46 protein-coding genes and 2 pseudogenes (2 of these 48 only partly in view) are annotated in these 57,671 nt (G+C 64.1%); 25 read left to right on the plus strand and 23 right to left on the minus strand.

Going from position 1 to position 57,671, the window contains the following annotated elements; all coding sequences use genetic code 11:
- Positions 1-215, minus strand: partial view of a sigma-70 family RNA polymerase sigma factor gene (locus QN085_RS14890; RefSeq protein WP_013972971.1) — the beginning only. The gene continues 295 nt to the left of window position 1, outside the view; only the first 215 of its 510 coding nucleotides appear in the window; it begins with the start codon at positions 213-215; its stop codon lies off the left edge, out of view.
- Between the two features lie 78 nt (positions 216-293).
- Positions 294-1,931, minus strand: coding sequence for a phosphoglucomutase (alpha-D-glucose-1,6-bisphosphate-dependent) (gene pgm, locus QN085_RS14895; RefSeq protein ID WP_013972972.1), 1,638 nt, complete (start codon positions 1,929-1,931; stop codon positions 294-296).
- 401 nt (positions 1,932-2,332) lie between these two features.
- On the opposite strand from pgm, the gene QN085_RS14900 reads away from it, so the two are divergent.
- The 4 genes from QN085_RS14900 to QN085_RS14915 all read left to right on the plus strand — a co-directional run bounded on the left by QN085_RS14900 (position 2,333) and on the right by QN085_RS14915 (position 5,568).
- Complete coding sequence (locus tag QN085_RS14900; RefSeq protein ID WP_013970357.1) at positions 2,333-3,283, plus strand: IS110 family transposase; 951 nt, start codon at positions 2,333-2,335, stop codon at positions 3,281-3,283.
- Positions 3,284-3,535: 252 nt separating this feature from the next.
- Positions 3,536-4,183: a DUF1345 domain-containing protein gene (locus tag QN085_RS14905; protein WP_013972973.1), complete on the plus strand. Its 648-nt coding sequence runs from the start codon at positions 3,536-3,538 to the stop codon at positions 4,181-4,183.
- Positions 4,184-4,263: 80 nt separating this feature from the next.
- Positions 4,264-5,028, plus strand: coding sequence for an RHS repeat-associated core domain-containing protein (locus tag QN085_RS14910; protein ID WP_082041828.1), 765 nt, complete (start codon positions 4,264-4,266; stop codon positions 5,026-5,028).
- 279 nt (positions 5,029-5,307) lie between these two features.
- Positions 5,308-5,568, plus strand: a complete 261-nt coding sequence (locus QN085_RS14915) for a DUF1652 domain-containing protein (RefSeq protein WP_031324937.1) — start codon at positions 5,308-5,310, stop codon at positions 5,566-5,568.
- Here QN085_RS14915 and QN085_RS14920 read toward each other — a convergent pair.
- The 9 genes from QN085_RS14920 to QN085_RS14960 form a co-directional block, all read right to left on the minus strand.
- Positions 5,565-7,655 carry a putative bifunctional diguanylate cyclase/phosphodiesterase gene (locus QN085_RS14920; protein ID WP_041505886.1) on the minus strand — a complete coding sequence of 697 codons (2,091 nt, stop codon included), beginning with the start codon at positions 7,653-7,655 and terminating at the stop codon, positions 5,565-5,567. The two genes, QN085_RS14915 and QN085_RS14920, sit on opposite strands and share 4 nt — an antisense overlap.
- A gap of 272 nt (positions 7,656-7,927) precedes the next feature.
- Entirely contained in the window at positions 7,928-9,415 is a 1,488-nt protein-coding gene (locus tag QN085_RS14925) for an efflux transporter outer membrane subunit (RefSeq protein WP_013972976.1), read from the minus strand.
- A complete protein-coding gene (locus tag QN085_RS14930) occupies positions 9,412-12,519 on the minus strand; it encodes an efflux RND transporter permease subunit (protein WP_023662133.1) in 3,108 nt (1,035 codons plus the stop codon). The genes QN085_RS14925 and QN085_RS14930 overlap by 4 nt, the downstream gene beginning before the upstream one ends.
- Entirely contained in the window at positions 12,516-15,614 is a 3,099-nt protein-coding gene (locus QN085_RS14935; RefSeq protein ID WP_013972978.1) for an MdtB/MuxB family multidrug efflux RND transporter permease subunit, read from the minus strand. The genes QN085_RS14930 and QN085_RS14935 overlap by 4 nt, the downstream gene beginning before the upstream one ends.
- Positions 15,611-16,933, minus strand: coding sequence for an MdtA/MuxA family multidrug efflux RND transporter periplasmic adaptor subunit (locus QN085_RS14940; protein WP_013972979.1), 1,323 nt, complete (start codon positions 16,931-16,933; stop codon positions 15,611-15,613). Before QN085_RS14940 ends, QN085_RS14935 begins: the two co-directional genes overlap by 4 nt.
- A gap of 341 nt (positions 16,934-17,274) precedes the next feature.
- The gene (gene tpx / locus QN085_RS14945) at positions 17,275-17,775 is read right to left on the minus strand and encodes a thiol peroxidase (RefSeq protein WP_285687029.1); all 501 of its coding nucleotides are present in this window, start codon (positions 17,773-17,775) and stop codon (positions 17,275-17,277) included.
- Positions 17,776-17,939: 164 nt separating this feature from the next.
- Positions 17,940-19,220 (minus strand): serine/threonine transporter, encoded by a 1,281-nt coding sequence (locus tag QN085_RS14950; protein WP_013972981.1) that lies wholly within the window; start codon positions 19,218-19,220, stop codon positions 17,940-17,942.
- Between the two features lie 295 nt (positions 19,221-19,515).
- Entirely contained in the window at positions 19,516-20,712 is a 1,197-nt protein-coding gene (locus tag QN085_RS14955) for an amino acid aminotransferase (RefSeq protein ID WP_013972982.1), read from the minus strand.
- A gap of 225 nt (positions 20,713-20,937) precedes the next feature.
- Positions 20,938-21,963 carry an Ldh family oxidoreductase gene (locus tag QN085_RS14960; protein WP_024087284.1) on the minus strand — a complete coding sequence of 342 codons (1,026 nt, stop codon included), beginning with the start codon at positions 21,961-21,963 and terminating at the stop codon, positions 20,938-20,940.
- A gap of 143 nt (positions 21,964-22,106) precedes the next feature.
- On the opposite strand from QN085_RS14960, the gene QN085_RS14965 reads away from it, so the two are divergent.
- From QN085_RS14965 to QN085_RS15015, 11 genes are all read left to right on the plus strand, one after another.
- A complete protein-coding gene (locus tag QN085_RS14965) occupies positions 22,107-22,979 on the plus strand; it encodes a MurR/RpiR family transcriptional regulator (protein WP_013972984.1) in 873 nt (290 codons plus the stop codon).
- 22 nt (positions 22,980-23,001) lie between these two features.
- Entirely contained in the window at positions 23,002-23,754 is a 753-nt protein-coding gene (locus tag QN085_RS14970; RefSeq protein WP_023661374.1) for a transporter substrate-binding domain-containing protein, read from the plus strand.
- A 172-nt stretch (positions 23,755-23,926) separates the two neighbouring features.
- Complete coding sequence (locus tag QN085_RS14975; RefSeq protein WP_004376260.1) at positions 23,927-24,646, plus strand: ABC transporter permease; 720 nt, start codon at positions 23,927-23,929, stop codon at positions 24,644-24,646.
- Positions 24,643-25,353, plus strand: a complete 711-nt coding sequence (locus QN085_RS14980) for an ABC transporter permease (RefSeq protein WP_004376258.1) — start codon at positions 24,643-24,645, stop codon at positions 25,351-25,353. Before QN085_RS14975 ends, QN085_RS14980 begins: the two co-directional genes overlap by 4 nt.
- A gap of 16 nt (positions 25,354-25,369) precedes the next feature.
- On the plus strand, positions 25,370-26,614 hold the full coding sequence (locus tag QN085_RS14985) for an NAD(P)/FAD-dependent oxidoreductase (RefSeq protein WP_013972987.1): 1,245 nt from the start codon (positions 25,370-25,372) through the stop codon (positions 26,612-26,614).
- Between the two features lie 22 nt (positions 26,615-26,636).
- Complete coding sequence (locus tag QN085_RS14990) at positions 26,637-27,419, plus strand: amino acid ABC transporter ATP-binding protein (protein WP_013972988.1); 783 nt, start codon at positions 26,637-26,639, stop codon at positions 27,417-27,419.
- Between the two features lie 420 nt (positions 27,420-27,839).
- Positions 27,840-28,649, plus strand: coding sequence for a gamma-glutamyl-gamma-aminobutyrate hydrolase family protein (locus tag QN085_RS14995; RefSeq protein ID WP_013972989.1), 810 nt, complete (start codon positions 27,840-27,842; stop codon positions 28,647-28,649).
- A 449-nt stretch (positions 28,650-29,098) separates the two neighbouring features.
- Positions 29,099-30,010, plus strand: a complete 912-nt coding sequence (gene kdgD / locus QN085_RS15000; RefSeq protein WP_038409773.1) for a 5-dehydro-4-deoxyglucarate dehydratase — start codon at positions 29,099-29,101, stop codon at positions 30,008-30,010.
- Between the two features lie 104 nt (positions 30,011-30,114).
- Positions 30,115-31,476, plus strand: coding sequence for an MFS transporter (locus QN085_RS15005; protein WP_023660766.1), 1,362 nt, complete (start codon positions 30,115-30,117; stop codon positions 31,474-31,476).
- A 77-nt stretch (positions 31,477-31,553) separates the two neighbouring features.
- Positions 31,554-33,107, plus strand: a complete 1,554-nt coding sequence (gene garD, locus QN085_RS15010) for a galactarate dehydratase (protein WP_013972992.1) — start codon at positions 31,554-31,556, stop codon at positions 33,105-33,107.
- A 186-nt stretch (positions 33,108-33,293) separates the two neighbouring features.
- A complete protein-coding gene (locus QN085_RS15015; protein WP_013972993.1) occupies positions 33,294-34,874 on the plus strand; it encodes an aldehyde dehydrogenase (NADP(+)) in 1,581 nt (526 codons plus the stop codon).
- Between the two features lie 173 nt (positions 34,875-35,047).
- Here QN085_RS15015 and QN085_RS15020 read toward each other — a convergent pair whose 3' ends face one another.
- The gene (locus QN085_RS15020; RefSeq protein ID WP_013972994.1) at positions 35,048-35,797 is read right to left on the minus strand and encodes a FadR/GntR family transcriptional regulator; all 750 of its coding nucleotides are present in this window, start codon (positions 35,795-35,797) and stop codon (positions 35,048-35,050) included.
- A 194-nt stretch (positions 35,798-35,991) separates the two neighbouring features.
- Here QN085_RS15020 and QN085_RS15025 point away from each other — a divergent pair, with 194 nt between their 5' ends.
- Positions 35,992-36,642 (plus strand): DUF998 domain-containing protein, encoded by a 651-nt coding sequence (locus tag QN085_RS15025; RefSeq protein ID WP_031324318.1) that lies wholly within the window; start codon positions 35,992-35,994, stop codon positions 36,640-36,642.
- Positions 36,643-36,716: 74 nt separating this feature from the next.
- Positions 36,717-37,046: a hypothetical protein gene (locus QN085_RS15030; protein ID WP_023660807.1), complete on the plus strand. Its 330-nt coding sequence runs from the start codon at positions 36,717-36,719 to the stop codon at positions 37,044-37,046.
- 136 nt (positions 37,047-37,182) lie between these two features.
- Here the strand turns inward: QN085_RS15030 and QN085_RS15035 are convergent.
- Both QN085_RS15035 and QN085_RS15040 read right to left on the minus strand, forming a co-directional pair.
- A pseudogene (locus tag QN085_RS15035) lies at positions 37,183-37,503 on the minus strand (LysR substrate-binding domain-containing protein); the annotation flags it as partial.
- Positions 37,497-38,342 (minus strand): annotated as a pseudogene (locus QN085_RS15040) (quinone oxidoreductase family protein); the annotation flags it as partial. The pseudogenes QN085_RS15040 and QN085_RS15035, both read right to left, overlap by 7 nt.
- 452 nt (positions 38,343-38,794) lie before the next feature.
- Between QN085_RS15040 and QN085_RS15045 the strand changes: the two are divergent.
- Positions 38,795-39,703: a LysR family transcriptional regulator gene (locus tag QN085_RS15045; RefSeq protein ID WP_041505885.1), complete on the plus strand. Its 909-nt coding sequence runs from the start codon at positions 38,795-38,797 to the stop codon at positions 39,701-39,703.
- On the opposite strand, the gene QN085_RS15050 is transcribed toward QN085_RS15045, so the two are convergent.
- Both QN085_RS15050 and QN085_RS15055 read right to left on the minus strand, forming a co-directional pair.
- Complete coding sequence (locus QN085_RS15050) at positions 39,704-40,222, minus strand: DMT family transporter (protein WP_023661742.1); 519 nt, start codon at positions 40,220-40,222, stop codon at positions 39,704-39,706.
- A 493-nt stretch (positions 40,223-40,715) separates the two neighbouring features.
- Entirely contained in the window at positions 40,716-41,297 is a 582-nt protein-coding gene (locus QN085_RS15055) for a hypothetical protein (RefSeq protein ID WP_013973000.1), read from the minus strand.
- Between the two features lie 227 nt (positions 41,298-41,524).
- On the opposite strand from QN085_RS15055, the gene QN085_RS15060 reads away from it, so the two are divergent.
- Together QN085_RS15060 and QN085_RS15065 are read left to right on the plus strand one after the other, a co-directional pair.
- Positions 41,525-43,654, plus strand: a complete 2,130-nt coding sequence (locus QN085_RS15060) for a TonB-dependent receptor (protein ID WP_023661743.1) — start codon at positions 41,525-41,527, stop codon at positions 43,652-43,654.
- Positions 43,655-43,874: 220 nt separating this feature from the next.
- Entirely contained in the window at positions 43,875-44,174 is a 300-nt protein-coding gene (locus QN085_RS15065) for a hypothetical protein (RefSeq protein ID WP_003260568.1), read from the plus strand.
- Between the two features lie 17 nt (positions 44,175-44,191).
- Here QN085_RS15065 and QN085_RS15070 read toward each other — a convergent pair whose 3' ends face one another.
- The gene (locus tag QN085_RS15070; RefSeq protein ID WP_024087294.1) at positions 44,192-45,004 is read right to left on the minus strand and encodes a class I SAM-dependent methyltransferase; all 813 of its coding nucleotides are present in this window, start codon (positions 45,002-45,004) and stop codon (positions 44,192-44,194) included.
- Between the two features lie 281 nt (positions 45,005-45,285).
- A complete protein-coding gene (locus QN085_RS15075) occupies positions 45,286-47,472 on the minus strand; it encodes an OsmC domain/YcaO domain-containing protein (protein WP_285687051.1) in 2,187 nt (728 codons plus the stop codon).
- 276 nt (positions 47,473-47,748) lie between these two features.
- Between QN085_RS15075 and QN085_RS15080 the strand changes: the two genes are divergently transcribed.
- From QN085_RS15080 to QN085_RS15095, 4 genes are all read left to right on the plus strand, one after another.
- The gene (locus QN085_RS15080; RefSeq protein WP_003259224.1) at positions 47,749-48,204 is read left to right on the plus strand and encodes a (2Fe-2S)-binding protein; all 456 of its coding nucleotides are present in this window, start codon (positions 47,749-47,751) and stop codon (positions 48,202-48,204) included.
- Positions 48,204-50,453 (plus strand): xanthine dehydrogenase family protein molybdopterin-binding subunit, encoded by a 2,250-nt coding sequence (locus QN085_RS15085; protein ID WP_041505883.1) that lies wholly within the window; start codon positions 48,204-48,206, stop codon positions 50,451-50,453. Before QN085_RS15080 ends, QN085_RS15085 begins: the two co-directional genes overlap by 1 nt.
- Positions 50,454-50,470: 17 nt before the next feature.
- Positions 50,471-51,814, plus strand: a complete 1,344-nt coding sequence (locus QN085_RS15090) for a c-type cytochrome (RefSeq protein ID WP_041505882.1) — start codon at positions 50,471-50,473, stop codon at positions 51,812-51,814.
- A 151-nt stretch (positions 51,815-51,965) separates the two neighbouring features.
- The gene (locus QN085_RS15095; RefSeq protein ID WP_013973006.1) at positions 51,966-52,985 is read left to right on the plus strand and encodes an XdhC family protein; all 1,020 of its coding nucleotides are present in this window, start codon (positions 51,966-51,968) and stop codon (positions 52,983-52,985) included.
- 21 nt (positions 52,986-53,006) lie between these two features.
- On the opposite strand, the gene QN085_RS15100 is transcribed toward QN085_RS15095, so the two are convergent.
- The 4 genes from QN085_RS15100 to QN085_RS15115 all read right to left on the minus strand — a co-directional run bounded on the left by QN085_RS15100 (position 53,007) and on the right by QN085_RS15115 (position 55,179).
- A complete protein-coding gene (locus QN085_RS15100) occupies positions 53,007-53,795 on the minus strand; it encodes a substrate-binding periplasmic protein (RefSeq protein ID WP_285687056.1) in 789 nt (262 codons plus the stop codon).
- 166 nt (positions 53,796-53,961) lie between these two features.
- Positions 53,962-54,603 carry a LysE family translocator gene (locus tag QN085_RS15105; protein ID WP_015270713.1) on the minus strand — a complete coding sequence of 214 codons (642 nt, stop codon included), beginning with the start codon at positions 54,601-54,603 and terminating at the stop codon, positions 53,962-53,964.
- A gap of 49 nt (positions 54,604-54,652) precedes the next feature.
- Positions 54,653-54,853: a DUF1289 domain-containing protein gene (locus tag QN085_RS15110; RefSeq protein ID WP_013973009.1), complete on the minus strand. Its 201-nt coding sequence runs from the start codon at positions 54,851-54,853 to the stop codon at positions 54,653-54,655.
- Between the two features lie 8 nt (positions 54,854-54,861).
- Positions 54,862-55,179: a hypothetical protein gene (locus QN085_RS15115; RefSeq protein WP_003259233.1), complete on the minus strand. Its 318-nt coding sequence runs from the start codon at positions 55,177-55,179 to the stop codon at positions 54,862-54,864.
- A 316-nt stretch (positions 55,180-55,495) separates the two neighbouring features.
- On the opposite strand from QN085_RS15115, the gene QN085_RS15120 reads away from it, so the two are divergent.
- Entirely contained in the window at positions 55,496-57,244 is a 1,749-nt protein-coding gene (locus tag QN085_RS15120) for a BCCT family transporter (RefSeq protein WP_013973010.1), read from the plus strand.
- 65 nt (positions 57,245-57,309) lie between these two features.
- Here the strand turns inward: QN085_RS15120 and QN085_RS15125 are convergent, their stop codons facing one another.
- A protein-coding gene (locus tag QN085_RS15125) for a VOC family protein (protein ID WP_003259234.1) crosses the window boundary here: on the minus strand, positions 57,310-57,671 show its 3' portion. 118 nt of this gene lie beyond the right edge of the window; the window shows 362 of its 480 coding nt (coding positions 119-480); its start codon lies off the right edge, out of view; its stop codon occupies positions 57,310-57,312.

A 57,671-nucleotide genomic window follows, 5' to 3' on the forward strand; every position in this document is an offset into this window, starting at 1 on the left:
AGGCGCTTGCCCACGGTCAGCAGGTAGGCACGCGGTTCGCGAATGTCTGCCAGCGGCTGGGCGCTGGCCAGGATACGCAGGAAGGTATCCTGGCTGAGGTCGGCGGCATCCCAGGCATTGCCCATGCGCCGCCGCAGCCAGGTTTCCAGCCAGCCGCGGTGTTCCCGGTACAGGGCAGGCAGGCTATGCTCCGGTGGCGGCGCGGCGTCGATCATGGGGAAGGCCCTGCGGTGGCGTAAATAAGATTAATTCTAATTTACAGCGCACCACAGAACCAAGCGGTTTGTTACCAGTCAGGCAATCGCCGCATCCACCAGCACTTGCGCTTCCTGCACCAGGCGCTGCAGGTGCGCCTCGTCGATGAAGCTTTCGGCGTAGATCTTGTAGATATCCTCGGTGCCCGAAGGGCGCGCGGCGAACCAGCCATTGGCGGTCATCACCTTCAGCCCACCGATCGCCTGGCCGTTGCCCGGTGCATGGCTGAGGATCTGCACGATCGGCTCACCCGCCAGCTCGGTCGACTTCACCTGCTCCGGCGCCAGCTTGCTCAGCAAAGCCTTCTGCCGGGCATCGGCCTTGGCTTCGACACGGGTGGCGAACGGCTTGCCCAGCGCCTCGGTCAGGTCGGCGTAGGCCTGGCTCGGGTTGCGCCCGGTGCGGGCGGTCATCTCGGCAGCCAGCAAGGCCGGGATCAGCCCGTCCTTGTCGGTGGCCCAGACCGAGCCATCGCGGCGCAGGAACGAAGCCCCCGCACTTTCCTCGCCACCAAAGCCCAGCGTGCCGTCGAACAGGCCCTGGGCGAAGAACTTGAAGCCCACCGGTACTTCGTACAGTTCACGGCCCAGGCGCTGGGTGACGCGATCGATCAGGCCACTGGACACCACGGTCTTGCCGACGGCGGCATCGCTGCGCCATTGCGGGCGGTGGCGGTACAGGTAGTCGATGGCCACGGCCAGGTAGTTGTTCGGCTGCAGCAGGCCATCGGGGGTGACGATGCCATGGCGATCGTGGTCCGGGTCGCAGGCGAAGGCCACGTCGAAGCGTTCGCGCAGGCCGATCAGGCCCTGCATGGCATAGGGCGAGGAAGGGTCCATGCGGATCTGGCCGTCCCAGTCGACGGTCATGAAGCGGAAGGTCGGGTCGACCTCGGTGTTCACCACTTCCAGGTCCAGCTGGTAATGCTCGGCAATCGCCGACCAGTAGCGCACCCCTGCCCCGCCCAGCGGATCGACGCCCAGGCGCAGCTTGGCAGCGCGGATGACGTCGAAGTCGATGACGTTTTCCAGGTCGGCCACGTAGTTGCTCACGTAGTCGTGACGCTGGGTGGTGGATGCCTGCAGCGCCTGGGCATGGTCCATGCGCTTGACGCCCGCCAGGTCAGCAGCCAGCAGTTCGTTGGCCTTGGCCTCGATCCACTTGGTCACATCGCTGTCGGCCGGGCCGCCATTGGGCGGGTTGTACTTGAAGCCACCACTCTGCGGCGGGTTGTGCGACGGGGTGATGACGATGCCGTCGGCCAGGCCCTGCTCGCGGCCACGGTTATGGCAGAGGATGGCATGGGAAACCGCTGGTGTTGGCGTGTATTCGTCGTCCTTGGACAGCATTACCTGCACGCCATTGGCAGCCAGCACTTCCAGGGCGCTGGCGGTAGCCGGTGCCGACAGTGCGTGGGTGTCGGCGCCGATGAACAGCGGGCCATCGATGCCCTTCTCCTGGCGATACAGGCAGATGGCCTGGGTAATGGCCAGGACGTGGTACTCGTTGAAGCTCAATTCAAGCGAAGTGCCACGGTGCCCCGAGGTGCCGAAGGCCACCCGCTGGGCCGCCACGGCAGCGTCGGGGCGGCCGGTGTAGTAGGCGGTGAGCAGTCGGGGAATATCGACCAGCACGCTGGCCGGAGCCGGCTTGCCTGCCAAAGGACTGAGCGTCATGCAGTAACCTCGAGTTCAACGGATGTTGGTGTTGGAGCGTGCAGTGTACTGAGAGTTGCAATGCCGCGCGATGGGCGGCAGCAAAGAATCAGTGAGCACACCGCATACCCTGTGGGAGCGGCTTTAGCCGCGAAGAATCCAACGCGGTGCATGGCACCGGCTGCGCCGGTGTTCGCGGCTAAAGCCGCTTGTGTCTTCAAGGTCTCTTAAACTCGAAAGGGTGAGAGCAGTGGATGGCAGACTGAAAGCCAGGTGTGCTCTAAAGCACGAGTGGGAGCCTAGTCGCCATCCACCTCCCACTCTGACCTAAGCCCGAACAGTTGAATGAGTGGCGAACTCGCAGTCACAAGCTAGGGCTAAGTCAGAGTGCTCTCACTTCTTGAGTGTAAGAGGGCTTGGCGATGATTTCCTACTTCGTTGGTCTCGACGTTTCGAAAGCGACTCTGGATGTGGGCTTTCTTCCTGAAAGTATTCCCCAGTTCCAGGTCAGGAATGACTCTGAGGGCTTTGCGCAACTGATCGCATGCCTGAACGAGCTTGAGGTCGAACGGGTCTTGCTGGAAGCCACCGGTGGCTATGAACGGGCCGTATTCAAAGCCTTGCGACTGGAGGGTTTGAACGTCGTCAGGGTCAACCCCAGGCGCTGTCGGGACTATGCGAGTGCCATGGGCAAAATTGCCAAGACTGACAAGATCGACGCCCAGATGCTGGCGCGGTTTGCCAGGGACTTCGAGGACTTGCCGCAGATAGAGCCTAATCAAGATCGGGATGAACTGGGAGAGCTCATCAAACTCCGTGGCAATCTTGTCCAGCATCGGGATGATGACAAGCGTCGGATGAAACAAACCACTTCAGCTACGGCCATTACCGTTTATACCGAGCATGTCGCTTACCTGAATGATCAGATTAAGGCCTTGGACAAGGCGATTGAGCGTGCCTCGAACGTGCTGGATCGCACGACAGCCATGCGGCTAAGGTCTGTGAAAGGGATTGGCGTCATCAGTTGTGGCACCTTCATGGCCTACCTACCTGAGCTGGGAAGCGTGACGGGGCGCGAAATTGCAGCCTTGGCTGGGTTAGCGCCGTACAACAAAGACAGCGGCAAGAAGAGTGGCCCGAGGAAGATCGAAGGCGGGCGTTACAGAGTCCGCAAGGCGGCCTACATGTCGATCTGGTCAATGATCCAGCATGTCCCAGAAGTTAGAACCCGCTATGAAGCCCTGATAGCCCGAGGCAAGCGCGCAAAAGTTGCCGCAGTGGCGTGCATGCGCGTGTTGCTGGTGCGCCTGAACGCAATGCTGCGTGACGGAACGGAGTGGAAAGAGCTCAAGCCTCAGGTACCCGCACCCTGATCACGAACGAGGATCGATTTTCTACAAATGCGGGCTTCGCCAGCGACACCGCTACGCGGTATCGAGCGAAGCCCTGCCCGAATGGCACGCTTGAAAATAAATTTCTAAAGACAGTTGCTCCCACAGGGTACTTGCCAGCCACCGCGGTGGCTGCTTCGCGGGCTCGCCCGCTCCCACAATGGACCCGAGCATGTCCCTCATCTCTGTAATGACCGGCTAGAGTGGTAGCCATACCCCCGAAAACGAGGCCCCATGGCTTTCCACCGCCTGACCCACACCCACCCGCGCCTGAGCATCGCCACTGTGGTCGGCCTGCTCGGCGCCTGGCTGATCCCCGCCAGCGACAGCGTGCAGCACATCCTCGCCGGCTGGAACCTTGGCGTATGGCTGTACCTGCTGCTGGTGCTCTACCTGACCTTGAGCGCCAATGCGGAAAAGGTACGCAAGGTCGCCCGCGTCGAAGACGAAAACGCCGGCCTGGTCCTGCTCACCGTGTGCATCGCCGCCATCGCCAGCCTCGCCGCCGTCACCCTGCAACTGGTGTCCAGCCGTGGCCTGCAAGGCACGGCGCTGGTCGTGCACTACCTCTACACCGGCCTGACCGTGGCCGGCTCCTGGCTGTTGATCGGCTGCATTTTCAGCCTGCACTACGCGCGGCTGTTCTATACCGGACAAAACCACGAACCGCCGCTGCGCTTCGCCGATGGCGAACGCAACCCCGATTACTGGGACTTCCACTACTTCTCGTTCACCATCAGCGTGGCGGTACAAACCTCAGACGTGGGCGTCGCTGGGCGGGGCCTACGGCGGGTGGTGCTGGCGCATTCGCTGGTGGGGTTCGTGTTCAATACGGCGATTTTGGGATTCACCATCAACATCGCTGCTGGCCTGCTGGGCTGAGCTTCCCATCAATTCTGCTAGTTGCAACCGTTCGGCCCACCAAGAGACTCTTGATGGCCGAAGTGTAAAAGGGTTAAGCCATGAAAACGGCTGGTTCGAAAAGTTTGCTGATTCAAGCCGACACCGCAAGTACGATCATGGGCACGGCTGCAACGCCATCGCAACAGGTGTATTCACCTTATGGGGTTAGTAAGCCGAATTCCGTTGAAAGCTTGTTAGGTTTTACTGGAGCTCTCTATGACGCTGCTTTCAGAACCTATTCGCTTGGAAATGGCCATAGAGTCTATAGCCCTTTACTAATGCGCTTTTACCAACCAGACAGCTTTTCGCCTTTCCATTACGGCGGTCTGAACTGTTATGTCTACTGCCAAGATGACCCTATAAATTTCACCGATCCAACGGGCCGTTTCAAAATGCCGCGTCGACCAATGGCACAGGCCAGAACAAATGGCGTCCCGAAAAATAGCTTCCGCGCATCCCAACGTTTTACTACCCAACGCCCTCGCAGAGTTCAACAAAGGGCCGAGCAACGACAGCAGCAACGAGCACAACGCCCGCAGGACCGGCCGCAAAGAGAGCCACAAGATAATCACCAGGCCCCGCAGCCGCACCAAGCTCCGGAAATGAACCTTGCACAACTGATGCAAATGATGGATCAGGCCCAACAAATCCACCCTGCTGAGCTAACTCTCGGGGGCATGGCGCTCGCCATGTCAGGAGCTTCAATCCTGGAGACGGTCGTTACATGGATGACGACGGGAACCATCAGGAATCCCATGGGTACTACCTCTGCGATGGCAAACTACTCGCCCGGTTATTCACTTCAACGTCCTCCCGTGGGCTGAGGAGCAATGCCGCTCGTCCGAAAGTACCATGTCACAGTATCAATTGCCCCTGCAGAGTTCATCGGAATATCTGCCGCCATCGCACGCGGAAAACGTTTGCCAGAGCGCCGGTCTCCAAGTTGCCGTCCCTCACAAGGATGTGACCGCTGTCATGCATTAGCACATTTGTCGTATTTGCAGCCGAGAATACTCCGTGACAGGTGCTATGGTTACTTTCCCGGCGGCCGCATCGATGTGGCCACCCGCTCACCACGTCCAGGTACGAACAAGGAGGCTGGCATGAACAAGATGACGTTCCCCAACGCCTGCCAGGTGATGCGCTGGCATTTCCACCCGCTGGGCTTCGAAGCCAGCATGGATGCGCCACGCAGCATGGTCGCGCGGCTGTTCGACCGCGCCACCGGCGAAACCCTGCTGGCGATTGCCGGCATCCCCTGCTCGGCAATCATGGCCGCCACCGACGTAGAGCGCATCATCGAGGCCGTCGAGGCGGAGATGGATACTTTCATGCCCGCCTTCACCCTGCGCGACGCAGTCTAGCCCACTGCCGTGCTTTCCTGGCGCATGGCCTGCAACTTGCCCATGAACTGCTCGGCCGGCACCGGCTGGCCCAGTAGGTAGCCTTGCAGCGAATCGCAGCCCAGGCGGGTCAGGAAGTCCTGCTGCCTGTCAGTCTCCACCCCTTCGGCAACGATGCGCAGCCCCAGCGCCTGGCCCAGCGCCACGATTGCCGAAACGATCGCCGCATCGTCGCTGTCCTGCTCCAGGTCGCGCACAAAACCGCGGTCGATCTTCAGCTCGTTGGCCGGCAGGCGCTTGAGGTACATCAGGCTGGAATAGCCGGTGCCGAAGTCATCGATAGACAGGTCCACGCCCATGTCGGACAGCCGCTGCAGCACCGTAAGGCTGGCATCGGCGTCGTGCATGGCGGTTGTTTCGGTAATTTCCAGGGTCAGGCAGTTGGCCGGCAGGCTGTTCTGTTGCAGGGCTCGGGCCACGCTGTCGACCAGCCCGGCATGGCAGAACTGGATGGCCGACAGGTTCACCGCCATGCGCCAGCCGTGGTGCCCCTGGTCCAGCCACTGACGCATCTGCCGGCAAGCCTCGATGAGCACCCATTCGCCAATGGGAATGATCAGGCCGGTCTTTTCTGCCAGGCCGATGAAACGGTCGGGCAGCAACAGGCCCTGCTGCGGGTGCTCCCAGCGCAGCAAGGCCTCGGCACCGATCGGCTGGCAATTCTGGGCGTCGAACTTGGGCTGGTAGTGCAGGCGGAACTGGCGCTGCTCCAGGGCCTGGCGCAGGTCCTGCAGTAGCTGCAATTGCTGGCGGGCGTTGCTGTTCATCGACGCGTCGAAGAAGCTGTAGCCATTCTTGCCGGCGCTCTTGGCGTGATACATGGCAGCGTCGGCATTGCGCAGCAGCTCATGCTGGTCCAGGCCATTGCCCGGGTACAGGACGATGCCCAGGCTCGCTGTCAGCTGCAGGTCATGCTCGGCCACGCGGAATGGCCGTGACACCAGGTTGACCTGCTTGACCGCCACATCCATGGCATCGTTCGGCTCGCGCAGCTCCACCAGCAGCACGAATTCGTCGCCGCCGATGCGCGCCAGCGTGTCCTGGCTGTGCAGGTGCCCGCGCAGGCGCGCCGCCACGGCCTTGAGCAGCAAGTCGCCGATGTGGTGGCCGAAGGCATCGTTGACTGGCTTGAAGCCGTCCAGGTCGATGAACATCAGGGCAAAGCAGCCGCCCTGCTCCGCTACCTTGGCAATGGCCTGCTCGATGCGGTCGGCCAACAACGTACGGTTGGGCAGGTCGGTGAGCGTGTCGTGCAGGGCCAGCTGGGTCAGTTCCTGGTTGGCCAGGGTCAGCGAGCGGGCCAGCTCGGCGGTGCGTGCCTCCAGGCGGGCATCCAGTACCGAGGTGAGCAAGGCCACCGCCAGTACCGCCAGCGTGGTGATCAGCACCAGGTAGACCAGGCCGTCGCCTTGCAGGCCTCCCGCTGCCAGCGCACCGCAGAAGCTGCCTTCGGGGAAATTCGCCGCGGCCATGCCGGTGTAGTGCATGCCAACGATGGCAAAGCCCATCACCACCGCCGCCAGGCCGCGAATCTGCCTCACATATGGAGTATGCGCGCGCAGACGGAAGGCGATCCACAACGCCGCTGCCGAGGCGGCCACGGCAATCAGCAGCGAGGCCCCGAACAGCGTCGGGTCATAGTCGATGCCCGGCAGCATGCGCAGCGCGGCCATACCGGTGTAGTGCATGCAGGCAATGCCGGTGCCCATGATCAGTGCGCCAAATGCCAATTGCTGCCACGGCAGGCTCGGCTGGCTGACCAGCCACAAGGCAAAGCCTGAAGACAAGACGGCGATCAGCAGCGAGAACGCGGTCAGGGCAAGGTCGTAGCCCAGGTCGATGGGCAGGCTGAAGGCGAGCATGCCGATGAAATGCATCGACCATACGCCGATGCCCATCGCCAGCGCGCCACCCCCCATCCACAGCCAGGCAGCCCGGCCTTTGGCCGTGGCGATGCGGCCGGTCAGGTCAAGGGCGGTATAGGACGCCAGGATCGCCACGCACAGCGAAATCAACACCAGCGAAGAGGAGTAGCTACCGGTCAGCATCGAGAGTTCCAGCGGGGCGGGAGGCCCGGAAAAAGCTGACGATTGTACTCAAGGTCAGGCGAAACGCACGGGGTTTTTGCGAATGGGAATGGATCCAAAGGGAAGACGCTGTACGGCCTCGCAGAAATGCACTCTCTTTTGTGGGAGCGGCCTTGTGTCGCGAAAGGGCTGCGAAGCAGCCCCAGCAATATCAGCCATTGTGCCGAGAACCTGGGGCCGCTTTGCGGCCCTTTCGCGACACAAGGCCGCTCCCACAAAGCACTGCCAATATTTCAGTCCTGCTCGGCAAACGCCTGTTCCGCATCCCAACCACCACCCAGCGCGGCAACCAGCTGCACACTGGCCACCAGGCGCCCTTGCAGCAGGTTCAACACACTGCGCTCGTTGCTCAGCGCCGTGGTCTGCACGTTGACCACATCCAGATAGCCGATCAGCCCGGCGCGGTACTGGTTCTCGGTCAGGCGCAGCGACTCGCGAGCGGCATCCAGTGCCTCCTGGCGCACCACCGCCTCATCGCCATACACCTTCAACTGCACCAGCAGGTTTTCCACTTCCTTGAAGCCGTCGAGCACGGTCTGGCGGTACTGCGCCACGGTCTGGTCATACACCGCCACCGTGCGGTCCACCTCGGCACTGCGCTTGCCGGCGTCGAACAAGGTCAGCGCCAGCTGTGGGCCCACCGACCAGTAGCGGTTGGGCAGTTCGATCCAGTTGCTGAAGCTGCTGCTGGAGTAACCGCCACTCATGCTCAGGCTCAGGTCCGGGAAATACGCCGCCCGCGACACGCCGATGTTGGCGTTGGCAGCCATCACGTTGCGCTCGGCCGCAGCGATGTCCGGGCGTCGCTCCAGCAACTGCGAAGGCAAGGCCACCGGAATTTGCGGCAGCGCTGGAATGGATTTGCTGTCGGCCAGGGCGAAGTCCGCCGGGGCCTTGCCCAGCAACACGGCAATGGCGTTCTCGAACTGCGCGCGCTGCCAGATCAGGTCGATCAGGTCGGCCTGGGTGCTCTTGAGCTGGGTACGCGCCTGGGCCACTGCATCCGGGCCGGCGACGCCGGCGCGATACTGGTTTTCGTTCATCCGCAGGGAACGTTCATAAGCTGCCACGGTGGCTTCCAACAGGCGTTTCTGCTCGTCGATCACCCGCAACTGCAGGTAGTTCTGCACCAGTTCCGACTGCTGGCTGAGGCGGATCGAGGCCAGGTCGGCCAGGCTGGCTTCGGCACTGGCTTCGTTGGCGTTCAGGGTCTCGCGCAGCTTGCCCCACAGGTCGATTTCCCAGCTGACGCCGAGCTGGGCGTTGTAGGTGTTGCGAATGCCGCTGCTGTTGTTGGACAGGCTCGAGCTGGAGCTACCGGTGCCCTGGGCCGAGCGGTTCTTGCCGACGCTCAGGTCCAGGCTGGGGAACAGCGCCGCCCGGCTGCTGCGCACCAGCGCCTGGGCCTGGCGATACTGGGCCTCCGATTGGGCCACGGTCTGGTTGCTGCGGTTGAGCTCTTCGACCAGTGCATTGAGCCCGGCATCGCCGTAGATTTCCCACCAGGCGCCGCGGGCGATGGCATCGGACGGCGTGGCCTGGGTCCAGCCTTCGGCGTGCTTGAACTGCGCCGTGCTGCTCAGCTCCGGGCGGTGGTAGTCCGGGCTCAGGGTGCAGGCGCTGAGCAAGGCGACGCACAACCCGGCGCCGAGCAGGCGCGAGCCACGCCCACGGGTCAGCGTCTGCAGGGCACGGTGAAGTGGGGTCTGGGCAAAAGTCATAGCGGGGTTTCCAGGGCGGCGTCGGTGCGCACGCCACGCCAACGGTTGAAACGGTGACGCAGGCGGTCCAGGTACAGGTAGACCACCGGTGTCGTGTAAAGAGTGAGGACCTGGCTGAACACCAGGCCGCCAATGATGGTCAGGCCCAGAGGCTGGCGCATTTCCGCGCCTTCGGCGCGGCTCAGCAGCAGCGGCAAGGCACCGAGGATGGCCGCCAGGGTAGTCATCAGGATCGGCCGCAGGCGCAGCAGGCAAGCCCGGCGGATCGACTCTTCCGGTGTCAGGCCCTGGTGGCGCTCCAGCTGCAAGGCCAGGTCGATCATCAGGATGGCGTTCTTCTTCACCACGCCGATCAGCAGGAACAGCCCCAGCAGCGAGATCAGGCTGAACTCGCCGCCGGTGACGTACAGCGCCAGCAAGGCACCGACGCCGGCCGAGGGCAGTGTCGAGAGGATGGTCAGCGGGTGAATGTAGCTTTCGTAGAGAATGCCCAGCACCAGGTAGACCAGCACCAGCGCGCCAAGGATCATCAGCGGCTGGCCTTCCTGGGTCTTGGCAAAGGCATCGGCGGTACCGCCGAGCTTGGCGATCACCTCCTCGGGCAAGCCCAGCTTGGCCACCGCACGCTCCAGCGCCGCCATGGCCTGGTCGGGGCTGTAGCCTTCGGCGACGTCGAAGGCGATGCTTTCGGCGGCGAACTGGCCTTCGTGGCTGACCCGGTCGTTGGCCAGGCTGTTCTCGTAGTGGGCGATGGTCGACAGCGGTACGCGGGCACCGTCGGCGGTAATCACCTGCACCTGCTCGAGGGTGCTTGGGTCCCAGGCGTACTTCGGGTTGATCTCGAGCACTACCTGGTACTGGTTGAGGCTGTCGTAGATGGTGGAGATCTGCCGCTGGCTATAGGCGTTGTTCAGCACCGAGGTGACCATGTCCATGTCGATGCCCAGGCGCTTGGCCTGGTCACGGTCGACCACCAGGGTCACCTGCTGGGTGCCGGCACCGTCGCGGGCGTCGATGGCAGTCAGTTGCGGCAGTGCACGCAGCGCCGCCACCACTTTCGGGAACCATTCGCGCAGGGCCGCCAGGTCTCCGCTCTGCAGGGAGTACAGGTACTGCGAAGAGGTCTGGTCACGGCCCCCGCCGCCCAGTTGCAGGTCCTGGTCGGCCATCAGGAACAGGCGCCCGCCGGGTACCTTGGGCATTTCCTTGCGCAGGCGTTCGATCACCTTCTGGGCGTCGAGCTTGCGCTCGCTGATCGGCTTCAGGCGCACCAGCACAAAGGCATTGTTGGTCCCGCTGTTGCCACCGATGAAGCCGGCAACGCTCTGCACTGCCGGGTCGGCCAGCAAGGCGCGGCGGTAGATTTCCATTTTCGGCTGCATGACGCTGAACGACAGGCCATCGTCGCCACGGATGAAGCCTATCAGCTGGCCGGTATCCTGCTGCGGCATCAGCGTTTTCGGCACCACCACGTACAGGGCGATGTTGATGCCGATGGTGGCCAGCAGGCTGATCAGCGTCAGGCGTTTGTGGCGCAAGGCCCAGCCCAGGCTGCGATCATAGGCATCGACCATGCGCTGGTGCAGCTGTTCGCTCCAGCGCTGCAGACGTGTCGGCTCGGCCTGGTGCGGTTTGAGCCAGCGGGCGCACAGCATCGGCGTGAGGGTCAGCGACACCACCAGCGACACAATGATCGCCGCCGCCAGGGTGATGGAGAACTCCTGGAACAGGTTGCGCACGATGCCACCCATGAACAGGATGGAGACGAATACCGCCACCAGCGACACGTTCATCGACAGCAAGGTGAAACCCACTTCCTTGGCGCCCAGGAAGGCCGCTTTCATAGGCGGTTGGCCGTCCTCGATGTGCCGGGATATGTTCTCCAGCACCACGATGGCATCGTCCACCACCAGGCCAGTGGCGAGGATCAGCGCCATCAGCGACAGGTTGTTGAGCGAGAAGCCGCACAGGTACATGACCGCGAAGGTGCCCACCAGTGACACCGGCACCGCCAGGCTGGGGATCAGCGAAGCACGCAGGCTGCCGAGGAACAGGTAGACCACCAGGATCACCAGCACCACGGCGATCAGCAGGGTGTGCTCGGCTTCCTTGAGGGTTGCCTTGATCACTGGCGAACGGTCCATGGCCACGTTCAGTTGCACGCTGGCCGGCAGCAGCGACTGCAGGGCCGGCAACTGCGCCTTGATCTGGTCGACCGTTTCAATGATGTTGGCGCCTGTCTGGCGGTTGACCACCAGCAGCACCGCGCTCTGGTCATTGAAGAAGCCGCTGTTGTAGCGGTTCTCGACGCCGTCGGTGATGGTCGCCACGTCGGAAAGGCGCAGGATGGTGCCGTTCTGCTGGCGGATCACCACGGGCTCGTAGTCCTTGGCGCTTTCCAGCTGGTCATTGGCACGCACCTGCCAGTTGCGCTCGGCGTCCTCGACAAAGCCCATCGGCCGGCGCTGGTTGGCGTTGGACACCGCAGTGCGCACTTCATCCAGCGACACGCCGTACTGGTTGAGCAATTGCGGCTCGACGGCAATGCGCACCGCCGGCAGCGAACTGCCGCCGATCTGCACCTCCCCTACCCCGGGCACCTGGGCCAGGCTCTGCGACAGGATGGTGTCGGCCAGGTCGTACAACTGGCCCTTCTGCAGCACGTCCGAAGTCAGCGACAGCACCATGATCGGTGCCTGCGACGGGTTGATCTTCTTGTAGGTGGGCATGCTGCGCATACCGCTGGGCAGCAGGTTGCGGGTGGCGTTGATCGCCGCCTGCACCTCGCGCGCCGCTCCGTCGATGTCGCGGCCCATCTCGAAGCCGATGATCACCCGTGTGGAGCCTTGGTTGGAGCTGCTGGTCAGGGTGGTCACGCCGGCAATGCTGCCCAGCTTGCGCTCCAGCGGCGTGGCCACGGTGGACGCCATCACTTCCGGGCTGGCGCCTGACAGGTTGGCCGACACCACGATTACCGGGAAGTCCATCTGTGGCAGCGGTGCCACCGGCAACAGGCCGAAGCTGACCCCGCCCAGCAGCATGATCGCCAGGCTCAACAGCATCGTCGCAACGGGGCGACGGATGAAAGGACCGGACAGGTTCATGCCTCGGCCTGCTTCACGTCAGTGGCCGGGCGCCAGCGGCGGGCCAGGCGGTCGAAGTACAGGTAGATGACCGGGGTGGTGAACAGCGTCAGCACCTGGCTGACCAGCAACCCGCCGACCATCACCAGGCCCAGCGGCTGGCGCAGCTCGGCGCCGGAACCGGTGGCGAGCATCAGCGGCACGGCGCCGAACAGCGCGGCCAGGGTAGTCATCAGGATCGGCCGGAAGCGCAGCAGCGCCGCCTGGTAGATGGCATCGCGCGGGCTCATGCCCTGCTGGCGCTCGGCCTCGAGGGCGAAGTCGATCATCATGATCGCGTTCTTCTTGACGATGCCGATCAGCAGGATGATGCCGATGATGGCGATCATGCCCAGGTCGTTGCCGCTGATGAGCAAGGCCAGCAAGGCGCCGACCGCTGCCGACGGCAGGGTCGAAAGAATGGTCACCGGGTGGATGTAGCTCTCGTACAGCACGCCCAGCACGATGTACATGGTCACCACCGCCGCCAGGATCAACAGCAAGGTGCTCGACAGCGATGCCTGGAAGGCCTCCGCCGCGCCCTGGAAGCGGGTCTGCACGCCCAGCGGCATGCCGATGTCCTTCTGCACCTGCTCGATCACCTGCACCGCCTTGCCCAGCGAAGCGCCGTGGGCCAGGTTGAACGACAAGGTCACCGCCGGGAACTGACCGATGTGGGAAATGGCCAGCTGGGCCTGGCGCTGCTCGATGCGCGCCAGCGCCGACAGGCGCACCTGGCCGCCATCGGTGGCCTTGACGTGGATCGACTCCAGCGCCTGCGGGCCGATCACCGCCGCATCCTGCGACTGCAGCACCACGCGGTACTGGCTGGCCTGGGTGTAGATGGTCGAGATCTGACGCTGGCCGAAGGCGTCATACAGGGCGTTGGTGATTTGCGACACGCTGATGCCCAGGCGGCCGGCCATGTCGCGGTCGATCACCAGGTAAACCTGCAGGCCCTTGTCCTGCAGGTCGCTGGCCACGTCGGCCAGTTCCGGGCGTTGCTGCAACGCCTGCACCAGCTTGCCGCTCCACTGCGCCAGCAGGTCGGCGTCGGGCGACGAGAGGCTGAACTGGTACTGGGTCCGGCTGACCCGGTCCTCGATGCTCAGGTCCTGCACCGGCTGCATGAACAGGCGGATGCCCACCAGCCGATCGACTTGTGGCTGCAGGCGGTTGATCACCTCGCTGGCAGTGACATCACGCTCGCCATGGGGTTTGAGGTTGATCAGCAGGCGGCCGCTGTTGAGCGTGGCGTTGTCGCCATCGACACCAATGTAGGACGACAGGCTCTGCACCGCCGGGTCCTGCAGGATCACCTTGCTCAGCGCCTGCTGGCGTTCGCTCATGGCGGCGAACGAGGTGGACTGCGGCGCTTCGGAAATGCCCTGAATCACCCCGGTGTCCTGTACCGGGAAGAAGCCCTTGGGCACCACCATGTACAGGAATACGGTGAGCGCCAGGCTGGCCACGGCCACCAGCAGCGTCAGCGGCTGGCGCTTGAGGACCCACTGCAGGGCGCTACCGTAGTGCCTGATCAGCCAGTCGATCCAGGCGCCACTGGCGCGGTAGAACCGGCCCTGTTCCTCTTCCCTGGGCTCGCGCTTGAGCAGGCGCGCGCACATCATCGGCGTGAGGGTCAGCGATACCACCAGGGAAATCAGGATGGCCACCGCCAGGGTGATGGCAAACTCGCGGAACAGGCGGCCGACCACATCGGCCATGAACAGCAGCGGGATCAGTACCGCAATCAGCGAGAAGGTCAGCGAGATCAGGGTGAAGCCGATTTGCCGGGCGCCCTTGAGCGCCGCCTGCATGGGCGTCTCGCCCTCCTCGATGTGCCGGGAGATGTTCTCCAGCATGACGATGGCGTCGTCGACCACGAAACCGGTGGCGATGGTCAGGGCCATCAGGGTCAGGTTGTTGACCGAGAAACCGGCCAGGTACATCACGCCGAAGGTACCGATCAGCGACAACGGCACGGCGATCGACGGGATGAGCGTGGCGCTGAAACGGCGCAGGAAGACGAACGTGACCATTACCACCAGGGCGATGGCGATCAGCAGTTCGTGCTGCACGTCCTTGACCGCGGCGCGGATGGTCTGGGTGCGGTCGGTGAGCACCGACACATCGAGGCCGGCCGGCAGGTTGTCGGTGATCGACGGCAGCAAGGCCTTGATGCGGTCGACCACTTCGATGACGTTGGCGCCCGGCTGGCGCTGGATGTTCAGCAGCACGGCGTGGTTTTCGTTGGCCCAGGCAGCCAGGCGCTCGTTTTCGGCGCCGTCGACGATTTCTGCAACATCCTTCAGACGCAGAGGCGCGCCATTGTTGTAGGCCAGGATCAGGTTGGCATATTCCTCAGGGGAACGCAGCTGGTCGTTGGCGTCGAGCATCGACACCCGGGTCGGGCCGTCGAAGTTGCCCTTGGGCTGATTGACGTTGGAAGCGCCGATCAGGGTGCGTACGTCCTCCAGGTTCAGGCCGTTGGCGGCCAGGGCATCGACGTTGACCTTGATCCGCACCGCCTGGCGCTGGCCACCAGCGATGCTGACCATGCCCACACCGCTGATCTGTGCGAGCTTCTGTGCCACACGGGTATCGACCAGGTCGTTGAGCTTGGGCAGCGGCATGGTCTTGCTGGAGATGGCCAGGGTCAGCACCGGGGTGTCGGCCGGGTTGACCTTGTTGTACACCGGCGGCGCCGGAAGGTCGCTGGGCAGCAGGTTGCTGGCGGCGTTGATCGCGGCCTGCACCTGTTGCTCGGCAACGTCCATGTTCATGTCGAGGTTGAAGCGCAAGGTCAGCACCGAGGCGCCGCCGGAGCTGGTCGAGGCCATCTGCTCCAGGCCTGGCATCTGGCCGAACTGACGTTCGAGCGGCGCGGTAACCGCGCTGGTCATGACCTGCGGGCTGGCGCCTGGGTACAGGGTCATGACCCGGATGGTCGGGTAATCCACCTGCGGCAATGCGGAAACCGGCAGCAGCTTGTAGGCGATCAGGCCGGCCAGGACGATGGCCAGCATGCTCAGCGTGGTGGCAACCGGCCGCAGGATGAACAGACGCGAGAGGTTCATGCGCCCGCCTTGCCTGCTGCGCTACCAGGCTGTGCTTCACCGGGCTGCACATCGCCAGTGCTTGCCGAACCCTTGGCTTCCTGGCCTTGCAGGTGCTGGCCCGGGGTGGTCGGCACTTGCGAGCTGTCTTCGACAACTTCCACCTTGGTGCCTTCGCGCAGGCGGTCGGTGCCTTCCAGCACCAGGCGTTCGCCGGCCTTGAGGCCCTCGAGAATGACGCTGTTCTCGCCGTCGCTGGCGCCAACCTTGAGCTTGCGGATATTGACCGTGTTCTGGTCATTGACCACGTAGGCGAAGGAGCCGTCATTGCCGAACTGGATGGCCGCCGCCGGGGCCATGGTCACCTGCTTGAGGGTGTCGGCCAGCAGGCGCACGTTGACGAACTGGTTGGGGAACAGGGCCAGGTCCTTGTTCTCGAAGCGGCCCTTGAACTTGAGGGTGCCGGTGGTGGTGTCGATCTGGTTGTCGATGCTGCCCAGCACGCCGGTGGACTGCAGCTTGCTGTCACTGCGGTCCCAGGCCTCGACCGGCAGGCTGGCGCCGCTGCGGTAACGTTCCAGCACGGTGCTCAACTCGGTTTCCGGCAGGGTGAAGGCAACGCTGATCGGCTCGGTCTGGGTGATCACCACCAGCGCGGTGGTGTCGTTGGCCGCCACCAGGTTGCCCAGGTCGAGCTGGCGCAGGCCTACGCGGCCGTTGATCGGCGCGCGGATCTGGGTGAAGTCCAGATTCAGGCGGGCGTCGTTGACCTGCGCCTGGTTGGTCTTCACCAGCCCCTGGAACTGTGCCACCTGCGCTTCGGCGGTGTCGAGAGTTTGCTTGGCAATGCTGTCTTCGGCGTACAGGCCTTTATAGCGGGCCAGGTCGACCTGGGCGTTCTTCAGTTGCGCCTGGTTCTGCGCCAGGGTGCCCTCGGCCTGCTGCAGGGCAATGCGGTACGGGCGCGGGTCGATTTCGGCGAGCAGGTCGCCGGCCTTGACCTGCTGGCCTTCCTTGAAGTGGATCTTGACCAGCTCGCCGGCCACGCGGCTGCGCACGTTGACGGTGTTGGTCGCGGTGACTGTGCCCAGGGCCTTGTAGTACAGCGGGAAGTCGCCCACCCGCACCGGCTCGACGCGCACCGGCACCGGGTCGCTGGAGCCGCCGAAGCCCGGGCGACCGCCCATCATGCCCATGCCCTTGCCACCGCGCCCGCTACCGGCTTCTTTATGCGCAGGCGTCGCTGCGGGCCACAGCCACCAGGCCAGTGCAGCCACCAGCAGCAGGATCAGCAGGCCGACGAGCCAGCGACGAGGGGAGCGGGAATTGGACACTTGCATGGGTTGAACGAACCTTGTTCGGAATGACGGCTTGGGGAGAATGAACGATAAGCACTGGCATCGTTTTAGCAAAGCGCCTTTACCAGAGGTTTACCTTTGCCTGACGTTGCCAAGAGGTTGAACTTTAAATGAAAACGGCCCGGAAAGCGTTCCGGGCCGTTTACAGGGTGTTGCTTGAGCGGTGGCGGGCTGAAAGGTTTCGGTTGCCTGTGCCGGCCCCTTCGCGGGTAAACCCGCTCCCACAGGGATATCACAGCTTTTGAAACCTGTGCCGTACCTGTAGGAGCGGGTTTACCCGCGAAGAGGCCGGTACAGGACTCAGCCGACCTACCCCACAACCCTTACTTCAGCACAGCCAGAGCTGCGTCGTAGTTCGGCTCATCAGCGATTTCGCCAACCAGCTCGCTGTGCAGCACCTTGTCGTTTTCGTCCAGCACCACCACGGCACGGGCAGCCAGGCCGGCCAGCGGGCCATCGGCGATGGCCACGCCGTAGTTTTCGAGGAACTCGCGGCCACGCAGGGTCGACAGGTTCTTCACGTTGTCCAGGCCTTCGGCGCCGCAGAAGCGTGCCTGAGCGAACGGCAGGTCGGCGGAGATGCACAGCACCACGGTGTTGGCCACATCGTTGGCCTGGGCGTTGAACTTGCGCAAGGAGGTTGCGCAGGTCGGGGTGTCGACGCTCGGGAAGATGTTCAGCACCTTGCGCTTGCCGGCGAAGTCTTTCAGCGACTTGTCAGCCAGACCTTCACCGACCAGGGAGAAAGCCGGAGCCTGGGCGCCGGCTTTCGGCAGCTCGCCGTTGACCTGAACCGGGTTGCCTTTGAGAGTCACTTGAGCCATGACGAAATCCTTATGCGGGTTTGAAAAGGACACTGAGTTAAGCATGAAGGCGGCCGGGTGCCTATGGGGGCAGTGAAATTGTTCTATTACCGGACAATTCTTGTGGACAAAAAAATGCCCGGGTGGCTACAAGCGCCCCGGGCATTACTTTTGCGGATGGCGTATCAGCCCAGCAGGCCGTATACCACCGAGGTCAGCGCAACCAGGCCGACGACTACCACGAACACGTTGGAGGCAGCACCGCTGTACTTGCGCATGGATGGCACGCGGCGAATGGCGTACATCGGCATCAGGAACAGCAACACCGCGAGGATGGGGCCACCGAGCGACTCGATCATGCCGAGGATGCTCGGGTTGAGGGTGGCGACAATCCAGCACACCACCAGCATCAGCGCGGCAACCACCCGGTCCAGGGTCTTGGCCGCCGGGCGTGCACCGGCCTTGGTGATGATGCCCTTCAGGCCTTCGCTGGCGCCGATGTAGTGGCCGAGGAACGACTTGGCAATGGCCACGAAGGCGATCAGCGGTGCAGCGAACGCGATGGTCGGGTTGCTGAAGTGGTTGGCCAGGTACGACAGGATCGACAGGTTCTGCGCCTTGGCCTCGGCCAGCTGGGCGCTGCTCAGGGTGAGCACGCAGCTGAACACGAAGAACAGCACCATCACCACCATCAGCAGGTGGGCACGGCGCAGGATCTGGCCGCTACGCTCATCGGCATGCTCGCCGTAGCGGCGCTTCTGGTCGACGGCAAAGGCGGAGATGATCGGCGAGTGGTTGAACGAGAACACCATCACCGGAATCGCCAGCCACAGGGTGTGCAGGAAGGCCGAAGCTGGTGGTACCTGGGTGGCGCTGTCGAGAATGCCACCGGTCCAGTGCGGCACCAGGTACAGGCCCAGCAATGCCAGGGCGACGATGAACGGGTAGACCAGCAGGCTCATGACCTTGACCGTGGCCTGCTCCCCGCAGCGCACGATGGCCAGCAGGCCGAGAATCAGCACGAACGACAGGATGGCCCGTGGCGGCGGCTGCATGTGCAACTGGTGCTCCATGAAGCTGGACACGGTGTTGGTCAGCGCCACGCTATAGATAAGCAGGATCGGGAAGATCGCGAAGAAGTACAGCACGGTGATCGAGGCGCCGGCGGTAATGCCGAAGTGCTCCTTGACCACTTCGGTGATATCGCCGTCATTGCGCCCGGAAAGGACGAAACGGGTCAGCCCGCGGTGAGCGAAATAGGTCATCGGGAAGGCCAGCATGGCCAGGATCAGCAACGGCCAGAAGCCGCCAAGGCCGGCGTTGATCGGCAGGAACAGGGTTCCGGCGCCGATCGCTGTGCCGAACAGGCCCAGCATCCAGGTGGTGTCGTGACGCGACCAGCTGCCGAGGGTGGCGGGGGTCGATTCTGCAAAGCGTTGTTCAACGCTTGGGGCCTGCTCATTCATTCCGGGTGAAGCTCCACTCGCAAGACTGCAACAGGCTGAGAATGGCGAAATAGACGTTTCGCCCAACTCAACCGAAAAAGGGAGCGCGATTGTGCACGGAAAGGTTGCACTTGCGAAGCCCTTTTCCGAGGAGCGGTTGCACTTGTCTTTACAAGCGGATTGCAACCAGAGGCTGCATGCAGCCTGATCGCCGGCAAGCCGGCTCCCACACCGACCGCGCAGTGCTTGAGCCTTGCGCTATCTCTGTGGGAGCCGGCTTGCCGGCGAAAGGGCCGCAAAGCGGCCCCGTGCGGTGTTACTTCTGGACGGCGGCGAAGGCTTCGGCAACCCGTTGCAGGTTGGCCGGGCGCAGGCCGGACATGCATACGCGGCCGCTGTCGATCAGGTACACGCCGAACTCGTCACGCAGGCGGCGCACCTGCTCGACGCTGAAGCCGGTGTAGCTGAACATGCCGCGCTGGCGCAGGAAGAACTGGAAGTCCTGGCCTGGCAGCAGCACGGCCAGGGCATCGACCAGCGCCTGGCGCATGTCGAGGATACGTTTGCGCATCACTTCGACTTCCTCGGCCCACTGGGCATTGAGGGCCGCATCGTTGAGCACGCCAGCGACCAGCTGGGCGCCGAAGTTGGGCGGGCTGGAGTAGTTGCGGCGCACGGTAGCCTTCAGCTGGCCGAGCACGCTCTGGGCAGTGGCTTCATCGTCGCAGACCACCGACAGGCCGCCGACACGCTCGCCGTACAGCGAGAAGATCTTCGAGAACGAGTTGCTGACCAGGCACGGCACGCCGGCGCGGGCCATTTCGCGGATGGCGTAGGCGTCTTCCACCAGGCCTTCGGCGAAGCCCTGGTAGGCGATGTCGAGGAACGGGATCAGTTGGCGTGCCTTGACCACTTCAACCACCTGTTGCCACTGGTGCTGTTCCAGGTCGGCACCGGTGGGGTTGTGGCAGCACGGGTGCAGCAGCACCACGCTGTTGGCCGGCAGGGTCTGCAGGGTAGCCAGCATGCCTTCGAAGTCCACGCCACGGGTGGCCTGGTCGAAGTACGGGTAGGTGTGCACCTTGAAGCCGGCGCCTTCGAAGATGGCGCGGTGGTTGTCCCAGGTCGGGTTGCTGACCCAGACTTCGGACTGCGGGAAGTAGCGCTTGAGGAAGTCGGCGCCGACTTTGAGGGCGCCGGAACCGCCTACGGTCTGCACGGTGGCCACACGCCCGCCGGTAACAGCCGGGTGATCGGCACCGAACAGCAGCGCCTGGATCGCCTGGCGGTAGCTGGCCAGGCCTTCCATCGGCAGGTACAAAGAGGCTTCGTGGTCCTGGCCGGCGATGCGTTTCTCCACCGCATCCACAGCCGCCAGCTGCGGCACCACGCCGGCCTCATCGTAGTACAGGCCGATACTCAGGTTGACCTTGTCGGCGCGCGGGTCGGCCTTGAAGGTTTCCATCAACGAGAGGATCGGGTCGCCGGCATAGGCATCGACATGTTTGAACACAGCGTGCAGCTCCTTGGATCAGGACAGTTCGAAAAGGCAGCCCTGAGCATACCCGGAGTGCGGGCTCAGGAACATCAACTATTGTGCAAGGTTGTCTATGCAACATTGCATGGCTGAGGATTGGTGCTGGATTCTTCGCGGGTAAACCCGCTCCCACAGGTCATGCACAATTTTCGAAGCCTGTGATAACCCTGTGGGAGCGGGTTTACCCGCGAAGAGGCCGGGTCAGCCAAGCAATTCTTTCAGGCCTTGCAATTCCTGCTCGGTCACCGCCACCCCCTCCTCCTCGGCCACCTCGCGCTCGCGGTAACGCCGCTCGCCCGGCATGCGCGTCAGCCCTACCGCCTGCATCTGCTCGACCAGCTCGCGGCTGCGCTGGGCAAAACGTTCGCCCTCGGCCTTGTTCGGGTCGATGACGATGATCAACTGCCCGGTCCACGGCGTCTTCGCCCCCGGGTGCCCCGACCAGTCGAACTCCCAGGAAAAATTCCCGCCGGTCAGCGCCGCCGCCAGCAACTCGACCATCATCGACAAGGCCGAGCCCTTGTGCCCGCCAAATGGCAGCAACGCGCCGCCTTCCAGAATCGCCTTGGGGTCGGTTGTCGGCTCACCATTGGCATCCACCCCCATGCCCTGCGGCAATTGCTGGCCAGCACGCGCGGCAATCTGCACGTCGCCATGGGCCATGGCGCTGGTGGCCATGTCGAAGACGATCGGGTCATGTTCGGCGCAAGGTGCGGCAAAGGCGATGGGGTTGGTGCCGAACAGCGGCTTGCGGGCGCCGTGCGGCACCACACAGGTCATGCTGTTGACCACGCTCAGGGCTACCAGGCCTTCGTCGGCGAAAGGCTCCACATCCGGCCACAGCGCGGCGAAGTGGTGCGAGTTGTGGATCGCCAGCACGGCGATGCCAGCGTTGCGCGCCTTCGCCACCAGAAGTTCACGGGCCGCCGCCAGCGCCGGCTGGGCGAAGCCGCCTGCGGCATCGACACGAACATAACCGGGCGCCACGTCGCTGACCTTCGGCGTGGCCTGGCCATCGACCCAGCCGCTGGCCAATGTCGAAACATAGCCGGGCATGCGGAACACCCCATGGCTATGGGCACCATCGCGCTGGGCGCTGGCGCAGTTGTGGGCCAGCACCCGGGCCACGCTTTCGCTGCAGCCATGGCGCTGGAAAATGCTCTGCAACAGGCCCTGCAGCTCGGTAAAAGGCACACGCACGACAGTGCTGGTGGAAGGTGCGGACATCTGAAGCTCCTTGTTGGAATTGGAATGGCTACAGCGTTGCAACGACAAAAACTTTCCTGCATGTGACAGCTATCTGTCAAATGTTGACTTGATGACAGAAAACAGCCATTTTCTTTCGCAAGCCTTACCCCTGGAGCCGCAGCATGAGCCAACCGATCAAGCAACGCCTGGAAAACAGCCTCGAAGGGGCCGCTGCTTCGGGCCGCAAGATCGCCACCTACATGCTCGCCAACCTGCATGAACTGCCGTTCCAGACCTCGGCCAGCATTGCCGTCAAGCTGGGCGTCAGCGAATCCAGCGTCGGCCGTTTCTGCCGTTCATTGGGTTATGCCCATCTCAAGGCGTTGAAGCAAGACCTGCAGAACGACCTGGGCGATGGCCCGTGGCTGGTGGGCGACCGCCTGCAAGATTACCGCCAGAACCAGAACGCCAGCGACAACGCCGGCAGCCTGGAGCTGGAAATCGCCGCGCTGGTGCGCGTGCACGAGTATCGCCAGAGCAGCGCCTGGCACAGCGTCGCGCAGCGCCTGGCAAGCAAGCAGCGGGTGTTCATTGCCGGCTTCCAGACCGAGCGCGGCATCGCCATGTGCATGAGCCACCTGCTGCAGTACCTGCGCGATGGCGTGCAGCTGGTGGATATGAGTGCCGGGCACTTTGGCGAAGTATTGCTGGGCCGCGCCGAAGACAGCGCCCTGGTGGTGTTCGAAGCCCGCCGTTATTCCCGCCATGCCCTGCTGTTGTGCCAGAAGGCGCGCGAGGCTGGCATAGCGGTCACCCTGGTGACCGACACCTTCTGTGACTGGGCCGATGCCAACGCCGACGAGGTGTTCCGCATTCCCACCGAGTTCAACCTGTTCTGGGAGTCCACCTCGACCATGCTGTCGTGGGTGCACCTGATGGTCAACGAGGTCTGCAAGAAGCTCGGGCCGGATGTTGAAAAGCGCTTGGAAGCAACTGCCGCTCTACATAACGAATTCGTCGGCTACACCTCGTGGTCGACGGGAAAACAACAATAGCAAGAGTGCAATGAGGTGCGAGATGAAAAAGACCATGGCCTTGGTGGGTGCGTGCGCCCTGCTGCTGTCGGGTGCCGCCAGTGCCGAAACCCTGCGCTTCGCCACCGAGGGCGCCTACCCGCCCTTCAACTATGTCGACGCCAATAACCAGTTGCACGGCTTCGACGTCGACATCACCCACGCCCTGTGCGAACAGATGAAAGTCGAGTGCACGCTGGTGGCCCAGGACTGGGAAGGCATCATCCCGGCGCTGATGGCACGCAAGTACGACGCGGTGGTCGCGTCGATGATCAATACCGAAGAACGGCGCAAGAAGATCGCCTTCACCGACCACTACTACCGCACCCCGCTGACCGTTGCCGTGGCCAAGGACAGCAAGATCAACGACGCCCAGACCACCTTCGACGGCTACACCGTTGGCGCCCAGTCGTCCTCCACCCAGGCCATCTACGCCGAAGACGTCTACGCCAAGGCCGGTGCCGACGTGAAACTGTACCCGACCATGGACGAAGCCAACGCCGACCTGGCCGCGGGCCGCCTGGATGGCGTAATTGCCGACAAATTCCCACTGAACGAGTGGATGACCAAGAACGGCGGGGACTGCTGCAAGATCCTCGGCGACGTGGCCAACACCAAGGCCGATGCCGCCATTGCCGTGCGCAAGGACGACGAAGCCCTGCGCCAGCGCCTGAACACCGCGCTGCAGCAGATCGTCGCCAACGGCACCTACCAGAAGATCGCCAGCAAATACTTCGCTTTCGATATCTACAACTGATCTTCAGGAAGTTTTGCGCACCCCCTGTGGGAGCGGCCTTGCGTCGCGAAAGGGTCGCGCAGCGGCCCCGGCAATCTGTGCAGTTGCATGAATCCTGGGGCCGCTACGCAGCCCTTTCGCGACGCAAGGCCGCTCCCACAGAGATCGCACCTACCCGCCCAAGGGGTTTGTCATGCTCGATCAATTGTCCTTGCTGTCCTTCGCCAGTGGAGGCTGGGGCCAGGCGCTGCTGGCCGGCGCCCTGGTCACCGTTTCCCTGGCCCTGGCCTGCCTGCCCATCGGCCTGCCGCTGGGCCTGGTGGTCGCCCTTGCAGCACGCTCGCGCAAGCGCTTGCCGCGTGCCTGGGCCACCACCTTCTCCACTGTGTTCCGTGGCCTGCCCGAACTGCTGACGCTGCTGATCATCTATTACGGCTGCCAGATCGCCGCACAGAAAATTCTCGCAGCCATGGGCTACCAGGGTGAGTTCCTGATCAATACCTTCCTCGCCGCGATGATCGCCTTCAGCCTGGTGTTCGCCGCGTTCTCCAGCGAGATCTGGCTGGCAGCCTTCAAGACCCTGCCCAAGGGCCAGCTGGAAGCCTGCTCGGCGCTGGGCCTGAGCAAGCGCACCGGCTTCTTCAAGGTGCTGCTGCCGCAATTGACCCGCATCGCCCTGCCCGGCCTGTCCAACAACTGGCTGTCGCTGCTCAAGGACACCTCGCTGGTATCCACCATCTCGCTGGTCGACCTGATGCGCCAGACCAACCTGGCCGTCAGCGTGACCAAGGAGCCGATGTTCTTCTATGGCGTCGCCTGCCTGGGCTACCTGCTGTTCGCCGCCATTTCCGGGCGCGTGTTCGCCTTCATCGAACGGCGCAGCAACCGCCACCTGCAAGGAGCACGCGCATGAGCTTCGAACAACTGCTGGCGCTGGTACTCGACCCCGACCTGCTGGAACGCTACGGCCCACGCTTCCTCGATGGCCTGCTGGTAACGGCCAAGCTGGTGGCGATTTCCTTCAGCCTGGGTGCCGTGCTCGGCCTGTTGCTGGCCCTGGCGCGCATGTCGCGCAGCCTGCTGCTGCAGCGCATGGCCGCCGGCTATGTGTACTTCTTCCGCGGCTCGCCGCTGCTGGCCCAGCTGTTCCTTCTGTATTACGGCCTGGGTTCGCTCAAAGGCTTCTGGCAGGACGTCGGCCTGTGGTGGTTCTTCCGCGAGGCGTGGTTCTGCACCCTGCTGGCGTTCACCCTGAACACCGCCGCCTACCAGGCCGAGATCTTCCGCGGCAGCCTGATGGCCGTCGCCCCCGGCCAGCATGAGGCGGCGCGGGCGCTGAACCTGAAGCGCTCGACCACCTTTTTCAAGGTGATCCTGCCGCAGTCGCTGCTGGTGGCCATCGGCCCGCTGGGCAACGAACTGATCCTGATGATCAAGGCCAGCGCGATCGCCTCGCTGGTGACCATCTACGACCTCATGGGCGTGACCAAACTGGCCTTCTCGCGCAGTTTCGACTTCCAGATCTACCTGTGGGCCGCCGTGCTCTACCTGCTGATCGTCGAACTGGTGCGGCGCCTGCTGAAACACCTGGAAGCCCGCTTGGGCCGCCACCTGAACTGACCGAAGGATACGTTCCATGCATTGCCAGACCCTTGTCCTCGGCGCCGGCATCGTCGGCGTCAGCACCGCGCTGCACCTGCAGGCCCGCGGGCGCCAGGTGATCCTGATCGACCGCGACGAACCGGGCAGCGGCACCAGCCACGGTAACGCCGGGCTGATCGAGCGCTCCAGCGTGATCCCCTATGCCTTCCCGCGGCAACTGGGCGCGCTGCTGCGCTACGGCTTGAACCGCCAGCCCGATGTGCGCTACAGCCTGCTGCACCTGCCCAAGGCCGCTCCATGGCTGTGGCGCTACTGGCGCCAATCGGCCCCCGGGCGCCTGGCCGGGGCCGCCGCCGATATGCTGCCGCTGGTGCAACGCTGCGTCGAAGAGCACGACGCATTCATTGCTGCCGCCGGCCTGGAAGGGCTGGTGCAGGCCAAAGGCTGGATCGAAGTGTTCCGTGACCCGGCGCTGTTCGAGCAGGCCAAGGCCGACGCCAAGGGCCTGAGCCGATATGGCCTGCAGTTCGAAATCCTCGAATGCGGGCAGTTGCAGGCCCGCGAGCACCAGCTGGACGCCAGCGTGGTCGGCGGCATTCACTGGCTCGACCCCAAGACCGTGAACAACCCCGGCGCCCTCACCCGCGGCTACGCCACCCTGTTCACGCAGCGCGGCGGGCAGTTCCTGCATGGCGATGCGCGCAGCCTGCGCCAGGTCGACGGCCAATGGCAGGTAGACAGCCGCCGCGGCCCGATCACCGCCAACGAGGTGGTGGCCTGCCTCGGCCCGCAGTCAGCCGACCTGTTCAGCGGCCTTGGCTACCAGATCCCGCTGGCGATCAAGCGTGGCTACCACATGCACTACAGCACCCGTGACGGCGCGCAACTGGAGCATTCCATCTGCGACACCCAGGGCGGCTACGTGCTGGCGCCGATGGCCCGCGGCGTGCGCCTGACCACCGGCATCGAGTTCGACGCCAGCAGCGCGCCGGGCAACCAGATCCAGCTGGGCCGTTGCGAAGCCCTGGCGCGCAAGCTGTTCCCAGCCCTGGGTGAGCGCCTGGACGACACCCCGTGGCTGGGCCGCCGCCCCTGCCTGCCCGACATGCGCCCGGTGATTGGCCCGGCGCCGCGCCACCCGGGGCTGTGGTTCAACTTCGGCCACGCCCACCACGGCCTCACCCTGGGCCCGGTCAGCGGCCGGCTAGTGGCCGAACTGGTCACCGGCGAACGCCCCTTCACCGACCCCGCGCCCTACAGCGCGACCCGTTTCGACTGAACCCCTGCGGGAGAACAACAAGATGACCGCACCACTGAGCCTTGCCACCCTTGCCCCCGAACCCGACCCACGCCCGGTGCTGATCCGCATCGAAGGCCTGAACAAGCACTACGGCGCGTTCCACGTGCTGCGCGACATCGACCTGCAGGTGCGCGAAGGCGAACGCATCGTGCTGTGCGGGCCGTCCGGCTCGGGCAAGTCGACCCTGATCCGCTGCATCAACCGCCTGGAAGTGGCCCAGCAGGGCAGCATCAAAGTGGATGGCATCGACCTGGCGGCCACCACCCGCGAAGCGGCGCAGGTGCGCAGCGACATCGGCATGGTGTTCCAGCACTTCAACCTGTTCCCGCACATGAGCGTGCTCGACAACTGCCTGCTGGCCCCCACCAGCGTGCGCGGCCTGTCGCGCAAGGACGCCGAGGAGCGGGCGCGCATGTACCTGAGCAAGGTCGGCATCGAAAGCCAGGCGCACAAGTACCCCAGCCAGCTGTCCGGCGGCCAGCAGCAGCGCGTGGCGATTGCCCGGGCGCTGTGCATGAAGCCGCGGATCATGCTGTTCGACGAGCCCACCTCGGCGCTTGACCCAGAGATGGTCGCCGAGGTGCTGGATGTGCTGGTGCAACTGGCCGGCACTGGCATGACCATGCTTTGCGTCACCCATGAAATGGGCTTTGCCCGCCAGGTAGCCGAGCGGGTGCTGTTCCTTGAGGGCGGGCAGATCATCGAAGACAGCCCGCCGCAGGTGTTCTTCAACCAGCCGCGTACCGAGCGGGCCAAGGGGTTCCTGGCGCAAATACTGCACTGACACCTGTTCCGGCCTCTTCGCGGGCTCGCCCGCTCCCACAGGATCACCTCGGCCTTCGAGACCGGTGATCAAACTGTGGGAGCGGGCATGCCCGCGAAGAGGCCGGAACAGGCGACACCTTCATTGCACCGCTGCAAAGACCCAACTGCATCGTTAAATATTATTGACCTTAACCCCCGCCAAACCCACGCCACTACAGGCCCGCATCGGTTTAAGACCCCAAAATCCGGCGCATTCCCTGCCATCAAGCCCTGCTCCGTCGTTTGACATATCGAACGGCTCTGGCAAGCTATCTACAAGCCCCGACCGGAATCGTCGCCTCCGACGAGCCGGCAGTGCTCGGGGCTACAGGTTGCACCCATGGCCCCGCGCCGTGCACCTGCACAACAACGACAGGCCGAACCTGTCCCAAGGTGACATATGTCCAACAGCAACATTGGCAACAAGCAACCCTCCCTGCGCAAACCCGTCGTCCTGATGACCATGGGCAGCCAAGAGCGCAAAGGCCATGACTATCAGGTCATGACCCACAAATACATCACCCCGCTGGTCGAGTTTTCCGATTGCGTCCCGGTGCTGGTGCCCACCTGCTGCGGCATCGAAGACCTCGAGACCTATCTGGACATGGCCGACGGCGTGTACCTGACCGGCGCCGGCAGCAACATCGACCCGGCCCTGTACGGCCAGGAAAACGAGACCCCCGGCAAAGGCCAGGACCAGAACCGCGACCTGTTCGACATCCCGCTGGTCAAGGCCGCGATCAAGCGTGGCCTGCCGATCTTCGGCATCTGCCGTGGCATGCAGGAAATCAACGTGGCCCTGGGTGGCGACATCTACCAGAAGGTGTACGCCGAGCCAGGCTTCAACGACCACCGGGAAAACCCGGAAGACCCGGTCGAGGTGCAATACGCCCAGGTGCACGGCGTGAAGATCAAGCCGGACAGCTGGCTGCGTGACACCCTGGGTACCGACGAGATTCGCGTCAACTCGCTGCATGGCCAAGGGCTGCACAAGCTCGGCACCGGCATCGAGGCCATCGCCCACGCCGAAGACGGCCTGGTCGAGGCGATCCATGCCCCGAGCATCTCGCCATTCCTGTTCGCCGTGCAGTGGCACCCGGAGTGGCAAGCGGCGAAGAACCCGGATTCGATCAAGATTTTCCAGGCTTTCGGCGACGCTTGCCGGGCCCAGGTACGCAAGGCGCAGATCAAGCGCCAGCACGCTGCCTGACCCCAGTTTCCTCTGCTTTGATCGCGGGGCGGCGCAAGGCCGCCCTCGTTTTCCCCGGTCACCCTCTGCTGGTCCCAGAACACTTCCCGTGGAAACGGGCGGCGGGCTTGTGCCTGTCTCCGCGATCTTTTTTTCCTGCCCCATAAAGAGATACGATGACTGATCGCGATGGATCTGCCATCTGCGTCTCGTGCATCTCTTGTTGTCGCCTGTTCTGGCCTCTTCGCGGGTAAACCCGCTCCTACAGGGATCTCCGCAAATTTCAAGCGCGACGCGGTCCGTGTGGGAGCGGGTTTACCCGCGATGAGGCCAGCACAGGCAATAACACTCCTTCCGCCCCTCCACAAAAAAATCTCCCAAAGGGACTAGTCATCGTACAAGTTGTACGATAACTTACCTCAAACGCAAAACAACACCCTTCACCCAAGCGCCACAGGATGCCAACAACAATGACTCCACAAGAACTCAAATCCATCCTCTCCCACGGCCTGCTGTCTTTCCCGGTCACCGACTTCAACGCCCAGGGCGACTTCAACCCGGCTGGCTACGTCAAGCGCCTGGAATGGCTGGCCCCGTACGGCGCCAGCGCTCTGTTCGCCGCCGGTGGCACCGGTGAGTTCTTCTCCCTGGCTGCCAGCGAATACAGCCAGGTGATCAAGACCGCCATCGACACCTGCGCCAAGTCGGTCCCTATCCTTGCCGGCGTCGGTGGCTCCACCCGCCAGGCCATCGAATACGCGCAAGAAGCCGAGCGCCTGGGTGCCAAGGGCCTGCTGCTGCTGCCGCACTACCTGACCGAAGCCAGCCAGGAAGGTGTCGCCGCCCACGTCGAAGCCGTGTGCAAATCGGTAAACATCGGCGTAGTCGTCTACAACCGCAACGTCTGCCGCCTGAACGCCGACCTGCTGGAAAAACTGGCCGAGCGCTGCCCGAACCTGATCGGCTACAAGGACGGCCTGGGTGACATCGAGTTGATGGTGTCGATCCGTCGCCGCCTGGGCGACCGCTTCAGCTACCTGGGTGGCCTGCCGACCGCCGAGGTGTATGCGGCCGCCTACAAGGCCCTGGGCGTGCCGGTGTACTCCTCCGCCGTGTTCAACTTCGTGCCGAAGACCGCCATGGACTTCTACAACGCCATCGCCCGTGACGACCACGCCACCGTGGCCAAGCTGATCGACGACTTCTTCCTGCCGTACCTGGACATCCGCAACCGCAAGGCCGGTTACGCCGTGAGCATCGTCAAGGCCGGCGCCAAAATCGCCGGTTACGACGCCGGCCCGGTGCGTACTCCGCTTACCGACCTCACCGCCGACGAGTACGAAAAACTCGCCGCGCTGATGGACAAGATGGGCCCGCAGTAAGCGCCGCCCGCGGCCTGCCAGATGCCGCACCCGGAGTGGGCCAGCCCCGCTCCGGTTACAATTCGTGAGCCCGCACAAAAATAACTAGTGGGAGTACTACCAGCATGCAAGCGACGAAGAAGACGCATGTGCGCTACCTGATCCTGTTCATGCTGTTCCTGGTGACCACGATCAACTACGCTGACCGCGCCACCATTGCCATCGCGGGTTCCAGCCTGCAGAAAGACCTCGGCATCGATGCCGTGACCCTCGGCTACATCTTCTCCGCCTTCGGATGGGCATACGTGGCTGGCCAGATTCCTGGTGGCTGGCTGCTCGACCGCTTCGGTTCCAAGAACGTCTACGCCTTCAGCATCTTCACCTGGTCGCTGTTCACCTTGTTGCAGGGCTTTGTCGGTGGCCTGCCGGTGGCCTGGGCGGTGGTGACCCTGTTCACCCTGCGCTTTTTGGTCGGTTTTGCCGAAGCCCCGTCGTTCCCCGGCAATGCGCGCATCGTCGCGGCCTGGTTCCCGACCCAGGAACGCGGCACCGCCTCGGCCATCTTCAACTCGGCGCAGTACTTCGCCACCGCATTGTTCGCACCGATCATGGGCTGGATCGTGTTCAGCTTCGGCTGGGAGCACGTGTTCGTGGTGATGGGCGCACTGGGCATCGTGTTTTCCATGGTGTGGCTGAAGACCATCTACAACCCGCGCCAACACCCACGTATCAGCCCAGGTGAACTCGAACACATCGAGCAGAATGGCGGGCTGGTGGACATGGACCAGAAGCGCGGCAACGACGGCCCGAAATGGGGCTACATCAAGCAACTGCTGACCAGCCGCATGCTGCTGGGCGTGTACCTGGGCCAGTACTGCATCAACGCCATCACCTACTTCTTCCTCACCTGGTTCCCGGTGTATCTGGTGCAGGAGCGCGGCATGACCATCCTCAAGGCCGGCTTCATCGCCTCGCTGCCGGCGGTCTGCGGCTTCATCGGTGGTGTGCTGGGCGGGGTGATCTCCGACTGGCTGCTGCGCCGCGGCAACTCACTGACCTTCTCGCGCAAGCTGCCGATCGTCTGCGGCCTGCTGCTGTCGACCACCATGGTGTTCTGCAACTACGTCGACGCCGAGTGGATGGTGGTCGGCTTCATGACCCTGGCGTTCTTCGGCAAAGGCATCGGCGCGCTGGGCTGGGCGGTGGTCGCCGACACCTCGCCGAAACAGATCGCCGGGCTGTCAGGAGGGCTGTTCAACACCTTCGGCAACATCGCCTCGATCACCACGCCAATCGTGATCGGCTACATCATCAGCGCCACGGGTTCGTTCAAGTGGGCCCTGGTGTACGTCGGCGCCAACGCCCTGGTGGCGGTGTTCAGCTACCTGGTGATCGTCGGCCCGATCAAGCGCATCGAGCTGCGTGAAAGCCCAAAGCCTGACGCCGAGCCAGTGGCCGGCAGCGAACTGGCCGGCTCGCGCCACTGAGTGAACACGCCCACGGCGGCCACCCCGCCGCGGGCGGATGTACAAAAGCCTGAGAACCTGACAAGTAGGGCCCGAACATGCAGTTGATCGAACATTCCGACTCGCCCCGCTACGTCCGCCTGCACGACGACGACAATGTCGTGGTGGTGGTCAACGATGGCGGCCTGGGCGAAGGCGCCCGCTTCGCCGACGGCCTGACCCTGGTCGAAGGCGTGCCACAGAGCCACAAGGTGGCCACCGTAGCCATCGCCAAGGGCGAACCGGTGCGCCGTTACGGGCAGATCATAGGCTACGCGCTGGAAGACCTGCGCCAGGGCAGCTGGGTGCAGGAGAGCCAGCTGGCCATGCCGGCCGCGCCGGAGCTGGACAGCCTGCCACGCTGCGACGCCGTCCCGCAGCCGCTGCCGCCGCTCGAAGGCTTCACCTTCGAAGGCTACCGCAACGCCGACGGCACCGTCGGCACCCGCAACATCCTCGGCATCACCACCACCGTGCAGTGCGTGGCCGGCGTGCTGGAGCATGCGGTCAAGCGCATTCGCAGCGAGTTGCTGCCCAAGTACCCCAATGTCGATGACGTGGTGGCCATCACCCACAGCTATGGCTGCGGGGTGGCGATCAACGCGCGCGATGCCTACATCCCGATCCGCACGGTACGCAACCTGGCGCGCAACCCCAACCTGGGCGGCGAGGCCCTGGTCATCAGCCTGGGCTGCGAAAAGCTGCAGGCCGGCCAGGTGATGCACGACAACGACCCGTCGGTGGACCTCAGCGACCCGTGGCTGTACCGCCTGCAGGACGCCAGCCTGGGCTTTGTGGAAATGATCGAGCAGATCATGCAACTGGCCGAGACCCGCCTGAAGAAACTCGACCAGCGCCGCCGCGAAAGCGTGCCGGCCAGCGAACTGATCCTGGGTATGCAGTGCGGGGGCAGCGATGCCTTCTCGGGCATCACCGCCAACCCGGCGCTGGGCTACGCCGCCGACCTGCTGGTACGCGCCGGCGCCACCGTGCTGTTCTCGGAAGTGACCGAAGTGCGCGACGCCATATACATGCTCACCTCGCGGGCGGAAAACCAGGAGGTCGCAGACGCCCTGGTGCGCGAAATGGACTGGTACGACCGCTACCTGCAGCAAGGCGCCGCCGACCGCAGCGCCAACACCACGCCGGGCAACAAGAAAGGCGGCCTGTCGAATATCGTCGAGAAGTCGCTGGGGTCGATCGTCAAGTCCGGTAGCGGCGCCATCCAGGGCGTGCTCGGCCCGGGCGAGCGGGTCAACCGCAAAGGCCTGATCTTCTGCGCCACCCCGGCCAGCGACTTTGTCTGCGGCACCCTGCAACTGGCTGCCGGGATGAACCTGCATGTGTTCACCACTGGCCGCGGCACCCCGTACGGCCTGGCCATGGCGCCGGTGGTCAAGGTATGCACCCGCAGCGAGCTGGCCCAACGCTGGCCCGACCTGATCGACATCGACGCCGGGCGCATCGCCAGCGGCCGCTCGACCATCGAGGAGCTGGGCTGGGAGCTGTTCCACTACTACCTGGACGTGGCCAGCGGCCGCAAGCAGACCTGGGCCGAACAGCATCGCCTGCACAACGACATCACCCTCTTCAACCCGGCACCGATTACCTGATGCCAAGGGCTTGCCCGACTCAATATTGCAACGCGGTCCCTGTGGGAGCGGGTTCACCCGCGAACACCGGCAATGCCGGTGCCATACACCGAGTTGCCTGCTTCGCGGGTGAACCCGCTCCCACAGGGTCCGAGCAAACGCCTCAAGCACGTTCTCTTCATTCACTACTCTCTACAGGAGCACCCCATGCCTGAAATCCTCGGCCACAACTTCATCGCCGGCCAGCGCAGCGCCGCTGGCCCGCAGCGCCTGCAGAGCCTGGACGCCAGCACCGGCGAGGCCCTGCCCTACAGCTTCGCCCAAGCCACCGAAAGCGAAGTGGACCAGGCCGCCAAGGCCGCGGCCGCCGCTTTCGCCGAATTCCGCCAGCTGGCCCCGGCGCGGCGCGCCGAATTCCTCGACGCCATCGCCGCCGAGCTGGACGAACTGGACGACGCCTTCGTCGCCATCGTCTGCCGTGAAACCGCCCTGCCCCCCGCCCGTATCCAGGGCGAGCGCGGCCGCACCAGCGGCCAGATGCGCCTGTTCGCCCAGGTGCTGCGCCGTGGTGACTTCCTCGGTGCGCGCATCGACCTGGCCCTGCCCGAGCGCCAGCCCCTGCCACGCGTGGACCTGCGCCAGATGCGCATCGGCGTCGGCCCGGTCGCCGTGTTCGGCGCCAGCAACTTCCCGCTGGCCTTCTCCACCGCCGGTGGCGATACCGCTGCGGCCCTGGCCGCCGGTTGCCCGGTGGTGTTCAAGGCCCACAGCGGCCACATGGCCACCGCCGACCTGGTTGGCTGTGCCATCCAGCGCGCCGCCGAGCGCACCGGCATGCCCAAGGGCGTGTTCAACATGGTGTTCGGTGGCGGCGTCGGCGAGTGGCTGGTCAAGCACCCGGCCATCCAGGCGGTCGGCTTTACCGGCTCGCTGAAAGGCGGTGACGCCCTGTGCCGCATGGCCGCCGAGCGCCCGCAGCCGATCCCGGTGTTCGCCGAGATGTCCAGTATCAACCCGGTCATCATCCTGCCGGGCGCCCTGGCCAAGCGTGGCGAAGCCATCGCCCGAGAACTGGCCGGTTCGGTGAGCCTGGGCGCAGGCCAGTTCTGCACCAACCCGGGCCTGGTGATCGGCCTGCAGTCGCCGCAGTACAGCCAACTGCTGGCCGAGCTTGGCCAGCACCTGAGCCAGCAAGCCGGCCAGACCATGCTCAACGCAGGTGGCCTGCGCAGCTACGTCGGTGGCCTGGAGCACCTGCACGCCCATGCCGGTATCGAGCACCTGGCCGGCCAGGCGCAGGCAGGCAGCCAGGCGCGCGCCCAACTGTTCAAGGCCGATGCCCGCCTGCTGGTGGCGTCTGACCCGCTACTGCAGGAAGAAGTGTTCGGCCCGACCACTGTTGCCGTGGAAGTGCAGGACAACGATCAGTTGCGCGCCGCCCTGCTCGGCCTGCGCGGCCAGCTGACCGCGACCCTGATTGGCGAGCCGGAAGACCTGCAGGCCTTCGCCTGGCTGGTCCCCCTGCTGGAAGAGAAGGTCGGGCGGATCCTGGTCAACGGCTACCCGACCGGTGTCGAGGTGTGTGATGCGATGGTGCACGGCGGGCCTTACCCGGCCACGTCGGATGCGCGCGGCACATCGGTCGGCACCCTGGCCATCGACCGCTTCCTGCGCCCGGTGTGCTACCAGAACTACCCGCAGGCGCTGTTGCCTGAGGCACTGCGCGACGGCAACCCGCTTGGGCTGCGCCGGCTGGTGAATGGCCAGTGGAGTGAGGGCGCGATCTGATCGCCCCTTGAAACCAGAAAGCCCCGCGGATGGCGGGGCTTTTCTTTTGGCTGTACCGGCCTCTTCGCGGGTAAACCCGCTCCTACAGGGACCGCGCCGTACTTACAGGTAATGGATAACCTTGTGGGAGCGGGTTTACCCGCGAAGAGGCCAGGTCAGGCAACAGAGAAGCCTCAGGCCCCCTGCGCCTCGGCCTCTGCATGCGCCTGGCGCAAGCGCTCGCGGCTGTTGCTCAGGTGCATGCGCATGGCCATCTTCGCCCCTTCGCTATCACGCCGGGCGATGGCTTCGTAGATCGCCTCGTGCTCATGCATCAGCCGGCTCATGTAGTGCGCCTGGTCATCATGGGCCAGCCGCGCCGAGTTCAACCGGGTACGCGGGATGATGCTGGTGCCCAGGTGGTTGATGATGTCGGCGAAGTAGTGGTTGCCGCTGGCCTGGGCAATGCGCAGGTGGAACTGGAAATCCGCCGACACCGCATCCGTGGCGTGGGCAGCCCCTTCGTTGAGTTCGTCCAGCGCCGCACGCATGCCGGTCAGCTCTTCATCGCTGCGCCGCTGCGCCGCCAAGCCCGCCGATTCGATCTCCAGGGCAATGCGCAACTCCAGCACCGCCAACACTTCGCGCAGGGTGACCACGGTCGCCGGGTCGATACGGAAACCACCCGTGGCTGGCGCGTCCAGCACGAAGGTACCGATGCCGTGGCGGGTCTCGACCTGCCCGGCAGCCTGCAGCCGCGAGATCGCTTCACGCACCACCGTGCGGCTGACACCCTCTTCGGCCATGATCTGCGATTCGGTCGGCAGCTTGTCGCCGCGCTTGAGCTGGCCGCTGCGAATGCGCTCGGTCAGCACCGTGACCAGTTCCTGGGCCAGACTGCGCGGCTTGCGCCGGGTCTTTGCCTGTACCTGCTGCTCTGTCATTGCCCTGTATTTCACCTTGAAAGACAGCGCTCATCATAGCGCAAGCAGTTGTACGATCACATACACGCAGTGCGGTATTTCTCGGCGTCCGCAGGCGACACGCAGCCCTGAACGAAACACTGGAATGCTGGCGCCTCGCAGTTGCAACGCTGTACTGTGCGGTTTTACGCTCATCCATGGAAGGAAAACACCGCATGAAACCCCTCGACCGCTTGTTGCTAGCCAGTGGCCTGTTGATCCCCTTCTGGCTGCTGGCAGGCGTATGGTTCACCGCCCTGGCCTACCCCGGCTACGACCACCTGCAACAGGCCATGAGCCAGCTCGGCGCCGTCGGTTCGCCGACCCAGAACTGGTCGCCGTTGGTCAACAACTTCCCCCTTGCCATGCTGTTCACCCTGTTTGCCTGGGGCCTGGCGCGGCGCTGGCGTGGTTCGAAGCTGGCATTGCTGAGTGCGGCGCTGGTGCTGTTTCATGGTCTGGGCAGCCTGGGTACCGGCTGGTTTCCTTGCGACCAAGGTTGCGCTCCGGCGCAGCCTTCCCCTTCACAGCAGCTACACAACCTGTCCGGCTTGCTGATGTTCCTTTCGCTGACCCTTGCAAGCGCACTGTGGGCCTGGTTGGGCAATCGCATTGCCGGCTCCAGGGCACTGGGGCTGTTTTCCCTGGCTTGCGTGGTGCTGGCGATCGTGACCGTCGTACTCATGGGCAAGGCAGCGCAAAGCGGCCAATGGTTCGGCCTGTACCAGCGCCTGAACTACGGCGTATCGGTGATCTGGGTCGCCAGCCTGGCCTGGACCAGCCTGCGCACACACCGCGCCAGCCCGTTGCGGATGGCAACAACCTGACGGCAATTTGCTGGCCCCCGGTAACTGCTTGTGAAGGCAAACTTCGTTTTCCTTCAGATGCTTAGGACAGCAACATGCGAGTACTTCTAGCAACGATGGCCGGCTGCCTGCTAGCCACGCTCGCTTTCGGCGCCCAGGCACGGGCGCTGAGCCAGAACGATCGCCACACTTGCGGTTGGGGCGCGCAGATAGCCGCCGAGGCGCAGCAGGCCAAGCTTTCCGGGGTAACCCTGTATGCCACGCGCAAGAAGCTGCAGGCGCGCAAATTCCCCAAACCGTGGATGCGCATGACCGCCTTCGGCATTACCGAACAGACCTACAACAGCCGCTCGCGGCTAAAGCCTGCAGCGATCAAGCAGACCTATTACGAGCAGTGCGTGCAACATGCGGTAGCAAGGCGATAACGATTGCCCGCGTACCCTGTGGGAGCGGCTTTAGCCGCGAAGAATCCATCGCGGTGCATGGCACCGGCTATGCCGGTGTTCGCGGCTAAAGCCGCTCCCACAGGGTCCCTGCTAATTCAATTGATTATGTGCAATTCTATAGCCGCCACGGTGCGCCGGCCTCGAAGCGTGCTTCCAGCCACGCCTTGAAAGCCACCAGGGCGGCAGTGTTGAGGCGCGCGGTCGGCCGTACCAGGTAAATGCCTGCCGCCACATCCAGCTGCCATTGCGGCAGCACCCGCACCAAGCGCCCGGCAGCGAGGTCCTCGCCCATCAGCCAGTCCCCTCCCGCCAGGATGCCAACGCCACGCCGCGCCGCCTCCAGCAGGGCTTCGTTGTCATTGCTGCGCAGGCTGCCGGCAACCTTGACACTCACCTGCTGCCCGCCACTCATCAGTCGCCATTCGGGGACACATCGGCGGCGCGCTGCTGGTACTCGTCGACCGTGCGGGTGTGTGCTGCCAGCGAGGGCCGGGTCAGGTACAGCGAGCCCTTGGCGTTGAGCGTGGCAACCTCGATGGCCGCCGGCGCGCCGGAGGTGCCGCCGAACGACACCAGCAAGCCACGCACCCGCAGGCTGTCCAGCGAGGCTTGCAACGACACCTTGCCGACACAGTCATAGGCCACGTCCACGCCCTGGCCCTGGGTCAGCTCGCGGACCTGGCCGGCCAAGGTTGCCGCGTCGAACACCAGCACATGGTGGCAACCTGCTGCCTGCGCCCTTGCCACACTCTGCGGGCGTGATACCACGCCGATCACCGTCGCCCCCAGGTGCCGCGCCCAAGGAGCCATCAGCTGGCCCAAGGCACCGGCGGCACCGTACAACAACACTTGGCTACCCGGGCCCACGGCATAGGTGGTCTTCAGCAGGTACTGCGCCGTGATGCCCTTGAACAGCACGGCGGCAGCGGCCTGGTCATCCAGCTGCGGCGGCAGCTTGACCAGGCGCTCGGCCGGGTACAGGCGGCCGCTGGCGTAACCGCCAACCGGGCCCATGGCATAGGCGACCCGGTCGCCCACCTGCACGTCATGTACCCCTTCGCCGACGGCAGCGACCCGCCCAGCCCCTTCCAGCCCCAGCCCGGAAGGCAAGTCCAGTGGGGCACCGCCCTTGCGCTGCAACAGGTCGAGCGGGTTGACACCCATGGCCGTCTGTTCCAGCCAGACCTGGCCGGGCCCTGGGGCTTGTGCTTGCAAGTGTTCAAGCTGCATGACATCGGCAGTGCCGGTGCTGTTGAGAACGATGCGGGTAGCCATGATCGAATCCTGTTGGATGGGGGTTCGAGGCAGGCTAATCAGGCGAGGAAAGTTGAACAATTAGGCAGGATGCAGATGATTTCTGCACCCCTTGCAGCAGTTCGCTCAGTGCCTCAGCACCCGGTCAGCGCTACAGGCCGACGCTCGCCGGCAAAGTACAGCGGACGCAGGCGCACGCCGATCAGGTTGCAGCCATAGGGGCGCCCAGGCGACGCGGCTCGGGTGTTGCGGTTGCGGAAAGACCCATCGGAATACTCGGATAACAGTGAAACGGGTGGGGAATATAACCCCAACGAATGACACGGTCCCTGTAGGAGCGGCCTTGTGTCGCGATGGGCCGCACCGCGGCCCCGACAATGTCAGCCATGATGCCGAAATCCTGGGGCCTCGACAGCCTTGGGCATTTGTTAAGCTGATCAAAACTGCCAGACACAACCAAGACCATTCGCACCATGGATGAACTACGCAAGATCGACCTCAACCTGCTGCTCGCCCTGCACGCCCTGCTGAGCGAAAAGCACGTCACCCGCGCCTCCCTGCGCCTGCACCGCAGCCAACCGGCGGTAAGCCACGCCCTGGCGCAGTTGCGCAAGCACTTCGACGACCCCTTGCTGGTGCGCCAGAACGGCAGCATGACCTTGACCGCCCGCGCCCAATCGCTGGCCAAACCGCTGCACGACGCCCTGGGCAACCTCAACGGCCTGCTGGCCGCCCCACAGTTCGAACCGGCCAAGGCCCAGCGTCGCTTCAGGCTCTCGCTGTCCGACTATTCCTCGCGGATCATCCTGCCACCCCTGCTGCGCCACCTGCGCCAGGTCGCGCCCGGGGTGGACCTGGCCGTCAGCCAGGCCAGCCGCGAAACCATGCTGGCCCAGTTGCTCGATGGTGAACTGGACCTGGCCTTGGGCATCTTCCCGGACCTGCCCCAGGCCATCACGGCGCAGCCGCTGTTCACCGACAGCTTCATCAGCGTTGCCGACCGCCAGGTGCTACCGGCCAGCGGCGGCCTGGCCCTGGACGACTGGCTGGCCCGCCCGCATGTGCTGATGGCCATGCACCCGGATGCCTTCGATGAAATCGAACGCGCCCTGGCCGCGCAAGGCCTGCGTCGGCGGATTGCCCTGGCCTTGCCGCATTGGAGTGCGGCGGTCGAGGTGCTGGCCGGCACCGACCTGATCCTCACCGTGGCCAGCCGCGCGGTGGGCTCGCTGCACCAGCACGAGACATTGCGCCAGTTCGAGCCGCCACTGGCGATTCCTTCGTTCGATTACCAGCAAGCCTGGCATAGCCGCAAGGACGACGACCCCGGGCATCGCTGGCTGCGGGAAACCGTGTGGGCGTGCAGCCAGCCGGGGCGCTGATCAGCCTTCCGACTGTTTCTCCACGGCAGTGGCACTGGCCGGCGTGCCTGCTGCCCAGGTGCCCTGCACCAGCAGCACGCCGCAGAGGATCAGCACCACACCTGCCAACCTGGCCAGGTTGAGCGGCTTGCCCCCCAACCCCATCACCCCGAAGTGGTCTGCGACCACCGCCGTGATGATCTGCCCCGCCACCACCAGCACCAGGAACCCCGCCGCCCCAAGCCGGGGGGTGAGCGCAGCAGCACCGGCCACATACAGCGCCCCCAGCACACCACCAACCCACAGCCACCAGGGCCCCTGCAAGGCCTTGCTCATGTCCGGCGCCGGTACCCTGAGGATCAGCAGCGCGAAAATCACTACCAGCGAACTTACCGTCAATGACGTGAACGCGCCCCATAACCAATGCCCCAGAGCCCGGCCGACGGCGGCATTACCCGCAGCCTGGAACGGCAGCACGGCACCGGCAAGCAACGCCAGGGCAAAGGGAAGCACCAGAAGGCACAAGGTCTTGCTGAACATGGCAGTCCTCATTCGTGACAGATGTTCAGGAGATGATCGGAAAATTCCCTTCATCCATGGAAATCGAAAGTGTGCACGTACTTTATTCACCACATGGATACACGATCACGCAGCCCATTACCGGCAAGCCAGCGCCCACAGGTTCCGCGCAGTCCTGAAGCCTGAGCCGTACCTATGAGAGCAACTGTCTTGCTCAAATTCCAAAAGTTGGCGCGATCTCTGTGGGAGATCGCCCAGTCCTTTGGGCTGCGCTGTCGCGTAAAGAACTGAATTCGCAAGCGGTACGCGTACCCTGTGGGAGCGGCTTTAGCCGCGAAGAATCCAACGCGGTGCATGGCACCGGCTGCGCCGGTGTTCGCGGCTAAAGCCGCTCCCACAAAGTCCCTGGCTTGTCGGCGATGGGCCGCACAGCGGCCCCCATCGATTAGCTGAAAGGGCATCAATGCAAGGCGATCCCATAGGCGGGCAACCCACAGCCTGCCCCAATGAATGGTCAGCGCGAGGTTTCGACGCGCAGCACTTCGGTGTAGATCGCGTCGACCGTCTGGCCGACCTTGAGGTTCTTCATGCGTGCCTGCAGGTCAGGGTTCTCGACCTTGACCACCTGCAGCTTGCCCTCCGGCGGCAACAGGCTCACTTCATGCGTCTTGAGGTCGATCTTCTTGATCTGCGAGGTCACCCTGACCTGGCGGAACGCCTCGCCGCCCGGGTTGGGGTTGTCTGCGGTGGCGCGAATGGTACCGGACTCTTCAGTCGCCTTCGGTGCACCGCCCACCTCCGGGTTGAGCACATAGGCCACTGCACGGGTCACGTAGATGTCGACCTGATCACCCACCTTGAGGTTGGGCAGCGCCTTGGCCTTTTCAGTGAGCTGGAAGGTCACATCCTTCTTGGCGTCAGGGCCTTTCACCGTGACCTGTCGGTTAGCCAGGTCGATGGCCGTGACCTGCGTGGTGACGTGGCTTTCCAGCGCCTCGCTACCAATGGGAATACCGGCAGCCTGCACCGTGAAGCTGAAGGCAGACGCCAGGGTGGCAACGGCAATGGCACGAGCGAGAGAGCGAATTGGATTCATAGGCCTGCTTCCATGTAATCGAGACCGGATAGGGACGTGAAATGTTCACGCGCCAACAAGCATAGCCCTTGCCTGACACATTGCCGGCCCTTCCCCCTCACGACGCGTTTTGTCGTTTTTCTGCCAGCTGCATTCTTGCAATAGCAAATACGAACTCTTTACACTTGCTTTACATTTGCAAATCATTACTATTCGTGACCTTCAAATACAACAAAGAGTCACCTGTAATGGCAAAAAAGTCTGTTGTCCCAGCATCCATTTCCGTGCTGGGCATTCTGGTTGTACCTGCTGTTCACGCGGTCCAATCTGAATCGCAGGGTTCCCTCGCCTTGCCCGCCACTGCGGTCACCAGCGCCTACGAGCAGCAAAGCTACAAGGCCAGCGAAAGCCGCAGCGCCATGAAGATCGACGCCCCGCTGCGCGACATCCCGCAAACCGTCAACGTCGTGCCCGAAAGCGTGATCAAGGATCAGGGTGCGCAGTCTATGGAAGACGTGCTGAAGAACGTGCCCGGCGTCGGCCTGTCCAACGGCGACGGCCAGCGTGACCAGGTGACCATTCGCGGCTTCAGCGCCATTGGCGACATGTACATCGACGGCGTGCGCGACGACGCGCTGTACTTCCGCGACCTGTCCAACATCGAGCGGGTCGAGGTGATCAAGGGCCCTGCCGCCGTGCTGTATGGCCGCGGCTCTTCGGGCGGCCTGATCAACAGCATCAGCAAGAAGCCGAGCTTCACGCCCAAGCGCGAAGTCGGCATGAGCTTCGACAGCGAAGGCAAGCGCCGCACCCAGTTCGACACCGGCTGGGCCGACCCGCAAAGCAACCAGGCCTACCGCGTGACCGGCGCCTTCGAAGACAGCGACACCTTCCGCGACGATGGCTATATCGACCGCAAGGCCATCGCGCCATCGGCCTACTTCCGCCTCTCCGACGACCTGGAACTGAACCTGGGCGCCACCTACCTGTACGACAAGCGCCTGATCGACTTCGGCATCCCGGCGCTGGGCAACCGCCCGGTAGATGTGGACCGCGACAAGCGCTTCGGCTCCGGCGATGCCGACCAGGACTACGCCCGTAGCGAAGTGTTCTCGCTGACTGCCAGCCTGGACTACCGCATCAACGACGACTTCACCCTGACCAACACCAGCCGGTACTACCGCTACGACCTGGACCGCAACAACACCTTGGCCGACAGTAGCCCGACGCGCTTCGTCACCGCGCCTGACGGCGAACTGCTGGTCAAGCTCAACCGTGGCAACGTCGCCCGCGACGAGTACGGCATGTTCAACCAGACCGAACTCAAGCAACAGGCGCAGCTTGCCGGCATGCAGCACAACCTGCTGTATGGCGTTGAAGTGGGCTTCCAGGACAAGCACCAGCGGGTGCTGAGCCAGAACAACGTGGCCCAGGTGCCGGTGTACCGCGACGCCCAGGTGCCGGTGCCGGAGCACGCCGCCAACCTGTCGTCCAAGGGCACCAACTTCCAGCAGACCGCCGGCCTGTATGTGCAGGACATGATCGAGCTGAACGAGCACTGGAAGGCCCTGGTCGGGGTGCGTTATGACATCTTCGGCCAGGAGTACGACGACGACCGCGCGCAGAACGTCGACCTCGACCGTACCGACAAGACCTGGAGCCCACGTGCCGGCCTGGTGTACCAGCCGGATAACATTCAGTCCTACTATGTGTCGGTCAGCCGCAGTTACCAGCCTTCGGGCGAAGTGTTCGCGGTCAGCCCGACCAACCAGCATCTGGAGCCGGAAGAAACCACCAACTATGAAATCGGCGCCAAGTGGGACCTGCTCGACAGCCGCCTGTCGGTGACCGCAGCGGTATTCCGCCTCGAGCGCACCAACATGAAGACCGCCGACCCGGCCAACCCCAACCTGACTGTGCTGGCCGGCGAACAGCGCACCGACGGTTTCGAAGCCACCGTCAGCGGGCAGCTCACGGACAAGTGGCAGATCTACGCCGGCTACGCCTACCTGGATGCCGAGATCACCAAGTCCAACAGCAAGACCAATGGCGTGGCCAACGAAGGCCAGACTCCTACCCTGACGCCGCGTAACAGCGCCAACGTCTGGCTGGTGCGCACGCTGACCCCGGAATGGCGCGTGGCCGCCGGCGCCAACTACGTCGACGAGCGCTACACCGCACTCGACAACGTGGTGGTGATGCCGGGCTACACCACCTTCGACGCCGCGCTGCTGTACAGCGTGCCGCAGTGGGATGCCGCGCTGCGCCTCAAGAACGTGTTCGACCGCGACTACTATGCCTCCGCGCACGGTTCGGTTGACCTGATCACCCCAGGTGCACCGCGCACGCTGGAAGCCAGCTTCAACTACCGGTTCTGATCGTTGCCCCAGGCGCAAGGCCTTGCCATGGTTCGAGGCCTTGCGCTGCTTCTGATACAACGCAAGCGTTCACCGCTTCGCTTGAATGCAATATCCTGTGCAGTGTATGGCACCGGCCTTGCCAGTGTTCGCGGCGCTTCGACGCCTCGGTAAACCCACTCCCACAGGGGCAGCACCTTGCTTGCGATCGCAGAGTCCTGCGCCTCGGTAAGGAGAGCATATGAGCAGTAAACCGATTCGCCCCTCCACGTCCTGGGCGCTGACCACCCTGCTCGCCTTCAGCCTGGCACTCACCGCCGGCTGCTCCAGCAAAGCCAGCAAGGCCAGGTACGCGACGCCGGCAACGGGCTCCAACTGCTTCGCCAAGGCCGTGCCCACCACCGGCGAAGGCGGCCTCGCGTGGGGCAATACGCTGAGCATTGCCCGGCAGAAATCGCTGAACAACTGCGTGCGTTATGCAAGCCGGTCAGGGGGCACACCGAAGACATGCCAGGTGGTGATGGCCAAGTGCAAGAACTGAGTGCTTGGCCCCTGGGCTCAACCTCGAATGATCACCACTTCAAGGTACTCACTCGGCACCACCAACGACGACGAGCCGCCCACATTGCTTTCATTCAGCAACTGGGTCAGATCCCGCTCCAGCGCCTCGGCCGCTTCCGGCTCCAGCGAGGCAAACGCTTTGTGCACCGGCCCGTACCAGGTGCGAAACACCTCGATGAAATGCGCCGCCGAGCGATAGCGGAAGTTGAAGTGCTGGCGGCTGACCTTCAATTCGCCCAGCGCCCCCTCGAACATCACGCGCAACTGTTCTTCATCACCCCAGCGTGAAGGCGGCAGAGCCCCGGCTGGTGGCGGTACATGCCGCCCGAGGGTCTTGAACATTTGCCCGACGAACCCTTGCGGGGTCCAGTTGGCCAGACCGATCCGGCCACCGGGCCGGCACACCCGGCTCAGTTCGCGTGCGGCCTGAGCCTGGTCGGGGGCGAACATCACGCCGAAAGTGGACAGCACGGCATCGAAGGTGCCATCGGCAAACGGCAGCGCTTCGGCATCGGCGACCTGGAACACCACATTGAGGTGCTCGGCCCGCGCGCGTTCTTCACCGCGCTTGAGCAGCTCGGGCACATAGTCGGTGGAGGTGACACGGCAGCCGCGCCGGGCAGCAGCCAGGGTGGCATTGCCGTTGCCGGCGGCGACATCCAGCACCTGTTCGTCCCAGCGCAGGTCACAGGCTTCGGCCAGGCGCTCGCCAACCAGTTGCAGGGTGGTGCCGATTACCGCGTAGTCGCCACTTGCCCACGCGGCTTGCTGACGGGCTTTGAGGGCATTGGTATCCAAAGGGGTGCTCATGGTCTGCGCCTTCTTGTTGTGCGCGGCCGAGGTCCTTCTGGCGGTCAACGCGCCATGGATTGAGGGGATGGGAGCAAAACGCTACGCGCCTGGCAGGCGAAGCGGCAAGACAGATTGGGGATAGCGGTTATTTGAAACCGATATATGAAGGCGATCGACGTCGCTGTAGGAGCGGCCTTGTGTCGCGATGGGCCGCAAAGCGGCCCCCGTTTTGGCATTGAAGCTGATATTGCCGGGGCCGCTTTGCGGCCCATCGCGACACAAGGCCGCTCCTACAGGAGTCAGGCGAACTTGGCCCGGGCCGCGTGCAGCTTCTTGTAGCTTTCGATCAGGCGCAGGTGGCGATCGAGGCCTTCGAGTTTCATGCTGGTCGGGGTCAGGCCATGGAAGCGCACGCTGCCGTCCACCGAACCCAGCACCGCGTCCATGCGCGGGTTACCGAACATGCGGCGGAAGTTGGCTTCGTAATCGTCCATTTCCAGTTCGTCGTCCAGCAGCACTTCCAGCACCACGTTCAGCGCCTGGTAGAACAGGCCGCGCTCGACGGTGTTGTCATTGAACTGCAGGAACGCCTCCACCAATTCCTTGGCATCCTCGAAGCGCTGTACCGCCAGGCAGACCAGCAGCTTCAACTCGAGAATGGTCAGCTGGCCCCACACCGTGTTCTCGTCGAACTCCACGCCGATCAGCGTGGTGATGGTGGTGTAGTCATCCACATCGCAGTTGTCCAGGCGCTTGAGCAGCAGCTTGAGGGAACGGTTGTCCAGGCTGTGCAGGTTGAGGATGTCGGCGCGGAACGACAAGGCGCGGTTGGTGTTGTCCCAGATCAGGTCCTCGACCGGGTAGATCTCCGAGTAACCCGGCACCAGGATGCGGCAGGCGGTGGCGCCAAGGTTGTCGTACACCGCCATGTACACTTCCTTACCCAGGTCCTCGAGGATACCGAACAGGGTCGCGGCCTCCTGCACGTTGGAATCCTCGCCGTGGCCGGAAAAGTCCCACTCGACGAACTCGAAGTCGGCCTTGGCACTGAAGAAGCGCCACGACACCACACCGCTGGAGTCGATGAAGTGCTCGACGAAGTTGTTCGGCTCGGTCAGCGCGTGGCTTTCGAAGGTCGGTTGCGGCAGGTCATTCAAGCCTTCGAAGCTGCGGCCCTGCAGCAGTTCGGTGAGGCTGCGCTCCAGCGCCACTTCCAAGCTCGGGTGGGCGCCGAACGAAGCGAATACGCCGCCGGTGCGCGGGTTCATCAAGGTCACGCACATCACCGGGAACTCACCGCCCAGCGACGCATCCTTGACCAGCACCGGGAAGCCCTGCTCTTCCAGGCCCTGGATGCCGGCGACGATGGCCGGGTACTTGGCCAGTACCTCCTGCGGCACATCCGGCAGGCACAGCTCGCCTTCGAGGATTTCGCGCTTCACGGCGCGCTCGAAGATTTCCGACAGGCACTGCACCTGCGCCTCGGCCAGGGTGTTGCCGGCGCTCATGCCGTTGCTGAGGAACAGGTTCTCGATCAGGTTGGACGGGAAGTACACCACCTGCTGGTCGGACTGGCGCACGAACGGCAACGAGCAGATGCCGCGCGCGGTGTTGCCCGAGTTGGTGTCGTACAGGTGCGAGCCACGCAGCTCGCCGTCCGGGTTGTAGATTGCCAGGCAGTGCTCGTCGAGGATCTCGGCCGGCAGCGCATCGCGCGGGCCGGGTTTGAACCACTGCTCGTTCGGGTAGTGCACGAACGGCGCGTTGGCCAGGTCCTCGCCCCAGAACTGGTCGTTATAGAAGAAGTTGCAGTTCAGCCGCTCGATGAACTCACCCAGCGCCGAGGCCAGCGCGGCCTCCTTGGTCGCGCCCTTGCCATTGGTGAAGCACATCGGCGACTGGGCGTCGCGCACATGCAGCGACCACACGTTAGGCACGATGTTGCGCCACGAGGCGATCTCGATCTTCATCCCCAGCCCGGCGAGGATGCCCGACATGTTGGCGATGGTCTGTTCCAGCGGCAGGTCCTTGCCGGGGATGTAGGTGCTGGTGTCCGCCACCGGCATCAGCAAGCCCTGGGCATCGGCATCGAGGTTGTCGACCACTTCGATCACGAACTCGGGGCCGGTCTGCACCACCTTCTTCACCGTGCAGCGGTCGATCGAGCGCAGGATGCCCTGGCGGTCCTTCTCGGAAATGTCCTCGGGCAGCTCGACCTGGATCTTGAAGACCTGGTTGTAGCGGTTTTCCGGGTCGACGATGTTGTTCTGCGACAGGCGAATGTTTTCGGTGGGAATGTCGCGGGTCTGGCAGTACAGCTTGACGAAGTAAGCCGCGCACAAGGCCGAAGACGCCAAGAAGTAGTCGAACGGCCCCGGGGCCGAGCCATCACCCTTGTAGCGGATCGGTTGGTCGGCGATCACCGTGAAGTCGTCGAACTTGGCTTCGAGACGGAGATTGTCGAGAAAATTGACCTTGATTTCCATGCGGGATTACCGTGATTTAAGCGTGCAAAACGAAATTGGCCGGCATTATCCGGGTTTTCGTTGCGGAAGTCCTCTTCAACTCCGAACGCGGTCTTTATTTGTGGGGGCCGACACAGACTTGCGCATTTCACCGAATTGCTTGCCTGATCCTCTGAACCTGCCCCCGTCAGCAGACCGGCGGTCACCCCGCTGTGCTAGCGTCTCTGCACTGGGGAGCACCGTATTCCCCGATCACAAGAAACCAAGCGACAGCAACCGTTGACGGGCAGGTGAACCATGGAACTACGCATCAACCAGAAGACCTACCAAGTCGAGGCAGACGCCGACACGCCCCTGCTATGGGTGATCCGCGACGACCTGGGGCTGACCGGCACCAAGTATGGCTGCGGCCTGGCCCAGTGCGGCGCCTGTTCGGTGCTGGTGGACGGCAACGTGGTGCGCGCCTGCGTCACCCCGGTGGCCGGTGTGGTCGGGCGCGAGGTGACCACCATCGAGGCGATCGAGGCCGATGCCGTCGGCAAACGGGTGGTCGCGGCCTGGGTCGAGCACCAGGTGGCCCAGTGCGGCTACTGCCAGTCCGGCCAGGTAATGGCCGCCACGGCGCTGCTCAAGCACACGCCCAAGCCCAGTGACGCACAGATCGAGGCAGCCATGGTCAACCTGTGCCGCTGCGGCACCTACAACGCCATCCATGCTGCCGTGCATGAGCTGGCCCAAGGGGAGAAGGCCTGATGAGCACACCAGTCGATACCCCCGCCGAACTGCTCAAGCTGCAACTGGGCGAAACCGTCAACCTGTCGCGTCGGCGCTTTCTTGCCGGCACGGCTGTCGGTGCCCTGGTGCTGGGTTTCGGCCTGCCCATGGGCTCGGCCCGCGTGCAGGCAGCTGCCGCAGCAACCCCGGAGCGCGGCACCCAGGTGCCGGCGTTTCTGGAGATCCGCCCGGACGGCAAAGTGCGCCTGCTCAGCCCGTTCATGGAAGGTGGCCAAGGCCCCTTCACCGCCATGGCGCAGATCGTTGGTGAAGAGCTGGACGTCGACCCGGCCAATTTCGTGGTCGACAGCGCGCCGCCCGGCGAAGCCTATGTAGTGATGGAAAACGGTATGCGCATCACCGGCGGCAGCATGTCGGTGCGCATGAGCTACCCGACCATGCGCCGCCTGGGCGCCCTCGCCCGGGCCATGCTGCTGCAGGCGGGTGCCGAGCAGCTGGGCGTGCCGGTCGAAGAACTCTCCACCACGCCGGGTCACGTGGTACATACCACGACTGGCCGCTCCATCCCCTACGGAGAACTGGCCGGGCGGGCCATGGACCTGCCGGTGCCGGACCCGGCCAGCGTCAAGCTGCGCGACCCCAGCCAGTTTCGCTGGATCGGCAAGCCGGTACGTCGCCTGGATGCCTACGACAAGTCCACCGGCAAGGCGGTGTACAGCATCGACATCAAGGTCGACGGCATGCTCCACGCTGCCGTGCAGCACGCGCCACGCCTGGGCATGACCGTCGGCAGCCTGCGCAACGAAGACCAGGTCAAGGCCATGAAGGGCGTGCATTCGGTGCATCAGCTGCCGGGCGCCGTGGCCGTGGTAGCCGAACGCTGGTGGCATGCCAAGCGCGCGGTCGAGGCCATCCAGGTTGACTGGAAGGAGCCTGCGGCTGACAGCCCGGTACGGCCGATGCCGGCCGACTTCTCCAGCGATGGCTGGCGCGAGCACCTGGCCACGGTCACGGGCCCGGCGCGCGACGACGAAAACCAGGGCGACGTGGCCGGCATGCTGGCCAGTGCCAAGACCCGGGTCGAGGCAACCTACCATAACCAGTACCTCAACCACGCCCAGCTGGAGCCGCCGTCGGCACTGGCGCGCTTCAACCCGGACGGCACCCTGGAGGTATGGCTGCCCAACCAGGCGCCGGACATGTTCCGTGACGACATTGCCAAGCGCACCGGCCTGGCCCCGGCACAGATCACCCTGCATTCGCCGTTGCTGGGCGGTTTCTTTGGCCGCCACTTCCTGTACGACTCGGCCAACCCCTACCCACAGGCCATTGCCTTGGCCAAGGCGGTCGGCCGGCCGGTGAAACTCATCTGGAGCCGCGAGGAAGAATTCCTCCGCGATGTGCTGCGCCCGGTCGCCGTGGTGAAGTTCCGTGCCGGGCTGGATGCCGACGGCCTGCCGGTGGCCCTCGAAGCCGTGAGCGCCACCGAAGGCCCGACCGAGGCCCTCGCAGGCAAGCAAGGCGAAAAGCTCGACCCGACCGCGCTCGAAGGCCTGTCGGGCAAGTCCTACGCCATCGCCAACAAGCGTATCGCGCAGATCTACGTGAAAGGCCCAGCCATGCTCGGCTACTGGCGCTCGGTGGGCAACTCGCTGAACGACTTCTTCTATGAGTCGTTCCTCGACGAACTGGCCGACAAAGGCGGCAAGGACCCGTTCGAACTGCGCCTGCACCTGCTGCGCGACAACCCGCGCCTGACCAACCTGCTGCAGGCCGTCGCCGAGCTTTCCGGCGGCTGGAAGCGCGGGCCGTTCACCGCCGAGGACGGCAGCAAGCGGGCGCGTGGCGTGGCCATGGCCTCGCCGTTCGGCTCGGAGGCAGCGGTCATTGCCGAGGTATCGATCGAGAACGGCCAGGTCAAAGTGCACGACATCTGGCAGGCCATCGACCCGGGCAGCATCGTCAACCCGGCGATCATCGAGCATCAGGTCAACGGCGCCGTCGCCCTGGGCCTGTCGCAGACACTGCTGGAAGAAGCGGTGTACGTGGATGGCAAGCCGCGCGCGCGCAACTACGACCTGTACCCGATCCTGCCGCCGTCGCGCATGGCCAGGGTGCATGTGCGCATTGTCGAAAGCGGGGCGAAGATGGGCGGCATCGGCGAGCCACCGTTGCCCGCGGTGGCACCGGCGGTAGCCAACGCAGTCGCGCAGCTGACCGGCCAGCGCGTGCGCAGCCTGCCATTGAGCCGCCATACCTTCAGCTGAGCACACAAGGACGCCCCATGACCCATCGTTTCGCAAGAACCGCTGGCTGGCTGGCGCTGCCGTGCCTGGTCGCGGCAGGCCTGCTGGCCTGGTACGTCACCCGCGAGCCTGCCTCGCCATTTGCCGATGCGCAGGCCACCACCGCCGACCCGGCGCTGGTCAGCCGTGGCGAGTACGTAGCCCGCCTCAGCGACTGCGTGGCCTGCCACAGCCTGGCGGACGGCAAACCGTTCGCCGGCGGGCTGGAAATGGCCACCCCGCTGGGGGCGATCCACGCCACCAACATCACCCCCGACCGCGACACCGGCATCGGTGGCTACAGCCTGGCCGACTTCGACCGTGCCGTGCGCCAGGGCGTCGCACCCGGTGGCCGGCGGCTGTACCCGGCCATGCCCTACCCGTCCTACGCCAAGCTCAGCGATGACGATGTAAAGGCGCTGTACGCCTTCTTCATGCACGGCGTGCAACCGGTGCAACAGGCCAACCTGGCCAGCGACATTCCCTGGCCGCTGAACCTGCGTTGGCCCATCGCCTTGTGGAACGGCGTGTTCGCCGCCACCACGCCCTACACCAACCAGGCCGGGCAGGATGCCCAGTGGAACCGCGGCGCCTACATCGTCCAGGGCCCTGGCCACTGTGGCAGCTGCCATACGCCGCGCGGCCTGGCCTTCAACGAAAAGGCCCTGGATGACAGCGGCAAGCCGTTCCTCGCTGGTGCCCTGCTCGATGGCTGGTATGCACCGAGCTTGCGTGCCGACCCCAACACCGGGCTGGGGCGCTGGAGCGAAGCCGAGATCGCGCAGTTCCTCAAGACCGGGCGCAACCGGCATGCGGTGGTATTCGGCTCGATGACCGAGGCCTTCAACAACTCCACGCAGTTCATGAGTGACGACGACCTGGCCGCCATCGCCCGCTACCTGAAGTCGCTGCCCGGCGACCCGCAACGCGACGGTGCGCCGTGGCAATACCAGGCCGAAACGACGGCGGCGCGGCTCGACAGCCCTGGGGCGCATACCTATGTAACCCGCTGTGCGTCGTGCCACGGCCTGGACGGCAAGGGCCAGCCCGAATGGATGCCGCCTTTGGCCGGCGCTACTTCAGCACTGGCCAAGGAAGACGCCTCGGCGATCAACATCACCCTCAATGGTTCGCAGCGGGTGGTGACGGCCGGGTTGCCCGATGCCTATCGCATGCCGGCCTTCCGTGAGCAACTGAGTGACCAGGAAATTGCTGATGTGCTGGGTTTCGTGCGCAGTGCCTGGGGGAACAATGGTGGCGCGGTGAATGCGCAGGCGGTGGGCAAGTTGCGTGGGCATACCGACCCGGCCAGCAGTAGCCCGATCATTTTGCATATGCGATGAATTTGGTGGCTGTACCGGCCTCTTCGCGGGTGAACCCGCTCCCACAGGATTTGCACCACCCCTAAGACCTGTGCAATACCTGTGGGAGCGGGTTCACCCGCGAAGAGGCCGGTACAGCCACCCTTGAACACCAGGCTTTACCGGAGTACCCATGGAAAGCATCGACCTGCTGGTCCTGCGCACCACCCGTGACTGGCTCGCCGCCGGCCACCGCACCCTGCTCGCCACGGTCGCCCGCACCTGGGGCTCCTCCCCCCGCCCGGTCGGCTCGATGATGGCCCTGCGCAGCGACGGCCGTGTGGTTGGCAGTGTCTCTGGCGGCTGCATCGAGGACGACCTCATTCACCGCTACACCAGCGCCTACGGCGGCCCCGGCATGCCCGGCGGCCTGCCCCAGGTGGTGCGCTATGGCGTCAGCGCCGACGAGGCCCACCGCTTCGGCCTGCCCTGTGGCGGCACCCTCGAACTGGTGCTGGAATTCTCCCCGTCGCTGCCACACCTCGAACAATTGCTCGCCGGCCTCGACGGCGGCAACCTGGTACGGCGTGGGCTCGACCTGCACAGCGGCAAAGCCAGCCTCAGCGCCACCACCACGCCCGAACTGTTCAGCTTCGATGGCCGGCACATGCTCAGCACTCTGGGCCCCGGCTACCGCCTGCTGCTGATCGGTGCCGGCGCGCTGGCCGAATACCTGGCGACCATGGCCCTGTTCAATGGCTTCAGCGTTTCACTGTGCGACCCGCGCCCCGAGTACACAGCAGGCTGGAACGTTGCCGGCGTCAACCACCTTGCCGGCATGCCGGACGACGTCGTCCGCGCCTTCGCCCCGGACCTGCGCAGCGCCATCGTCGCTGTCAGCCACGACCCCAAGCTGGACGACCTGGCCCTGCTCGAAGCGTTGCACAGCCCGGCGTTTTATATCGGTGCCATCGGCTCACGGCGCAACAGCCAGCTGCGCCGCGAGCGGCTGATCGAACACTTTGGCGAAAGCGAAGCGTCGTTGCAGCGCCTGCACGGCCCTATCGGCATTTATATCGGTAGCAAGACCCCAGCCGAGATTGCCGTCAGCGTCATGGCCGAGATCCTAGCGGCGAAGAACGATGTCACCCTGCCCAGCGCAGTCAGCGTGATCCGGGCCAAGGAAGCCGAGCAGTTGGCCCGAGCCCTGTAGGAGCGCATGCCAGGCTGCTATTTATTGCCAACGCTCCAGGTTTTGCTGCACCAGTTGCTCCGGCAACGCCCCGGCAACGATCTTTTCCATCTCCCTTGTCAGTGCCTCACGCAGCTTCGGCTGATTGCAGGGCGAGTCATGCGAAAGCGCCAGGTACAGCCCTTCGCTGGATACCGGTGGTTCCAGCACCTGTAAATTGTCGGCAATCCCCAAGGTGCGTGCCAGCGCCAAGCCGGGATACTGCTCGTACACCACGTAATCGCTGCGCTTCTGCATCAACTTCTCGAATGCCTGCCTGGCACCGGGTACCGCTTCGAGGGTGAGGTTGGTTCTGGCGTAGTCGTCGAACTGCTGGCCGTGGCTGTTGTTGACCAGCGTGCCGCCTTTGCGGCCCTTCAGGTCGGCCCATTGCTGGTAGGCAAAGGTATTGTCCTGGCGCACCCAGATAACACTTGGGGTATACAGGAATGCCGGGGTAATGAAGTCCATCTGCTGCTGACGGGTCTTGGTCAGGAAGTACCCGGCCATCAGGTCGATCCGGCCCGTGCGCACTTCTTCCTGGGCGCGCGACCACGGCCCGCCGTAGACCACCTCGATTTCCAGCCCCAGTTGTTTGCCCAGGTACTTGAGCAGGTCGGCATTGGCACCGATCAGTTGCTGGGGGTTTTGCGGGTCGCGCCACAGGTAGGGGGGGTATTCCGGGTTGCCGGTGGCAGTCAGCCGCCGGCATTCCTCATGCGCTACCGCCGCCAGCGGCAGCAGCAGGCACGGCAACAGCAACAAGGCGTGGCGAAAGCAGCGCTCGATCATCGACAACCCTCGGCACATGTGACATCCGCAGACCCGGAGCGGTGGCCAATGGTTGCCACGTCCTGTGGTCGACTGCAGCACCCATCTGTGCGTGCTGCAGACAGTCTGGACCATGTATGGCCATCAGGTTGGCCTTTTATCGGCCAGATGGAGCGCCCCTCGTACTTCAGGCCCCCTGCCGGCGCATCGCCAGGATTGCCGCGCCAAAACCGATAAAGGTAGTGCCCACCACCCGGCTCACCCAGCGCGACAGGGACGGCCGGGTCAGCACGCCCTTGGCCCGCGCCGCCAGTGCGGCATACAGGCTCAGCGAAACCAGCGACAACGCTACGAATATCCCGGTCAGGATCAGGAACTGCGGCAACAGCGCCGCCCCCTGGTCGATGAACTGCGGGAACAGCGCGGTGAAGAACATGGTCGCCTTGGGGTTGGTCACTGCCGTGAGGAAGGCCGACTTGTATAGCTTCAGCGGCGTGGGCCGAACCTTGGCCACACCCTCTGCGTCGCCCTGCGCCAGCATCGGGCTCTTTTTCAGCAATTGCCGCGCGCCCAAATAGAACAGGTAGCCCGCCCCCAGGATCTTCACGGCGTTGAACAGCATTTCGGAACTGGCCAGCAGCGCGCCCAGCCCCAGCATGGCGGCTGCCGACAGGCAGAACAGGCCCGAGCCATTGCCCAGCGACGACCAGATCGCGCTGCGCTGGCCATGGGCAAGGCTGTTGTTGATGGCCATCAGGGTGGCAGGGCCGGGGCTGGCGATCGCGATGGCAGCGACCAGGGTAAAGGCAAACAGCGAGTGAGAATCCATTTTCAGGCTCGTCAGACAATCAGGAAAATTGCGCACAGGGTGCGCAGGTTCAGTCGCCATTCTGCCGCTTGGCCGCCTTCTTGGCGATAGCCTTCATCCGCGTTGCCGCCCGCTGCACGGTGGCCATCTTCTCGGGGCGCTTCATGCTCCGCCATTTGCGAATTTCGTCACGGCTGCGCCCGCAGCTCACGCACAGCTCGCTATTGAGCTGGCACAGCGAGACGCAGGGGTTGTCGATGTCTTTGGCCATGCCGCCACTCAGCCGGGCATTTCAGCCTGCGCGCGCTCGGCGGCAGCGTGGAACACCTGGCGTACTTCTTCGGCCTTGACCTTGGTGACCGACCTGGCAGCCAGCAGCTCGTCGACCACGCGCAAGCCCTGTTCCAGGGCGGTGGCCAGTTGCTCGCGGTCGGAGGCGTCAGCGATATCACCCAGATAAGGAGCGATGAGATACACGTAACGGTCCTGCAGCTTGAGCGCTTCCAGCGCGTCGAGGGCTTTCTGGAACCGATCGGCAGCGGCAGGGCTCATGCTCAATTTATCGAAATGAATCAGGCTCACACGGTCAGTGGCCATCTGGACGAATCTCCGTTTCCTGGTACGGCCAGGCCCACAAGCGGCAGCGCTTCTACGATGCCCGGATGTGCAGGCCTGGGTAATGCCCACAGGGTACCAGAACCCGAGGCAGAAAGGGCCATCGCCCCCAGAACTAAAAGTATTTGGCAGGTCGCGTAATGGACGCCCCGGGGCGTTATCGGGACAGGAGCCGCCGTTTAGTGCGCAGGATAATCCCGCCAGCAATCTCCCCGCCGAGGCAGTCATCGAACTCGGTAGCCCACACAAAACTACAAGCCTGCACCAGCCGGTAAGCCAGAAAGGGGCCTCATCATTCATGGCAAAGGAACACATCACCGAAACGCTCGACCTTGGCGTGACGGATCCCTCGAAAACCGCGGAAGCACGCCAGGACCGGCGTTTCGAGGGCAAGCTCGACTGGATCGTCTTTGGTTTCACCAGCTTCCTGGCCATCGCTTTCGTCCTCTGGGGCTTCCTCAACCAGGCAAGCCTCGCCAGCAGCGCCTCCAGCGCGCAATCCTGGGTCATTCTCAACTTCGGCTGGTTCTTCGTGCTTACCTCCACGCTGTTCGTGGTGTTCGTGCTGTGGTTGGCGGCCAGCCGTTACGGCCGGGTCCCGCTGGGCCGTGATGGCGAACAGCCAGAATTCCGTACGGTGTCGTGGGTGGCGATGATGTTCAGCGCCGGCATGGGCATTGGCCTGATGTTCTTCGGCGTTGCCGAACCGCTGTCGCACTATGTATCGCCACCACCAGGGACGGCCACCGGGCAGTCCAGCGAAGCGATGCAGGTGGCCATGGCCACGACGTTGTTCCACTGGACCTTGCACCCCTGGGCCATGTACGCCATCGTCGGCCTGGTGATTGCCTATGGCACCTTCCGCCGCGGCCGCTCGCAGCTGATTTCCGCCGCCTTCCGGCCGTTGATCGGCAAGCATGCCAACGGCCCGCTCGGCCGCCTGATCGACATGATGGCGATCTTCGCCACGCTGTTCGGCTCGGCGGCCTCGCTGGGCCTGGGCGCGCTGCAGATTGCCGGTGGCCTGGAATACAACGGCTGGATCGAAAGCCCCGGCAAGCTGTTCTACATCTCGATCATCACCCTGCTGACCATTGCCTTCGTTACCTCGGCGGTGTCGGGCATCGGCAAGGGCATCCAGTGGCTGTCCAACACCAACATGGTGCTGGCGCTGGTGCTGGCGGTGTTCGTGTTCATGGTTGGCCCGACCCTGCTGATGCTCAACCTGCTGCCAACCTCGATCGGCATCTACGTCAAGATGCTGCCGGAAATGATGGCCCGTACCAACGCCAGCGGCGGTGAACAGATGAACAACTGGCTGGCCGGCTGGACCGTGTTCTACTGGGCCTGGTGGATTTCCTGGACGCCGTTCGTGGGCATGTTCATCGCCCGCATCAGCCGCGGCCGCACCATCCGCCAGTTCGTTACCGGGGTGCTGCTGGTACCGAGCCTGGTCAGCCTGGTGTGGTTCACCATCTTTGGCGGCGCGGGTATCGACGCCCTGCGTGAAGGCGCCTTCCAGCTGGCCAATGGTGCAGTCAACAGCAACCACGCGCTGTACCAGTTGCTGGACAGCTACCCGCTGGCCTCGGCGACATCAGTGCTGGTGATGGTTCTGGTGGGTATCTTCTTCGTCTCCGGTGCCGACGCAGCCTCGCTGGTGATGGGCACGCTGTCGGAACACGGCACCACCACGCCATCGCGCCGTACGGTGATCTTCTGGGGCGCGCTGACCGGTACGGTGGCGGCGATCATGCTGGCAATCGGCGACCCGCGCGACCCCGGCGAGGCACTGACCGGCCTGCAGAACCTGACCATCGTCGTGGCCCTGCCGTTCGTGGTGGTGATGGTGCTGCTGTGCCTGGCGCTGTACCGCGACCTGCGCAAGGACCCGATGATGCTGCGCCACCTGCGCGGCAACGAACTGATCGAGAAGGCAGTGCTGTATGGCGCGGTGAAGCATGGCGAAGAGTTCTACATCGTGGTGCAGGAGAAGAAGGCTTCGACCAAGCCGGCGTCGGCAGAGGCCGAAGTGACCGGCAACTGACCTGGCAACTTTGTGGAATCGGGGCTGCTGCGCAGCCCCCGATCAAGATGCCTTCACTGCCGTGATCAGCCCTTCAACGCCGCCTCTATCCTGGCCACATCGATCTTGCCCATCTGCATCATGGCATCAAACGCCCGCTTGGCCGCCGCCCGGTCGGGGTGGCCGATGGCTTCGATGAGGATGCGCGGGGTGATCTGCCACGAAATCCCCCATTTATCCTTGCACCAGCCGCAGACACTGGCCTCCCCGCCGTTGCCGACAATGGCATCCCACAAGCGGTCGGTCTCGGCCTGGTCCTCGGTGCTGACCTGGAATGAAAACGCCTCGCAATGCGTGAAGGCCTTGCCTCCGTTGAGCCCCACGCAGGGAATACCCATGACGCTGAACTCCACGGTAATCACGTCACCCTGTTTCCCGGATGGATAAT

This window comes from Pseudomonas sp. M2(2023) (assembly GCF_030263955.1).
Classification (GTDB): domain Bacteria; phylum Pseudomonadota; class Gammaproteobacteria; order Pseudomonadales; family Pseudomonadaceae; genus Aquipseudomonas; species Aquipseudomonas asiatica.

Bases quoted from the DNA above. Each gene is read 5' to 3' on its own strand.
- QN085_RS15050 (WP_023661742.1), bottom strand. From the start codon at position 40,222: ATGTTCAGCAAGACCTTGTGCCTTCTGGTGCTTCCCTTTGCCCTGGCG.
- QN085_RS14990 (WP_013972988.1), top strand. From the start codon at position 26,637: ATGACCGCACCACTGAGCCTTGCCACCCTTGCCCCCGAACCCGACCCA.
- QN085_RS15070 (WP_024087294.1), bottom strand. From the start codon at position 45,004: ATGAGCACCCCTTTGGATACCAATGCCCTCAAAGCCCGTCAGCAAGCC.
- QN085_RS15110 (WP_013973009.1), bottom strand. From the start codon at position 54,853: ATGGCCAAAGACATCGACAACCCCTGCGTCTCGCTGTGCCAGCTCAAT.
- QN085_RS14970 (WP_023661374.1), top strand. From the start codon at position 23,002: ATGAAAAAGACCATGGCCTTGGTGGGTGCGTGCGCCCTGCTGCTGTCG.
- QN085_RS14920 (WP_041505886.1), bottom strand. From the start codon at position 7,655: ATGCTGACCGGTAGCTACTCCTCTTCGCTGGTGTTGATTTCGCTGTGC.
- QN085_RS14935 (WP_013972978.1), bottom strand. From the start codon at position 15,614: ATGAACCTCTCGCGTCTGTTCATCCTGCGGCCGGTTGCCACCACGCTG.
- QN085_RS15045 (WP_041505885.1), top strand. From the start codon at position 38,795: ATGGATGAACTACGCAAGATCGACCTCAACCTGCTGCTCGCCCTGCAC.
- QN085_RS14960 (WP_024087284.1), bottom strand. From the start codon at position 21,963: ATGTCCGCACCTTCCACCAGCACTGTCGTGCGTGTGCCTTTTACCGAG.
- QN085_RS15055 (WP_013973000.1), bottom strand. From the start codon at position 41,297: ATGAATCCAATTCGCTCTCTCGCTCGTGCCATTGCCGTTGCCACCCTG.
- QN085_RS15100 (WP_285687056.1), bottom strand. From the start codon at position 53,795: ATGATCGAGCGCTGCTTTCGCCACGCCTTGTTGCTGTTGCCGTGCCTG.
- QN085_RS14940 (WP_013972979.1), bottom strand. From the start codon at position 16,933: ATGCAAGTGTCCAATTCCCGCTCCCCTCGTCGCTGGCTCGTCGGCCTG.
- QN085_RS15115 (WP_003259233.1), bottom strand. From the start codon at position 55,179: ATGGCCACTGACCGTGTGAGCCTGATTCATTTCGATAAATTGAGCATG.
- kdgD (WP_038409773.1), top strand. From the start codon at position 29,099: ATGACTCCACAAGAACTCAAATCCATCCTCTCCCACGGCCTGCTGTCT.
- QN085_RS15030 (WP_023660807.1), top strand. From the start codon at position 36,717: ATGCGAGTACTTCTAGCAACGATGGCCGGCTGCCTGCTAGCCACGCTC.
- QN085_RS15090 (WP_041505882.1), top strand. From the start codon at position 50,471: ATGACCCATCGTTTCGCAAGAACCGCTGGCTGGCTGGCGCTGCCGTGC.
- QN085_RS14985 (WP_013972987.1), top strand. From the start codon at position 25,370: ATGCATTGCCAGACCCTTGTCCTCGGCGCCGGCATCGTCGGCGTCAGC.
- QN085_RS14980 (WP_004376258.1), top strand. From the start codon at position 24,643: ATGAGCTTCGAACAACTGCTGGCGCTGGTACTCGACCCCGACCTGCTG.
- QN085_RS15075 (WP_285687051.1), bottom strand. From the start codon at position 47,472: ATGGAAATCAAGGTCAATTTTCTCGACAATCTCCGTCTCGAAGCCAAG.
- QN085_RS15095 (WP_013973006.1), top strand. From the start codon at position 51,966: ATGGAAAGCATCGACCTGCTGGTCCTGCGCACCACCCGTGACTGGCTC.
- QN085_RS15020 (WP_013972994.1), bottom strand. From the start codon at position 35,797: ATGACAGAGCAGCAGGTACAGGCAAAGACCCGGCGCAAGCCGCGCAGT.
- QN085_RS14995 (WP_013972989.1), top strand. From the start codon at position 27,840: ATGTCCAACAGCAACATTGGCAACAAGCAACCCTCCCTGCGCAAACCC.
- QN085_RS15105 (WP_015270713.1), bottom strand. From the start codon at position 54,603: ATGGATTCTCACTCGCTGTTTGCCTTTACCCTGGTCGCTGCCATCGCG.
- QN085_RS15065 (WP_003260568.1), top strand. From the start codon at position 43,875: ATGAGCAGTAAACCGATTCGCCCCTCCACGTCCTGGGCGCTGACCACC.
- QN085_RS14910 (WP_082041828.1), top strand. From the start codon at position 4,264: ATGAAAACGGCTGGTTCGAAAAGTTTGCTGATTCAAGCCGACACCGCA.
- QN085_RS15060 (WP_023661743.1), top strand. From the start codon at position 41,525: ATGGCAAAAAAGTCTGTTGTCCCAGCATCCATTTCCGTGCTGGGCATT.
- QN085_RS14975 (WP_004376260.1), top strand. From the start codon at position 23,927: ATGCTCGATCAATTGTCCTTGCTGTCCTTCGCCAGTGGAGGCTGGGGC.
- QN085_RS15015 (WP_013972993.1), top strand. From the start codon at position 33,294: ATGCCTGAAATCCTCGGCCACAACTTCATCGCCGGCCAGCGCAGCGCC.
- QN085_RS14915 (WP_031324937.1), top strand. From the start codon at position 5,308: ATGAACAAGATGACGTTCCCCAACGCCTGCCAGGTGATGCGCTGGCAT.
- QN085_RS14930 (WP_023662133.1), bottom strand. From the start codon at position 12,519: ATGAACCTGTCCGGTCCTTTCATCCGTCGCCCCGTTGCGACGATGCTG.
- tpx (WP_285687029.1), bottom strand. From the start codon at position 17,775: ATGGCTCAAGTGACTCTCAAAGGCAACCCGGTTCAGGTCAACGGCGAG.
- QN085_RS14905 (WP_013972973.1), top strand. From the start codon at position 3,536: ATGGCTTTCCACCGCCTGACCCACACCCACCCGCGCCTGAGCATCGCC.
- QN085_RS14925 (WP_013972976.1), bottom strand. From the start codon at position 9,415: ATGACTTTTGCCCAGACCCCACTTCACCGTGCCCTGCAGACGCTGACC.
- QN085_RS15025 (WP_031324318.1), top strand. From the start codon at position 35,992: ATGAAACCCCTCGACCGCTTGTTGCTAGCCAGTGGCCTGTTGATCCCC.
- QN085_RS14965 (WP_013972984.1), top strand. From the start codon at position 22,107: ATGAGCCAACCGATCAAGCAACGCCTGGAAAACAGCCTCGAAGGGGCC.
- QN085_RS15120 (WP_013973010.1), top strand. From the start codon at position 55,496: ATGGCAAAGGAACACATCACCGAAACGCTCGACCTTGGCGTGACGGAT.
- QN085_RS15085 (WP_041505883.1), top strand. From the start codon at position 48,204: ATGAGCACACCAGTCGATACCCCCGCCGAACTGCTCAAGCTGCAACTG.
- pgm (WP_013972972.1), bottom strand. From the start codon at position 1,931: ATGACGCTCAGTCCTTTGGCAGGCAAGCCGGCTCCGGCCAGCGTGCTG.
- garD (WP_013972992.1), top strand. From the start codon at position 31,554: ATGCAGTTGATCGAACATTCCGACTCGCCCCGCTACGTCCGCCTGCAC.
- QN085_RS15005 (WP_023660766.1), top strand. From the start codon at position 30,115: ATGCAAGCGACGAAGAAGACGCATGTGCGCTACCTGATCCTGTTCATG.
- QN085_RS14900 (WP_013970357.1), top strand. From the start codon at position 2,333: ATGATTTCCTACTTCGTTGGTCTCGACGTTTCGAAAGCGACTCTGGAT.
- QN085_RS15080 (WP_003259224.1), top strand. From the start codon at position 47,749: ATGGAACTACGCATCAACCAGAAGACCTACCAAGTCGAGGCAGACGCC.
- QN085_RS14950 (WP_013972981.1), bottom strand. From the start codon at position 19,220: ATGAATGAGCAGGCCCCAAGCGTTGAACAACGCTTTGCAGAATCGACC.